The sequence below is a fragment of the Kribbella sp. genome (genome assembly GCF_035687465.1).
Classification (GTDB): domain Bacteria; phylum Actinomycetota; class Actinomycetes; order Propionibacteriales; family Kribbellaceae; genus Kribbella.
The window spans coordinates 1-56,835 of the sequence record NZ_DASRXP010000631.1 but is presented as its reverse complement, the minus strand read 5'-3'; the positions used below and the strand labels follow the sequence as shown (position 1 = coordinate 56,835).

General features: G+C 67.7%; 55 protein-coding genes (1 of these 55 only partly in view). 30 read left to right on the top strand and 25 right to left on the bottom strand.

Annotated features, from left to right (window positions below; all coding sequences use genetic code 11):
• A protein-coding gene (gene gyrA / locus VFG33_RS33630; protein ID WP_325057039.1) for a DNA gyrase subunit A crosses the window boundary here: on the bottom strand, window positions 1–1,118 show its 5' end (the start). It extends 1,534 nt beyond the left edge of the window; 1,118 of the gene's 2,652 nt are visible here — the first part of the coding sequence; the start codon lies at window positions 1,116–1,118; the stop codon falls past the left edge of the window.
• 99 nt (window positions 1,119–1,217) lie between these two features.
• Window positions 1,218–3,302: a DNA topoisomerase (ATP-hydrolyzing) subunit B gene (gyrB, locus tag VFG33_RS33625; RefSeq protein WP_414673004.1), complete on the bottom strand. Its 2,085-nt coding sequence runs from the start codon at window positions 3,300–3,302 to the stop codon at window positions 1,218–1,220.
• 271 nt (window positions 3,303–3,573) lie between these two features.
• Between gyrB and VFG33_RS33620 the strand changes: the two genes are divergently transcribed.
• Genes VFG33_RS33620 through VFG33_RS33610 form a run of 3 tightly spaced genes read left to right on the top strand, consistent with a single transcriptional unit; the run spans window position 3,574 to window position 5,356 of the window.
• Window positions 3,574–4,194 carry a hypothetical protein gene (locus tag VFG33_RS33620; RefSeq protein ID WP_325057037.1) on the top strand — a complete coding sequence of 207 codons (621 nt, stop codon included), beginning with the start codon at window positions 3,574–3,576 and terminating at the stop codon, window positions 4,192–4,194.
• Complete coding sequence (locus VFG33_RS33615) at window positions 4,191–4,802, top strand: hypothetical protein (protein WP_325057036.1); 612 nt, start codon at window positions 4,191–4,193, stop codon at window positions 4,800–4,802. The genes VFG33_RS33620 and VFG33_RS33615 overlap by 4 nt, the downstream gene beginning before the upstream one ends.
• The gene (locus VFG33_RS33610; RefSeq protein ID WP_325057035.1) at window positions 4,799–5,356 is read left to right on the top strand and encodes a hypothetical protein; all 558 of its coding nucleotides are present in this window, start codon (window positions 4,799–4,801) and stop codon (window positions 5,354–5,356) included. Before VFG33_RS33615 ends, VFG33_RS33610 begins: the two co-directional genes overlap by 4 nt.
• On the opposite strand, the gene VFG33_RS33605 is transcribed toward VFG33_RS33610, so the two are convergent.
• From VFG33_RS33605 to dnaA, 6 genes are all read right to left on the bottom strand, one after another.
• A complete protein-coding gene (locus VFG33_RS33605; protein WP_325057034.1) occupies window positions 5,346–6,695 on the bottom strand; it encodes a hypothetical protein in 1,350 nt (449 codons plus the stop codon). The two genes, VFG33_RS33610 and VFG33_RS33605, sit on opposite strands and share 11 nt — an antisense overlap.
• 77 nt (window positions 6,696–6,772) lie before the next feature.
• Window positions 6,773–7,471 (bottom strand): DciA family protein, encoded by a 699-nt coding sequence (locus tag VFG33_RS33600; protein WP_325057033.1) that lies wholly within the window; start codon window positions 7,469–7,471, stop codon window positions 6,773–6,775.
• Window positions 7,464–8,606, bottom strand: coding sequence for a DNA replication/repair protein RecF (gene recF, locus VFG33_RS33595; protein ID WP_325057032.1), 1,143 nt, complete (start codon window positions 8,604–8,606; stop codon window positions 7,464–7,466). Before recF ends, VFG33_RS33600 begins: the two co-directional genes overlap by 8 nt.
• A gap of 1 nt (window position 8,607) precedes the next feature.
• Window positions 8,608–9,525, bottom strand: coding sequence for a phosphogluconate dehydrogenase (NAD(+)-dependent, decarboxylating) (gnd, locus tag VFG33_RS33590; protein WP_325057031.1), 918 nt, complete (start codon window positions 9,523–9,525; stop codon window positions 8,608–8,610).
• Window positions 9,526–9,585: 60 nt separating this feature from the next.
• Window positions 9,586–10,731, bottom strand: coding sequence for a DNA polymerase III subunit beta (dnaN, locus tag VFG33_RS33585; RefSeq protein WP_325057030.1), 1,146 nt, complete (start codon window positions 10,729–10,731; stop codon window positions 9,586–9,588).
• Window positions 10,732–11,240: 509 nt separating this feature from the next.
• The gene (gene dnaA / locus VFG33_RS33580) at window positions 11,241–12,818 is read right to left on the bottom strand and encodes a chromosomal replication initiator protein DnaA (RefSeq protein ID WP_325057029.1); all 1,578 of its coding nucleotides are present in this window, start codon (window positions 12,816–12,818) and stop codon (window positions 11,241–11,243) included.
• A 649-nt stretch (window positions 12,819–13,467) separates the two neighbouring features.
• Here dnaA and rpmH point away from each other — a divergent pair.
• The 8 genes from rpmH (at window position 13,468) to VFG33_RS33540 (ending at window position 19,315) form a co-directional block, all read left to right on the top strand.
• A complete protein-coding gene (gene rpmH / locus VFG33_RS33575) occupies window positions 13,468–13,605 on the top strand; it encodes a 50S ribosomal protein L34 (RefSeq protein WP_012924626.1) in 138 nt (45 codons plus the stop codon).
• Between the two features lie 37 nt (window positions 13,606–13,642).
• On the top strand, window positions 13,643–13,993 hold the full coding sequence (gene rnpA / locus VFG33_RS33570; protein ID WP_325057028.1) for a ribonuclease P protein component: 351 nt from the start codon (window positions 13,643–13,645) through the stop codon (window positions 13,991–13,993).
• Window positions 13,990–14,301, top strand: a complete 312-nt coding sequence (yidD, locus tag VFG33_RS33565) for a membrane protein insertion efficiency factor YidD (RefSeq protein WP_325057027.1) — start codon at window positions 13,990–13,992, stop codon at window positions 14,299–14,301. Before rnpA ends, yidD begins: the two co-directional genes overlap by 4 nt.
• On the top strand, window positions 14,302–15,516 hold the full coding sequence (yidC, locus tag VFG33_RS33560; protein WP_414673003.1) for a membrane protein insertase YidC: 1,215 nt from the start codon (window positions 14,302–14,304) through the stop codon (window positions 15,514–15,516).
• A 99-nt stretch (window positions 15,517–15,615) separates the two neighbouring features.
• Window positions 15,616–16,140, top strand: a complete 525-nt coding sequence (locus VFG33_RS33555; protein ID WP_524538164.1) for a Jag family protein — start codon at window positions 15,616–15,618, stop codon at window positions 16,138–16,140.
• A 52-nt stretch (window positions 16,141–16,192) separates the two neighbouring features.
• Window positions 16,193–16,828: a 16S rRNA (guanine(527)-N(7))-methyltransferase RsmG gene (gene rsmG / locus VFG33_RS33550; RefSeq protein ID WP_325057026.1), complete on the top strand. Its 636-nt coding sequence runs from the start codon at window positions 16,193–16,195 to the stop codon at window positions 16,826–16,828.
• Window positions 16,829–17,355: 527 nt separating this feature from the next.
• Window positions 17,356–18,291, top strand: coding sequence for a ParA family protein (locus VFG33_RS33545; protein WP_325057025.1), 936 nt, complete (start codon window positions 17,356–17,358; stop codon window positions 18,289–18,291).
• 76 nt (window positions 18,292–18,367) lie between these two features.
• Window positions 18,368–19,315 (top strand): ParB/RepB/Spo0J family partition protein, encoded by a 948-nt coding sequence (locus VFG33_RS33540; protein WP_325057024.1) that lies wholly within the window; start codon window positions 18,368–18,370, stop codon window positions 19,313–19,315.
• 239 nt (window positions 19,316–19,554) lie between these two features.
• Here the strand turns inward: VFG33_RS33540 and VFG33_RS33535 are convergent, their stop codons facing one another.
• The 4 genes from VFG33_RS33535 to VFG33_RS33520 form a co-directional block, all read right to left on the bottom strand.
• Window positions 19,555–19,926 (bottom strand): DUF3817 domain-containing protein, encoded by a 372-nt coding sequence (locus VFG33_RS33535; protein ID WP_325057023.1) that lies wholly within the window; start codon window positions 19,924–19,926, stop codon window positions 19,555–19,557.
• The gene (locus tag VFG33_RS33530) at window positions 19,923–20,795 is read right to left on the bottom strand and encodes an SURF1 family protein (RefSeq protein ID WP_325057022.1); all 873 of its coding nucleotides are present in this window, start codon (window positions 20,793–20,795) and stop codon (window positions 19,923–19,925) included. Before VFG33_RS33530 ends, VFG33_RS33535 begins: the two co-directional genes overlap by 4 nt.
• Before the next feature lie 7 nt (window positions 20,796–20,802).
• A complete protein-coding gene (locus VFG33_RS33525) occupies window positions 20,803–21,750 on the bottom strand; it encodes a D-alanine--D-alanine ligase family protein (protein WP_325057021.1) in 948 nt (315 codons plus the stop codon).
• 108 nt (window positions 21,751–21,858) lie between these two features.
• On the bottom strand, window positions 21,859–23,169 hold the full coding sequence (locus VFG33_RS33520) for an aminotransferase-like domain-containing protein (RefSeq protein WP_325057020.1): 1,311 nt from the start codon (window positions 23,167–23,169) through the stop codon (window positions 21,859–21,861).
• Between the two features lie 217 nt (window positions 23,170–23,386).
• Here VFG33_RS33520 and VFG33_RS33515 point away from each other — a divergent pair, with 217 nt between their 5' ends.
• From VFG33_RS33515 to VFG33_RS33500, 4 genes are all read left to right on the top strand, one after another.
• Window positions 23,387–23,563: a hypothetical protein gene (locus VFG33_RS33515; RefSeq protein WP_325057019.1), complete on the top strand. Its 177-nt coding sequence runs from the start codon at window positions 23,387–23,389 to the stop codon at window positions 23,561–23,563.
• A 22-nt stretch (window positions 23,564–23,585) separates the two neighbouring features.
• A complete protein-coding gene (locus tag VFG33_RS33510) occupies window positions 23,586–24,272 on the top strand; it encodes a GNAT family N-acetyltransferase (protein ID WP_325057018.1) in 687 nt (228 codons plus the stop codon).
• A 33-nt stretch (window positions 24,273–24,305) separates the two neighbouring features.
• Window positions 24,306–24,683 carry a DUF2784 domain-containing protein gene (locus VFG33_RS33505; protein ID WP_325057017.1) on the top strand — a complete coding sequence of 126 codons (378 nt, stop codon included), beginning with the start codon at window positions 24,306–24,308 and terminating at the stop codon, window positions 24,681–24,683.
• Window positions 24,684–24,750: 67 nt separating this feature from the next.
• On the top strand, window positions 24,751–25,413 hold the full coding sequence (locus VFG33_RS33500; RefSeq protein WP_325057016.1) for a permease prefix domain 1-containing protein: 663 nt from the start codon (window positions 24,751–24,753) through the stop codon (window positions 25,411–25,413).
• On the opposite strand, the gene VFG33_RS33495 is transcribed toward VFG33_RS33500, so the two are convergent.
• Window positions 25,405–25,743: a PadR family transcriptional regulator gene (locus VFG33_RS33495; RefSeq protein ID WP_325057015.1), complete on the bottom strand. Its 339-nt coding sequence runs from the start codon at window positions 25,741–25,743 to the stop codon at window positions 25,405–25,407. The two genes, VFG33_RS33500 and VFG33_RS33495, sit on opposite strands and share 9 nt — an antisense overlap.
• Before the next feature lie 84 nt (window positions 25,744–25,827).
• Here VFG33_RS33495 and VFG33_RS33490 point away from each other — a divergent pair, with 84 nt between their 5' ends.
• Complete coding sequence (locus tag VFG33_RS33490; protein WP_325057014.1) at window positions 25,828–27,990, top strand: MMPL family transporter; 2,163 nt, start codon at window positions 25,828–25,830, stop codon at window positions 27,988–27,990.
• 57 nt (window positions 27,991–28,047) lie between these two features.
• Window positions 28,048–29,256 carry an FAD-dependent monooxygenase gene (locus VFG33_RS33485; protein ID WP_325057013.1) on the top strand — a complete coding sequence of 403 codons (1,209 nt, stop codon included), beginning with the start codon at window positions 28,048–28,050 and terminating at the stop codon, window positions 29,254–29,256.
• Between the two features lie 9 nt (window positions 29,257–29,265).
• Here VFG33_RS33485 and VFG33_RS33480 read toward each other — a convergent pair whose 3' ends face one another.
• The 8 genes from VFG33_RS33480 to VFG33_RS33445 form a co-directional block, all read right to left on the bottom strand.
• Entirely contained in the window at window positions 29,266–30,414 is a 1,149-nt protein-coding gene (locus tag VFG33_RS33480) for an N-acetylmuramoyl-L-alanine amidase (protein ID WP_325057012.1), read from the bottom strand.
• A 57-nt stretch (window positions 30,415–30,471) separates the two neighbouring features.
• Window positions 30,472–30,789, bottom strand: coding sequence for a thioredoxin (gene trxA / locus VFG33_RS33475; protein ID WP_524538165.1), 318 nt, complete (start codon window positions 30,787–30,789; stop codon window positions 30,472–30,474).
• A 43-nt stretch (window positions 30,790–30,832) separates the two neighbouring features.
• On the bottom strand, window positions 30,833–31,819 hold the full coding sequence (gene trxB, locus VFG33_RS33470; protein ID WP_325057010.1) for a thioredoxin-disulfide reductase: 987 nt from the start codon (window positions 31,817–31,819) through the stop codon (window positions 30,833–30,835).
• A 133-nt stretch (window positions 31,820–31,952) separates the two neighbouring features.
• Window positions 31,953–32,714 carry an anti-sigma factor family protein gene (locus VFG33_RS33465; RefSeq protein WP_325057009.1) on the bottom strand — a complete coding sequence of 254 codons (762 nt, stop codon included), beginning with the start codon at window positions 32,712–32,714 and terminating at the stop codon, window positions 31,953–31,955.
• A gap of 109 nt (window positions 32,715–32,823) precedes the next feature.
• The gene (gene sigM / locus VFG33_RS33460; RefSeq protein ID WP_414673002.1) at window positions 32,824–33,579 is read right to left on the bottom strand and encodes an RNA polymerase sigma factor SigM; all 756 of its coding nucleotides are present in this window, start codon (window positions 33,577–33,579) and stop codon (window positions 32,824–32,826) included.
• Window positions 33,576–35,228: a protein kinase family protein gene (locus VFG33_RS33455; RefSeq protein ID WP_325057008.1), complete on the bottom strand. Its 1,653-nt coding sequence runs from the start codon at window positions 35,226–35,228 to the stop codon at window positions 33,576–33,578. Before VFG33_RS33455 ends, sigM begins: the two co-directional genes overlap by 4 nt.
• A 159-nt stretch (window positions 35,229–35,387) precedes the next feature.
• Window positions 35,388–37,043 carry a murein biosynthesis integral membrane protein MurJ gene (gene murJ, locus VFG33_RS33450; RefSeq protein ID WP_325057007.1) on the bottom strand — a complete coding sequence of 552 codons (1,656 nt, stop codon included), beginning with the start codon at window positions 37,041–37,043 and terminating at the stop codon, window positions 35,388–35,390.
• Window positions 37,036–39,453, bottom strand: coding sequence for a hypothetical protein (locus VFG33_RS33445; protein ID WP_325057006.1), 2,418 nt, complete (start codon window positions 39,451–39,453; stop codon window positions 37,036–37,038). The genes murJ and VFG33_RS33445 overlap by 8 nt, the downstream gene beginning before the upstream one ends.
• 63 nt (window positions 39,454–39,516) lie before the next feature.
• Here VFG33_RS33445 and VFG33_RS33440 point away from each other — a divergent pair, with 63 nt between their 5' ends.
• From VFG33_RS33440 to VFG33_RS33425, 4 genes are all read left to right on the top strand, one after another.
• Window positions 39,517–40,938: a CCA tRNA nucleotidyltransferase gene (locus tag VFG33_RS33440; RefSeq protein ID WP_325057005.1), complete on the top strand. Its 1,422-nt coding sequence runs from the start codon at window positions 39,517–39,519 to the stop codon at window positions 40,936–40,938.
• 79 nt (window positions 40,939–41,017) lie between these two features.
• Window positions 41,018–41,803 (top strand): hypothetical protein, encoded by a 786-nt coding sequence (locus VFG33_RS33435; RefSeq protein ID WP_325057004.1) that lies wholly within the window; start codon window positions 41,018–41,020, stop codon window positions 41,801–41,803.
• Between the two features lie 97 nt (window positions 41,804–41,900).
• Window positions 41,901–42,515, top strand: coding sequence for a hypothetical protein (locus VFG33_RS33430; protein ID WP_325057003.1), 615 nt, complete (start codon window positions 41,901–41,903; stop codon window positions 42,513–42,515).
• 44 nt (window positions 42,516–42,559) lie between these two features.
• Window positions 42,560–43,987, top strand: a complete 1,428-nt coding sequence (locus tag VFG33_RS33425; protein WP_325057002.1) for an AAA family ATPase — start codon at window positions 42,560–42,562, stop codon at window positions 43,985–43,987.
• A 1-nt stretch (window position 43,988) separates the two neighbouring features.
• Here VFG33_RS33425 and VFG33_RS33420 read toward each other — a convergent pair whose 3' ends face one another.
• Window positions 43,989–44,456 carry a GNAT family N-acetyltransferase gene (locus VFG33_RS33420; protein ID WP_325057001.1) on the bottom strand — a complete coding sequence of 156 codons (468 nt, stop codon included), beginning with the start codon at window positions 44,454–44,456 and terminating at the stop codon, window positions 43,989–43,991.
• A gap of 136 nt (window positions 44,457–44,592) precedes the next feature.
• Here VFG33_RS33420 and VFG33_RS33415 point away from each other — a divergent pair, with 136 nt between their 5' ends.
• Entirely contained in the window at window positions 44,593–45,867 is a 1,275-nt protein-coding gene (locus VFG33_RS33415) for an amidase (protein WP_325057000.1), read from the top strand.
• Here VFG33_RS33415 and VFG33_RS33410 read toward each other — a convergent pair.
• Window positions 45,850–47,772: a discoidin domain-containing protein gene (locus tag VFG33_RS33410; protein WP_325056999.1), complete on the bottom strand. Its 1,923-nt coding sequence runs from the start codon at window positions 47,770–47,772 to the stop codon at window positions 45,850–45,852. The two genes, VFG33_RS33415 and VFG33_RS33410, sit on opposite strands and share 18 nt — an antisense overlap.
• 132 nt (window positions 47,773–47,904) lie before the next feature.
• Between VFG33_RS33410 and VFG33_RS33405 the strand changes: the two genes are divergently transcribed.
• Window positions 47,905–48,915 carry a LacI family DNA-binding transcriptional regulator gene (locus tag VFG33_RS33405; protein ID WP_325056998.1) on the top strand — a complete coding sequence of 337 codons (1,011 nt, stop codon included), beginning with the start codon at window positions 47,905–47,907 and terminating at the stop codon, window positions 48,913–48,915.
• Here VFG33_RS33405 and VFG33_RS33400 read toward each other — a convergent pair.
• On the bottom strand, window positions 48,908–49,495 hold the full coding sequence (locus VFG33_RS33400; protein WP_325056997.1) for a TetR/AcrR family transcriptional regulator: 588 nt from the start codon (window positions 49,493–49,495) through the stop codon (window positions 48,908–48,910). The two genes, VFG33_RS33405 and VFG33_RS33400, sit on opposite strands and share 8 nt — an antisense overlap.
• 64 nt (window positions 49,496–49,559) lie before the next feature.
• On the opposite strand from VFG33_RS33400, the gene VFG33_RS33395 reads away from it, so the two are divergent.
• The 7 genes from VFG33_RS33395 to VFG33_RS33365 all read left to right on the top strand — a co-directional run bounded on the left by VFG33_RS33395 (window position 49,560) and on the right by VFG33_RS33365 (window position 56,472).
• On the top strand, window positions 49,560–50,792 hold the full coding sequence (locus tag VFG33_RS33395; protein WP_325056996.1) for an acyl-CoA dehydrogenase family protein: 1,233 nt from the start codon (window positions 49,560–49,562) through the stop codon (window positions 50,790–50,792).
• Complete coding sequence (locus VFG33_RS33390; RefSeq protein WP_325056995.1) at window positions 50,789–51,604, top strand: SDR family NAD(P)-dependent oxidoreductase; 816 nt, start codon at window positions 50,789–50,791, stop codon at window positions 51,602–51,604. Before VFG33_RS33395 ends, VFG33_RS33390 begins: the two co-directional genes overlap by 4 nt.
• Window positions 51,604–52,680 (top strand): phosphotransferase family protein, encoded by a 1,077-nt coding sequence (locus tag VFG33_RS33385; protein WP_325056994.1) that lies wholly within the window; start codon window positions 51,604–51,606, stop codon window positions 52,678–52,680. The genes VFG33_RS33390 and VFG33_RS33385 overlap by 1 nt, the downstream gene beginning before the upstream one ends.
• Window positions 52,681–53,364 carry a histidine phosphatase family protein gene (locus tag VFG33_RS33380; RefSeq protein WP_325056993.1) on the top strand — a complete coding sequence of 228 codons (684 nt, stop codon included), beginning with the start codon at window positions 52,681–52,683 and terminating at the stop codon, window positions 53,362–53,364.
• Between the two features lie 8 nt (window positions 53,365–53,372).
• On the top strand, window positions 53,373–54,122 hold the full coding sequence (locus VFG33_RS33375; protein WP_325056992.1) for an SDR family oxidoreductase: 750 nt from the start codon (window positions 53,373–53,375) through the stop codon (window positions 54,120–54,122).
• On the top strand, window positions 54,122–55,066 hold the full coding sequence (locus VFG33_RS33370) for an LLM class F420-dependent oxidoreductase (RefSeq protein WP_325056991.1): 945 nt from the start codon (window positions 54,122–54,124) through the stop codon (window positions 55,064–55,066). The genes VFG33_RS33375 and VFG33_RS33370 overlap by 1 nt, the downstream gene beginning before the upstream one ends.
• An 83-nt stretch (window positions 55,067–55,149) precedes the next feature.
• Complete coding sequence (locus VFG33_RS33365; protein WP_325056990.1) at window positions 55,150–56,472, top strand: FAD-binding oxidoreductase; 1,323 nt, start codon at window positions 55,150–55,152, stop codon at window positions 56,470–56,472.
• A 9-nt stretch (window positions 56,473–56,481) separates the two neighbouring features.
• Here the strand turns inward: VFG33_RS33365 and VFG33_RS33360 are convergent.
• On the bottom strand, window positions 56,482–56,835 hold a 354-nt coding region (locus tag VFG33_RS33360; RefSeq protein ID WP_325056989.1), incomplete at its 5' end, for an MmcQ/YjbR family DNA-binding protein.

Genomic DNA, 56,835 nt, shown 5'->3' with positions numbered 1-56,835 from the left:
CGCTGGATGACCTCGATCTGGTGGTCGATCCAGTAGGTGATGAACAGGTCGAGGCTCAGCGTGCGCGGCACGCCGTCGACCAGCGCAAGCATGTTGCAGCCGAACGTGTCCTGCAGCTGGGTGTGCTTGTAGAGGTTGTTCAGTACTACGCGCGGTTGGGCGTCCCGCTTCAGCACGATCACCAGCCGCTGGCCGGTCCGGGACGACGTGTCGTCGCGGATGTCGGCGATGCCGTTCATCTTGCCGGTGTTGACCAGCTCGGCGATCTTCTGCGCCAGGTTGTCCGGGTTCACCATGTACGGCAACTGGCTGACGACCAGGCTGGTCCGGCCCTTGGCGTCTTCCTCGATGTCGACCACCGCGCGCATCGTGACCGAGCCACGGCCGGTGCGGTAGGCGTCGTCGATGCCCTTGTAGCCGACGATCAGCGCGCCGTTCGGGAAGTCCGGGCCCTTGATGTGCTCCATGCACGCCGCCAGCACCTCTTCCTGGCTGGCGTCCGGGTTCTCCAGGCACCAGTTCGCGGCGGCCGCGACCTCGCGCAGGTTGTGCGACGGGATCATCGTCGCCATCCCGACCGCGATCCCGGCCGAGCCGTTCACCAGCAGGTTCGGGAAGCGGCTGGGCAGGATCACCGGCTCCTGCGAGCGCCCGTCGTAGTTGGGGCGGAAGTCGACCGTGTCCTGGTCGATGTCGCGCACCATCTCCATCGCCAGCGGCGCCAGCCGGCACTCGGTGTACCGCATCGCGGCCGCCGGGTCGTTACCCGGCGAACCGAAGTTGCCCTGGCTCTGGATCATCGGCGCGCGCATCACCCACGGCTGGGCCAGCCGGACCAGGGTGTCGTAGATCGCCGAGTCACCGTGCGGGTGGTACTGACCCATCACGTCACCGACGATGCGCGAACACTTGGAGAAGCCCCGGTCCGGCCGGTAGCCACCGTCGTACATCGCATAGAGGATGCGGCGGTGCACCGGTTTGAGGCCGTCACGCACCTCGGGCAGCGCGCGGCCGACGATGACGGCCATCGCGTAGTCGAGGTACGACTGCTGCATCTCCGTCTGCAGATCGAGGGGCTCGATCCGGTCGTGTCCAGGAGAAATGGGGGTCTCGGTCATCTGGTGCTCGTCCCGTTCAAGTCAGTACGTCGGTGAGGTCGGCGCTGCGAGTGGTTCGCCAGGGCAGGACCCTGGCGACCCTCAGATATCAAGACGGTGCTAGATGTCAAGGAAGCGAACGTCCTTGGCATTGCGCTGAATGAAGTTGCGTCGGGCCTCGATGTCGTCGCCCATCAGGGTCGCGAAGGTCTCGTCGGCGCGGGCTGCGTCGTCCAGGGTGATCTGCAGCAGCACCCGGTTGGCCGGGTCCATCGTGGTCTCCCACAGCTCCTGGGGATTCATCTCACCCAGACCCTTGTACCGCTGGGTGGCGTTCTCCTTCGGCAGCTTCTTGCCCGCCTCGTGGCCGGCCACCATCAGGCCGTCCTTCTCGCGCTCGGTGTAGGCCAGCTCGTGCGCCGAGTTGCTCCAGCGGATCTTGTACAGCGGCGGCTGGGCGGCGTACACGTGGCCGCGCTCGATCAGCGGGCGCATGAAGCGGAACAGCAGGGTGAGCAGCAGCGTCCGGATGTGCTGGCCGTCGACATCGGCGTCGGCCATGATCACGATCTTGTGGTACCGCAGCTTCTCCTCGTCGAAGTCCTCGTGGATGCCGGTACCGAGGGCGGAGATGATCGCCTGGACCTCGTTGTTCTGCAGGACCTTGTCGATCCGGGCCTTCTCGACGTTCAGGATCTTGCCACGGATCGGCAGGATGGCCTGGAACTTCGGGTCCCGGCCACCCTTGGCGGAGCCACCGGCCGAGTCACCCTCGACGATGTAGACCTCGCACTCCTCCGGGTTCGTCGACTGGCAGTCGGACAGCTTGCCCGGCAGCCCGCCGCCGCCGAGCAGTCCCTTGCGGTTGCGGGCCAGCTCGCGCGCCTTGCGGGCGGCGATCCGGGCACTCGCGGCCGCGGTGGCCTTGCGGATGATGTCGCGGCCCTCGGCCGGGTTCTGCTCGAACCAGGCGCCGAGCCGGTCGTTGACGACCCGCTGGACGAAACCCTTCACCTCGGTGTTGCCGAGCTTGGTCTTCGTCTGGCCCTCGAACTGCGGATTGCCGAGCTTGACCGAGATGATCGCGGTCAGGCCCTCCCGGATGTCGTCGCCGGTGAGCCTGTCCTCTTTCCTCTTGATCATGCCCTGGTCCTCGGCGAACGAGTTGACCAGTGAGGTGAGCGCGGCCCGGAAACCCTCTTCGTGGGTGCCGCCCTCGTGCGTGTTGATCGTGTTCGCGAAAGTGTGCACCGACTCCTGGAAGGAACCGCTCCACTGCATCGCCACCTCGAGGCTGAGACTGTCGTCGCCCTGGGCCGCCTCGAACGCGATCACGTGGTTGTGCACGGTCTCGCGGATGCCGGTCAGGTACTTGACGTAGTCGATCAGGCCGTCGTCGTACTTGAACGACTGCTCGACCGGCTGGCCCTCGGCGGTGTGGTCCGGACGCTCGTCCCGGATCACCAGTTCGAGGCCCTTGTTCAGGAACGCGTACTCGCGGAACCGGGTGGACAGCGTCTCGAACGAGTACGTCGTCGTCTCGAAGACATCCGGGCTCGGCCAGAAGGTGATCGTGGTGCCGGTGGAGTCCGACGTACCGATCTCGGCCAGGTCCGCGTCCGGGACGCCGACGGTGAAGGACTGGGTGTACAGCTTGTCGTTCTTCCGAACGTCGACCTGGAGCCGGGAGGACAGCGCGTTCACCACGGAGACACCGACGCCGTGCAGACCACCGGACACCTTGTAGCCGCCGCCACCGAACTTGCCACCCGCGTGCAGCACCGTCAGGACGACGGTGACGGCCGGCTTGCCCTCGGACTCGACGATGTCGACGGGGATGCCACGGCCGTTGTCGACGACCCGGACGCCGCCGTCGGGCAGCAGGGTGATGATGATCTTGTCGCAGTACCCGGCCAGCGCCTCGTCCACCGCGTTGTCGACGACCTCGTAGACGAGGTGGTGCAGACCCCGCTCACCGGTCGACCCGATGTACATACCCGGCCGTTTGCGCACCGCGTCGAGGCCCTCGAGGACCTGGATCGCGCTCGCGTCGTACGCCGTCTCGACGACGCTGGACTGGATCTCACTCAGCTCAGGTAGTTCGACTTCGGTGCCGGTGCTGTCGGCGGACTGGATTTCATCGGTCTCGGTCGGCTCGTCGGTCACCGGCTGTTGTCCTCCTCGGACCCCGCGTGAACGGGGCATCGATGCACAATGGAAGCCGCTCATACTGTGTTCATCAGCAGAGCGGCTTTCTCAATGGCTCCAGTCTACCTGTCGACCGAAGCAGAACCTGCCATGAGGCGGCTGAAACTCATGCCAGGGCGTCTTTTCGCCCTCCTGGCCATGTCCCCTATCGCGGGTGGGGGCTCGGAAAGCGCTCACGGCCCCTCAGTGGCTTCTGATCGGATTGCCACTGACAGTCTGATCGGCGAGACCCGGTGCCCCGCACCCGGCGGCCCTTAGGATCAGCCGGGTGGAAAGCCTGGACGACGTCATCGACGCCATGATCGCCGATCGGGTGATCCATCGACACCGCCGCAAATGGCTCATCGCCCTCGCCGTCGTGGTCATCCTGGCCCTGGTGATCCTCGTGTTCGGCGGCTGGAAGAAGCGCACCGGCGCCGCTGTGGACACCGTCGACGCGCCGTACTCGGTGGACGCTTCGCGGTTCGAGTACGGGATCAAGTCGGCGAAGATCGTCCGCACGCCGAAGTCGGAGTACCAGAAGGCCGAGGCGAAGGTGGTGGTCAGCATCGATGCGCTGAACACCGACGAGGAGACCCATGCCAGCGCCCCCATCAGCGGCCGGGACATGCTGCTGGTCGTCGGCGACGGCGAACCGCTGGAGGCGAGCATCCGCTGCAAGAACGAGTTCGGCTACGACCTGGTCTACGGACTGCCCAGGGTCGAGTGCACGGCGGAGTACGACGTGGCTCCGGACTACACCGACACCCACGTCAAGATCGGCGTGATCGGGCAGGCGTACGAAGCCGAGAGTTCACTCGTGTCCGGGGACGATCCGGTGTGGCTGCAGGGGGACGCACTGGTCGTGGTTCAGATGACAGCGACCGTGGAGACTGAGAAGCAGCCGTGAAGATCTATCGCCCGACCACCGTCATCGTCGGTGTCGTCTTCGTCCTGCTCGGCGGCATCCTCCGGCTCGCCGATCCGGCTGAGGTGCTGGACGATTCGAGCCGGCAACTCGTCCGGGGCAGCATCGGCGCTCCGCTCACCGGCAAGGACTTCACCCTGACCGTCACCCGGGTCAAGTTCGCCCAGAAGGTACTGCAGAGCGAGTCCGACGATCCGGATGAAGTCCTCACCACGGAAGGGGTTTTCGTCGCCGTCGAGTTCGAGGTCGCCGGCAGGCATCTCCCGGAGACGATCGGTGACCTCAGTCTCGAGACTGACGGCGGAGCCACCTACGAACCCTTCAGCAGCCCCAGCGCCACCAGCGCCACCGCGCCCGCTCCCGGCTTCACCGAGAGTCAGGCCGCCGTCTTCGAGGTCAACCCCGCGGACCTGGCCGGCCTGACGTTGCGGGTCACGCCGATGCAGTTCATCAGCTACTTCACCACCAACTACGCCATCGATCTCGGGATCCCCTCCGAAGACGTCGCGGCCGACCTGGTCGCCAAGGCTTCGACGGCGACCGGGCAGGAGTACCTCGTGCCGCGTCCACAACTGCGGGTGACTTCATGACCAGGGCTACGAATCTGGCGGCCAGGATCGCCGTCCTGATCGCGTTGGTGGCAGCTGCCGTGTGGTCCATTGTCCAACCGGCTCTCGATGCGGCGGAGAAGAAGAAGGAGACCACGATCACCGAGGTGGTCAGCAGGGGACCGGTCGAGGTCGGCGACATCGAGTGGAAGCTCGAGTCGCTCCGCGTCTACACCCAACTCGCGGACACCGAAGGCAAGAAGGTCGATGTCAACGTCCCGGCCGGCGCCTCGATCGTGGTCGCGATGATGGAGATCAAACCGCTCGACGGGGTGGCCATGAAGAACGACGGTTTCCTCTGCGACACCCAGTTGATGGACGACGAGGACAACATCTGGAAAGAGGCGGACTCGGTCTACGGGCTGACCCTTCCGACCGGTTGCTCCGACGAGGACCACCCTTTGACCCGGGGGAAGGCGACCAAGGTGATGAAGGTGTTCGTCGTACCGTCCAAGTCCGTGCCGCGGCTGGTCGGTCTGATCACGCCGACCATCGGGACGCTCAACCCGGAGAAGCGGGTTCTGATCAGCCTTTGACCGGGGCCAGCTCACCGGTTTCGCCGGCCTCCGCGGTCTGCGTGGTCTGCGTGGTCTGGGCGGCGGCCTCGGCGCGGACGGCGCGGCCGACAGAGATGCACTGGTCGAAGGCCGCCGCGAGCAGAGCCACCCGGAAGGTCTCGAAGACGGTCTCCACGATCAGGGTCGTCAGGTTGGCCGCCGTCGAGTCGAAGAGCGATTGCTGCGGGTCACCGATCAAGCGCTGCACGAAGATGAAGGTCCAGTTGTCCGCCAGGGTGAAGGCCGTGTAGACCATGCAGACGACACCCAGATAGACCGGACCGACGCCGACGAGCAGGCGGAATGCGTTCAGCGTCGGGTAGAACTTCTCCTTCAGCCCGCCCAGTACCAGGTCCGGAGCGCGGCCGGCGATCGCTGCGACCCGTCCGGCCTGGGAGCTCTGGGCCTGCGCACTGAGGCTCCGCTCGAACCGGGTTCCCTTCAGCAGCGCCCCCGCGGACAGTGCCCGGTGCCCGAAGACGACAGTGGTGATCGCCAGCCAGGTCAGCGGCTCGCCGACGCCGTCCTTGAACAACGGCCAGAGGGTCTCCCAGAAGACGCCCCACAACCACTCGATGCCGGCCGGCACCGGGATGTGGATGCCGGAGAACCAGTCGGAGACGGCCTGCCACCGGTCGCTCAGCCCGAGCCAGAACCGGCGGTCCTTGAACCAGCCGGTGATCTTGTCGATCACGATCGGCGTGATGATCAGGGCCAGCAGCAGGAAGAAGGCCTCGCTCCACACCTGGATGAACTTCGCCGGCCGGCTCGGCCAGCGGTCGTCGATCGCCTCCACCACCCGCCGGACCACCAGCAGGATCACGATGGCCGGCAGGAAGTCCTTCCAGGTCCCGTTGTTCACCTGGAGGATGAAGTCTCCGCCGATCCCGTTGACGGCGGTGTACTCCAGTCCCAGCGCCTTGATCCGTTCGTCGAGGAATCCCCAGGCGGAGTAGACGGCGACGATCGGCAGCAGCGTGATCGAGAGCAGTTCCAGCAGTCGTTGCTGAGTGGGATCGATCGTCTCCGTCGTCTCGTCCGTCGCGGCGTCACGCCAGCGGTAGAGCGAGCCGGCCAGCATCCGGATCATCGCGACCAGGACGACCATCTGGAGCAGCACGCCTGCTGAGAACAGGCCGATGCCCAGACTGCGGTGCTGATGCTCGCCGAGCCAGATCGCGGCCAGGATGGAGACACGGAAGCCGAGATAGCCGGCTACGAACCAGGTGACCAACGGCAACAGGTTCCGCCACCACAGCCGGAACGTGTCCGCGATCAGCCGGACAGCCTCACTGAATCCCTCGACGAGCGTACGCATCGGGCCCGATCCTAGGGGAGTCTCCGGGCCAAACCACAAGCCGATCAGCCACTGATCTCAACAGACCTGGACCTAGGTCAGCCGTAGGTGTCTCGGGGGCCTCGGCCGCCTCGGACTGTGCGGGGGCCTTTGCGCCAACTGGGGGCGTTGGGCCCTTGGACGTTGACCCGGGTGACAGTGCCGTCGCCGAGTTCGGCGTTCAGGCGGCGTACCAGGTCTGGGGCGAGCAGGCGGAGTTGGGTGGCCCAGGCGGTGGAGTCGGTGCGGACGGTGAGCTCGGTGTCGGTGTAGCTCTCCGGCTTGCAGTGCTCGGCCATCTCGGGGCCGACGATCGCGGGCCAGCGGGCCATCACGCCGTGCACCGCGACGTCGACCTCCCACCCCTGGTCGCGCATCAGCCGGCCCACGGTCGACGTCAGCAGTTGGGGATCGCGGTCGTCGGGGCGGGCGCCGCTGACCTGCGAACCAGCGGACCGGCGCCATCGCGATTTCCGAGCCGGTTTGACCGGTCCATTTACGGCCGCCATTCCCTTCAGGCGGCCGGCCAACGACTTCGCCAGATCCAGCCCCTGTTTGTCGTGCTCGGGAGCGCTCAACTGCTCCGGCGCATCGTTCGCGCCATCGCTCTCAGAGCCGCTCTCAGAGGAATTCCGGGGTTTCGGCTCGGTTCTGGAGGGCTCGGCGCGGGGTTCCGGCTCGGGCCGATCCGGCACAGGCCGCCTGCCGAACCCGCCGAGCAGGTCCGCGTCCGGACGGAGATCCCCGTCCTCAGGCACGCCGTACCGTTCCGTCTCCGACGTCGAACCGGGCTCCGCGCAGCTCATCCGGTACGTCGGCCCCGACCGCCGCGGTCACCAGGACCTGCTCCGCCGGCGCCACGAGCTCAGCCAGCCGGTTACGCCGTTGCGAGTCGAGTTCGGCGAACACGTCGTCCAGGATCAACACCGGCTCACCCCCGTCCGCCCTCAGCAACTCGTACGACGCCAGCCGCAGCGCGAGCGCGAACGACCAGGACTCACCGTGACTCGCATACCCCTTCGCAGGCAAGTCCCCCAGTCCGAGCACGACATCGTCGCGATGCGGCCCGACCAGCGAGACCCCGCGCTCGAGCTCGTCCGACCGCCGCTCCTGTACTGCGCTCAACAGCACCTCGGCAAGCTGGTCCCTCGACACGACTCCTGGCTCCAACGGCACCGACGACTTGTACTCGAGCCGGGCATCACCCTTGCCTCGGGCAACAGTGTCGTACGAGCCGGAGACCAACGGACGCAGGGATTCCAGCAACTCGAGCCGGGCGGCGAGGAGTTCGGAGCCGGCCCGGACCAGGTGCGAGTCCCACACCTCGAGGGTGCGGAGCTGTCCCTCGACCGAGCCGCCCGAGCGGTTCTGCCGACGGGCCATCGAGGCACTCTTCAGCAGGGAGTTGCGCTGCTTCAGGATGCGGTCGTAGTCCTGCCGGACGCCGGCCAGCCGGGGTGTCCGAAGGGTGAGCAACTCGTCCAGGAAACGGCGGCGTTCGGACGGATCGCCCTTCACCAGGGCGAGATCCTCCGGTGCGAAGAGCACCGTCCGGAGCAGTCCGAGCACTTCCCGCGGCCGAGGAACCGGCGCACGGTTCACCCGGGCCCGATTTGCCCTCCCAGGATTGATTTCAAGCTCGATCACCAGATCGCGCTCGTGGTCGGATTTGACCTCGGTGCGCACGATCGCCCGGGCGGCGCCGGCCCGCACCAGTGGTGCATCGTTCGCCACCCGGTGCGAGCCGAGCGTCGCGGTGTAGTGGATCGCCTCGACCAGGTTGGTCTTGCCGTGGCCGTTCGGTCCGACGAAAGAGGTCACGCCTGGGGTGAGCTGGACCTCCGCCTGCTGGTACGACCGGAAGTCGACGAGTCCCAGGGCGGTGACATACACCTCAGTGCTTGATCGGAGGCGTCGCGTACGACGGGTCCTCGGCACCCTTCACCGCGTGGCCGCCGAACTGGTTCCGCATCGCGGCGATCGCCTTCATCGCGGGGGAGTCCTCCTGCCGCGAGGCGAACCGCGCGAACAGCGAGGCGGCGATGGCCGGCACCGGGACCGCGAGGTCGATCGCCGCCTCGACGGTCCACCGACCCTCGCCCGAGTCGTCGGCGTAGCCGCGGATCTTGGACAGGTGCGGGTCCTCCTCAAGCGCGTTCACCATCAGGTCGAGCAGCCACGACCGGATCACGGTGCCCTCGCGCCACGAGTCGAACGTCTCGGTCACGTTCTCGACCATGTCCGCGGCCTCGAGTAGTTCGTAGCCCTCGGCATAGGCCTGCATGATCGCGTACTCGATGCCGTTGTGGACCATCTTGCTGAAGTGCCCGGCGCCGACCTTGCCGGAGTGCACGAATCCGAACTCGCCCTCGGGCTTGAGAGCGTTGAAGATCGGCATCAGGGTCTGGACCGTCTCGGTCTCCCCGCCGCACATCAGCGCGTAGCCGTTCTCGAGGCCCCAGACGCCGCCGGAAACTCCGCAGTCGACGAAGCGGATGCCCTTCTCCGCCAGCTGAGCGGCCCGCCGGGTGTCGTCGGTCCAGCGGCTGTTGCCGCCGTCGATCACGATGTCACCCTCGGACAGCAGTTCGGCGAGCTCGGTCACGACCGGATCGATCGCCTGCACCGGCACCATCACCCAGACAACCTTCGGCTGGTCGGTCGCCGTCAGTTGGGCGACCATGTCGGCCAGATCCTTGGCGTCCGAGATGGCCTGGTTGTGGTCGAAACCGATGACGGTCAGACCCGCGTTGCGCAGCCGCTCGCGCATGTTGCCGCCCATCTTGCCGAGACCGACAAGGCCGAGCTCCATCGTGAATCCCCTTGTTCTGTTGGCTTATCCCGGTTCCGACCGCCCCAGTCCCGGGGACGGTCAGCTGTTCAGGCGGACCGGCATCAGCACGTACCGGAACTCAGTGATCGGCTCGCCGTCGAAGTCCTTCACACCGGTCAGCTCGGCCGGCTTCGTCGCCTGGGTGAACGCGAGATGCGCCACGGATGTTCCAATCGCGTTCAGGCCGTCCAGCAGGTACGTCGGGTTGAACCCCACCGTCACGGGTTCCCCGACGACGCGAGCCTCGATCGACTCCGACGCCTGGGCCTCGTCGCCGCTGCCCGCGTCGAGCGTGACCGAGTCCTCCGAGAACGTCAGCCGGACCGGCGCGTTCCGCTCGGCCACTAGGGCGACACGCTTGACGGCCTCGACCAGGGTCGCGGTGTCGAGCCGGACCCGGGTGGCGATGGCGGAATCCGTCGGGATGATGCCGCGGACCTTCGGGAACTCGCCGTCGAGCAGCCGGGTGGTGGCACGGCGGTTGCCGCCGGACACCTCGCCCTCGAAGCCGACGATGCCGTCACCGCTGCCAGGCGTTGCCAGGGAGACGATGATGTCGGTCCCGGTCATCGCTTTCGCGGTTTCGGACAGCACTCTGGCCGGGATAAGGGCAGCAGCAGAGGCATCTGGGGATTGCGGGTTCCATTGGAGCTCACGAATCGCCAACCGGTAGCGGTCGGTCGCGAGCAGCGAGATCGTCGAACCCTCGATCTCGACCCGGACGCCGGTCAGGACCGGGAGGGTGTCCTCACGGCCGGCCGCGGTGACGACCTGGCTGACGGCCTGAGCGAAAACGTCACTGCGGACGGTCCCGCTGGCGGCCGGCAGGTCCGGCAAAGCCGGATATTCCTCTGTGGGAAGCGTTTGGAGCGTGAACCGCGAAGTGCCGCAGGTGACCTGCGCCTTCGAGCCGTCCACAGCGAAGTCCACGGGCTGGTTCGGCAGGCTCTTCGAGATGTCGGCGACCAGCCGGCCGGAGATCAGGCACTTCCCGGTGTCCGCCACCTGGGCGGGCACGGTGACGCGGACGGAGGTCTCGTAGTCGAAGCCGGACAGGGTGATCTGTCCTTCCTCCGCTTCGACGAGAAGTCCCGCAAGGATCGGGACGCTGGGACGACTGGGCAAGCTGCGCGCGGCCCAGGCCACCGACTCGGCCAGTACGTCGCGCTCGACGCGAAACTTCACCGCTGGGTGCCTCCTGATTCGGCTGTGTGCCAGGCAGATCCTGCCACGGACAGATGTGATGTGCGCCAACCGGGCTTGACATGGCGGTTCGGGCGGGTCGCGTAGCGGCCGTTCGAGTGCCACCGAGGACAGCCTGACAGGTCCCTCTGACAGTGCTCCGGAAGGGGCCGAAAGTCGAGTTGTCCCCAGGTTGGGTGGCCAGAACCTTTTGTGGACTGGGAACTCTCTACAGATTCCATAGGGTTCTTCGCACCGGTGGATACTGTGGAAAAGCGGTGAGATCGCAGGTCAGACGCCCTTTCACCCTGGGGACCAGGTGTGGACGAAAATCGGCCGGTCTTGGGACGCCTGGTGACGAGGCTCGCGATCCACACAGCGAATCCACAGGCCGGGCCCGAGTGTCCACCGAGATACCCACAGTTATCCACAGGACTTTCCCCAGCCTGTGTGGTTCGCGTGACCGTGTCGTAGCGCTCGGCGTACAGGCTTCTTCGACGCGGTCCGCGGGGTCATTGCTGCTTGGCCTGGTGCTTGATCCGGTTGGTCAGTTCGGTCACCTGGTTGAAGACGCTGCGGCGCTCCGACATCAGTTGCCGGATCTTGCGTTCGGCGTGCATCACGGTGGTGTGGTCGCGGCCGCCGAACTGCTGGCCGATCTTCGGCAGCGACAGATCGGTCAGCTCGCGGCACAGGTACATCGCGATCTGCCGGGCCGTCACCAGCACCCGGCTCCGGCTGGAACCACAGAGGTCGTCGATCGACAACCCGAAGTACGAGGCGGTCTGGCCCATGATCATGCTGGCCGTCACCTCCGGCTTGCTGCCTTCCGGGATCAGGTCCTTCAGCACGATCTCGGCCAGGCTCAGGTCGACCGGCTGCCGGTTCAGGCTGGCGAACGCGGTGACCCGGATCAGCGCACCCTCGAGCTCACGGATGTTCGTCTGCACCTTCGACGCGATGAACTCCAGCACCTCGGGCGGCGCGGTCAGTCGCTCGGTGGCGGCCTTCTTCCGCAGGATCGCGATCCGGGTCTCGAGGTCGGGCGGCTGGATGTCGGTGATCAGGCCCCACTCGAACCTGTTCCGCAGCCGGTCCTCCAGCGCCTCGAGGCGTTTCGGTGCCCGGTCGGAGCTGATCACGATCTGCTTGTTCGCGTTGTGCAGCGTGTTGAAGGTGTGGAAGAACTCTTCCTGGGTCTGGATCTTGCCTTCCAGGAACTGGATGTCGTCGATCAGCAGCACGTCGACATCGCGGTACCGGCGCTGGAACTGCGAGGCCTTGTCGTCCCGGATCGCGTTGATGAAGTCGTTGGTGAACTCTTCGCTCGACACGTATCGGACCCGGGCCCCGGTGTAGAGACTGCGGACGTAGTGACCGATCGCGTGCAGCAGGTGGGTCTTGCCGAGTCCCGAGTCGCCGTAGATCAGCTGCGGGTTGTAGGCCTTGCCCGGTGCCTCGGCGACCGCGACGGCCGCGGCGTGCGCGAACCGGTTCGAGCTGCCGATGACGAAAGTCTCGAAGGTGTACTTCGGGTTGAGCCGGGCTTCACCCTGGGCCTCGGTGGCCGGCCGGGCGGACCCGTTCGGTGGCGGCGCGACCGAGGCGAGCGGCTGACCGATGGCGTCGGGCGCGGACAGCGCCGACTGGGGCGGCTGGTTCTGCTGGAGTCCATGGTTCTGCTGAAGGCCGTGGTTCGGCTGCATCCCCTGGTGCGGTTGCATCCCGTGCAGGCCCTGCGCCGGCTGCTGCAGCGCGGATTCCTGTACCGCGGGTTGGGCCGGCGCGGCTGGTTCTCGGAGTTCCGGGTCGAGTGACGGGTCGACCGTCACCGCGATGCGGATGTCGCGACCGAAGCTCTCGGTGAGGATCCGCTCCAGATCGGGGCGGAGCCGGGTCTCGAGCTGGCCACGGGTGAAGTCGTCCGGAACCGCGACGATCGCCGTGCTCTCGTGCAGGGTGACCGGACGGGAATTCGTCAGCCAGGCCCGCTGGTTGGGTGGCAGTCCGGCGAGGACCCGGGTCCAGGCTTCGTCCAAGTCCTTCACTTCGGCCTTGATTCCTGCATTGGCGGACTGGTCCTCGACCACGCGTTGCTCCCCGAATCCATCGCTGCGGTGGCCGGTGCTTCCCGGGTTCCCCCGGTCAGCGCGACCTTTCGACCCGACACCCTGCGTGCAGCCGGCGGCCACACATCGCAGTTGCTGTTCTCCTCAGCCGGGTTTCCTCATTGTCCACATCGTTGTCCACAGTTGTGAACGAAGCGTGGAGCTGGTTGGTTACCGGTTTCGGGGTGTGGGACCTCTGACGTGAAGGGCTGACGCTAACAAGTCCGGCCGCACCGCTTCAAGCCGTCATCCACAGGCTATGGATGCCAAATTGGGGGCAACCTCCGGCGTGTCGGGTAGACGCCGGAGGGTAGTCGTGGTTCGGGAGTCGCGCTCGGTAGCCAAGACGTCAGGGTGTGACGACGACTCGACACTGGGTTCCGCACGTGTTTCTTCCACAGACCTGTGGAAAACTATGGGGACGGCTGGTTTGACCTGTCCACAGGCGGCCACGTACCGTGGATCGGTCGGTGTTGAGCCGGCCGTTTCGTGCTGCGCTCCCTGCGGGACCATGTTTGTCGGCGGCTAGTTGACTGGGTTTCTTACAGCGGTGTGCAGGACCTGCGCCAAGCGGCAGATCTATCAGTGGATTTGTCGACAAACGTGATCTCGAGTAACCGGAGTCATTCCAGTGAGCAAGCGGACGTTCCAGCCGAACAACCGTCGTCGGCACAAGAAGCACGGCTTCCGTCTTCGGATGCGCACCCGTGCGGGTCGCGCCATCCTCGCGTCCCGTCGTGGCAAGGGCCGTCAGCGCCTGGCGGCCTGAGCCGTCGGGCTGACAGTCCTCCGACGGTGACGACCTCGTGCTACCCGCGTCGAACCGGCTCCGCCGGTCCGACGACTTCCGACTCGCCGTCCGCTCCGGACGACGGGCCGGTCGGCATGCGGTGGTCGTGCACATGCTGTCGCGGTCCGGCGCCGATGGGACCGAGCCCGCTCGTGTCGGATTCGTGGTGAACAAGGCGGTGGGCAATGCGGTTCTGCGGAACCGTGTCCACCGCCGCCTGCGCGCTGTGATGGCTGCGCGGCTCTCCGAACTACCGCCCGGCAGTTTGACCGTCGTGCGGGCTTTGCCGGCGTCGGCCTCGTCGTCGTTCGACGACTTGGCCACCGAGGTCGGCGGCGCGCTGCGGCGCGTGCTGGAGCCACGATGAAGATCGCGCCCGTCAAGTACGGGATCATCGGTTTTCTGAAGCTGTACCGGAAGTTCGTCAGCCCGATGTACGGGCAGGTGTGCCGGTTCTACCCCAGTTGTTCCGCTTACGCTCTGGAAGCGGTCGAACGCCACGGCGCGGTGCGCGGTAGCTGGCTGGCGGCGAGGAGACTCGTCCGCTGCCACCCGTGGAACCCCGGCGGCTACGACCCCGTTCCACCCACAGATGTCGACCAGCGCGGAGACTCCGTTTCCGCCAACCAGCCCGGATCGTCCGTCGACGCCGGGCCTGTGCAGCGAGGTGCTTGAGTGAATCTTCTGGCCATCCCCGAACTTGCGTTGTGGGACGGGATCGTAGACGTTTTCAACGCCGTGATGACTCCGCTGTACTGGGCGGTGTCGGCGCTGCTGGTGGGATGGCACTGGCTGCTGTCACAGGTGTTCGACCCGGACAGCGGGTGGGCCTGGGCGCTCTCGATCGCCGGCCTGACCATCGTCATCCGGACCCTGCTGATCCCGCTCTTCGTGCGGCAGATCCGGTCCAGCCGGAACATGCAGTTGCTGCAGCCGAAGATGAAGGAACTGCAGAAGAAGTACGGCCATGACCGGGAGAAGCTCGGTCAGGAAATGATGAAGCTGTACAAGGAGACGGGCACCAACCCGTTCTCCTCGTGCCTGCCGCTGCTGCTCCAGTCGCCGATCTTCCTGGCCCTGTTCCGCGTGCTCGACTACGCGTCGAAGGGCAAGACGCACAGCAGCATCATGGACCCGCACGTCCAGTCGCTGCAGCACGCGAAGATCTTCGGTGCGGAGATCTCGCAGACCTTCCTGAAGGCGAACGGCCCGGGCGAGAACAACGTCAAGGTCGTCGCGATCGTCCTGATCATCCTGATGACGGCGACGATGTTCACCACCCAGCTGCAGCTGATGCGCAAGAACATGCCGAAGGAGGCCCTCGAGGGCCAGGCGGCGCAGATGCAGAAGATCATGCTCTACGTCTTCCCGGTCTTCTTCCTGATCGGTGGCTTCAACTTCCCGATCGGTGTGCTGATCTACTGGTTCGTCTCGAACCTGTGGACGATGGGCCAGCAGTTCTACGTGATCCGCCGCAACCCGGCACCCGGCACCCCGGCGTTCGACGCGATGGAAACTCGCAAGCGCGAGCACAACAAGCGTGCTGGACGGCCGGCCGATGACGGTCTGGTGACCGCCGACGGCGACACGGACGAGTCCGGTTCGGACCGGCGTCCCGCGAACCGGCAGCAGCCGAAGCGTCAGTCGCGGAGCAACCGGAGGACGGGTGGAGCCGCCGCGGGTGGTGCCACGGACTCGACCCCCGCCGCGAGCGAGGGCAAGACGGAGCAGAAGGCATCGAGCAACGGCCAGCAGGCGACGCCCGCGAAGAAGGCTCCCGCAGCCAAGAAGACGACGGGTGCGAAGCGTCAGCCGGCCGCGAAGTCGCGGGCCCAGCGGACCGCCCAGCAGAAGGCCGCGCAGAAGAAGTCCGGCGGCGGCCGCTCGTAGGTCCGGCAGTCGGCCGGACGCCACCGGCTCTGCCGCTTTCCTGTGCTCTGTAAGACCTGGGTCCCCGTGGGGCGGATCTCGAACTGTGAAGGAGTGGCCGTGAGTGACGGCATGCAGAACCCCGAGTCGGACAAGTCCACCACGGTGCCGAGCGGTGGCGGCGATCGTCTGAAGGCGCTGGAGGCCGAGAGTGACATCGCGGCCGACTACCTGGAGGAACTGCTCGACATCGCCGACCTGGACGGCGACATCGACATGGACATCGACGGCGATCGTGCCGCTGTGTCGATCGTGGGCGCGGACCTGAGCAACCTGGTCGGGGAGAACGGCAAGGTGTTGGAAGCGCTGCAGGAGTTGACCCGGCTGGCGGTTTACCGCGAGACCGGTGAGCGGTCGCGGCTGATGCTCGACGTGTCGAACTACCGCGCGAACCGGAAGGCCGAGCTCGAGCAGGTCGGCCAGAAGGCGGTCGACGAGGTGAAGGCCAGTGGTGCCCCCGTGCGCCTCGACCCGATGACGCCCTTCGAGCGCAAGGTCGTCCACGACGTGGTCGCCGCCGCCGGGCTGACCAGCGAGTCGGAGGGCGAGGAGCCGCGTCGCCGGGTCGTCGTCCAGCCCGCGTGATCGCTGTGTCCTGCTCGTGACGGATGACGTTTCACGTGAAACACCGCCGCTCGTGGAGAAGCTCTATCCACGAGCGGCGGATCGGCTTGCCGCCTTTGCCGACCTGCTGGCGACCGAGGGAACTCTGCGCGGCCTGATCGGTCCGCGCGAGGTGCCACGGCTCTGGGACCGGCACCTTCTGAACTGTGCAGTGCTCGAGCGGCTGATCCCCGAGGAGGCCACGGTCGCCGACATCGGCACCGGGGCCGGACTCCCGGGGATCGTGCTCGCTCTCGTTCGTCCCGATCTCCAGGTGTCGCTCGTCGAGCCGTTGCTCCGACGCACCACTTTCCTCACCGAGGCGGTGGAGAGCCTGAAGTGCACCAACGCCGAGGTCGTCCGCTCGCGCGCCGAGGATCTGACGCCTGCGTCGTACGACGTGGTCGCGTCGCGGGCGGTGGCTCCACTGGCCAAGCTGGCCGCGTGGTGTCTCCCGCTCTGTGTCGAAGGCGGTCTGATGCTGGCCATGAAGGGCGCCTCCGCAGAGGAGGAGTTGGCCGGCGCGGAAGGCGAACTCGAGGCCCTCGGAGCGGAAGAGTGGCACGTCCACCAACTCGGTGTGGATGAACTCGCCCAGCCGACGACGGTCGTGAGTATTGTGGCCGGACGTGCTGCGCGGGGATCCCAGCACAGAAGACGCGGGAGGTGAGCGGGTTCGTGAGTCGTGCCCTCGGATGGCCTGAGAAGAGCACCGGTGAACCCCGGGTGACGCAAGGGATCGGCTGGCCGGCCGAAGGTTCGGCAGCAGTCCGCCTCGTCACCCCCGAACCCGCCGAGCACCCCTCGGCGAACAGCGCTTCATCAACGACGACCGCGGCGTTGAGTGCTGATCCCGTTGTTTCGCTGCCGGTGAGCAGTGAGACTAGAATCGCCACGCTTTCTGATCCCCGGTCTCCTCTGCAGGCGGCCGCCTCGATCGGTCTCGATACGGGACCTCCCGAGGCCGGACTTCCTGAGAGCGACCCGGCGCCTGTTTCACGTGAAACGGTGCCCGCCGAGGCCGCCGAGGAAGACTTCCCCGAGTCACCACGACCTGTGGATGACTACCCCCTGGCAACACCCCCTCACACGGGGATTCATCCACAGAAGCCTGTGGATGAACCTGGGGGCAAACCCGCCCCAACCCCCACAGACATCCTCTTCGGGCCAAGTCCCGCACCTATTGGAATGGGCGCTATGACTGCCGCACAGATCGCCGCGCGGGCCACGTCGGACGAGCTTCAGCGACGCCTACTCGAAACTCCGATCGCCGCCGCCACCGAACGGACCTTGCTGGTGAATGAAGGACGCACGATGGGCCGCGAGTTCCCGCTGCCCGCAGAAACCCGGGTCTTCGTCGTCGCCAACCAGAAGGGTGGCGTCGGCAAGACCACAACCACCGTCAACGTCGCCGCCGGCCTCGCGCTGTACGGCGCGCGGATCCTGGTGATCGACCTGGACCCCCAAGGCAACGCCTCGACGGCCCTCGGGGTCGACCACACCGAAGGCACCCCTGGCATCTACGAGGCCGTGATCGAGGGAGAGCCGCTCGGCAAACTGCTCCATCCGTGCGAGGAGCATCCCGGCATCATGGTGGTCCCGGCCACGATCGACCTGGCCGGCGCCGAGATCGAACTCGTCAGCATCGTGGCTCGTGAGAGCCGGCTGAAGAAGGCGCTCGACGCCCACCTGGCCGAGACCGAGGCCGCGGGCGAGAAGTACGACTACGTCTTCATCGACTGCCCGCCCTCGCTCGGACTCCTCACCGTGAACGCCCTCACCGCCGCGCGCGAGGTGCTGGTCCCGATCCAGGCCGAGTACTACGCGCTCGAGGGCCTGTCCCAACTGCTCCGGCACATCGACATGGTGAAGTCCCACCTGAATCCAGGGCTGGACGTCTCCACCATCCTGCTGACCATGTACGACGCCCGCACGAAGTTGGCCGGCGAAGTGGCAGCGGAGGTCCGCGGCCACTTCCAGGAGGCCGTACTGCGCACCGCCGTACCGCGGTCGGTCCGCATCTCCGAAGCACCGAGCCACGGCCAGACCGTGCTGGCGTACGACCCGGCCTCCGCGGGAGCCCTGTCGTACCTGGAGGCGTCCCGCGAGATCGCCATGCGCAACAACGCCTGACGGTCGCAGTCAGCAGGACCCGCAGTTGTCAGTTTTGTAGGCAGTCGTACATCGCAGTAGTCGAAAGGGAGCGTCGATGAACACCCGACTCGGACGTGGACTCGGTGCGCTGATTCCCAGCACACCCGCTCCCGGCAGTACGACTCTGGGCAGCAAGTCCCACTCGATCCCGGGAGCTCCGCCGATCCACACCGGCCCGGAGCTCGCCGCGGTTCCGGGGGCGGAGTTCGCGGAGCTCGACGTCAAGAAGATCAGCCCGAACCCCAAGCAGCCACGCAGAGAATTCGACGAGGACGCGATGGCGGAGCTGGCGCACTCGGTCAAGGAGATCGGCCTGCTGCAGCCGATCGTCGTCCGGCGGCTGACCGAGGACACCTACGAACTGGTGATGGGTGAGCGGCGCTGGCGCGCCACTCAGGAGGCCGGTCTGACCACGATCCCGGCGATCGTGCGGGAGACCTCAGATGACGTCATGCTCCGCGATGCCCTGCTGGAGAACCTCCACCGCAGCGAGCTGAACGCACTGGAAGAGGCCGCCGCGTACAAGCAGTTGCTGGACGACTTCGGCTGCACCCAGGAGGAGCTCTCGACCCGGATCGGTCGGTCACGCCCGCAGATCTCCAACACGCTCCGCCTGCTGAAGCTCCCGGCTTCGGTGCAGCGGCGGGTCGCGGCCGGGGTTCTCTCCGCCGGCCACGCCCGGGCGCTGCTGGGCCTCCCCAGCGGGGACGCCATCGAGCGCCTCGCCCAGCGGATCGTCGCCGAGGGACTCTCGGTCCGCACAGTCGAGGAGATCGTCGCCATGGGCGACATGTCCGCCGACGACCCGACCCCGGCGCGCCGCCGCAACAAGCCGGTCGCGCCACGCCTGGTCGACCTGGCCGACCGCCTGTCGGATCGCTTCGAGACCCGCGTGAAGGTCGACCTCGGCAAGACCAAGGGCAAGATCACCGTCGAGTTCGCCTCCATCGACGACCTGGAACGCATCGTCACCTTGATGGACCCGAACAAGGACGGCTCCTGATCCAGCGGCCCACACAGCCAGAAAGACCACCGCCCCACAGCCAACATCGGCTGTGGGGCGGCGGTCTTTGAGTTGGAGGCGCATTCGACTGGTGGGCTGACGCGGGGCCTGCGGCTGGAGACCAGCGGTGCGACCAGCGGTGAGACCAGACGCGATCTACCCCGCGCGGGATTTGTCGACAAACCTACTTGGCGACCTATCGGCCGAATGTTTCATGTGAAACATTCGGCCCGCCGCGGCTACGAGCGGGTCAGTTCGTGGGTGGTCTTGCGCTCCGCGTAGAACGACAGGAACGGGATGGTGCCGGCCAGGGCGACCAGGACGAGCCGGGGGAGGGACCAGCGGACCCGGCGGAACAGGTCGAAGGTGGCGAGCAGGTAGACCATGTACAGGAAGCCGTGCAGCGGACCGACGACGTTCATCGCGGACGGATCGTCGCCGAGGTACTTGAGCGGCATCGCGACGAAGAGCAGGACCAGGAGCATCACACCCACGACGTACGCGATCACGCGGTAGCGGGTGAGTGCGCCCCGGATGGCCGGCGTGAGGGAGGAACCCGGCGAGGCCTGGGAACCTGAGGCGGACGTGGCGGGGTCTACGGGGGAGGTCACGCTGAAACGGTACCGCTTGCCCCAATGGCGTCATCGTCCTGGTCGGCCTCGGTGGAGCGGTGGGCGTCCAGGACCATCCGGCCCCACATCCAGAGCGTGAAGGCCGCGAAGATCCACCACTGGAAGGCATAGGCGACGTTGCGCAAGCCAGCGTGGTCCGTCGGCGGGCTCGGCGCCGGCACGATCGCGGGCGCGGCGTCAGCGGCGAGGGCCGGCGTGCTGGAGGCGAGCACGACGAAGGCGTCGTAGATGCGGTAGTCGACGAGGTGAACGATCGTCGGGATGCGCAGCGACTGCAGGACCCGCCCCTTGGAGGCGTCGCCGGATGCGTCCTGGGCCTCCGAGGCCGCAACGGCACCAGTGATCGCAACCGAGCCCGATGGGGGAGTCGCCGCCGGGTCCTCCACTGCGGCGACCCAGCCGCGAACGACCATCACTGCTTCACTTGGTTGGCCATCGGTGTTCCCGACGTTCTGCGAGCCCTGCTCGAGCAGGAGCGGGGTGACAACCCAATAGCCGTCGCGATCATTGACCCGCCGGTCCGAGACGAAGATCTGGTCCGCTGCCGGTCCCCAGGTGCCGGTAACCGTGACACGTCGACCGACGGCCTTGGACGGCAGTCCGGCGTCGATCGGGAAGAGCGACTGCAGTGAGACAGGCTCGGCCTCCGCACGCTTGGCGGTCGCCGCGTCCGTCTTGGACCGGTACACGTCCAACTGCCACACACCCAGCACCGACATCACCGCTGCGATCGCGAGAGCAAGTAAGAGCAGCCCCGTCCAGCGAGGCGTCAGAGCTGTCCGCCACAGCGGTCGCGCCGGCGGCTGAGGGGCGGTGGACACAGGCTCAGTGGTCGGCGCGACTGGCATCAGGACCTCAGCGGGCGGCCGCAGCAGCCAGCAGATCGCGGCAGAGAACGCCGAGCTCCACCCCAGCCGCTTCAGCAGCCAGCGGAACGAGAGACGTCTCCGTCATCCCTGGTGCGACGTTCACTTCGAGGAACCACGGAACGCCCTCGGCATCGACGACCAGATCGGAGCGCGACAGATCCCGCAACCCCAGCGCCTGATGTGCGGTGATCGCCGCAGCAGCGCAAGCCTTGGCCACGGACAGCTCAAGCCGAGCCGGTACGACGAACTGGGTGGCCCCCGCGGTGTAGCGGGCCTCGTAGTCGTAGAACCCCGAGTCCGGCCGGATCTCCACGGCCGGCAGCACCCGTGGCCCGTCGCCGGTGTCCACCACCGTGACGGCCACCTCGGTGCCGTCGATGTACTCCTCGATCAGAGCCACCGGCCCGTAGGCGTAGCAGTTCACCATCGCGGTCGGCAGCTCGGCGGCGGAGCGCACGATCGAGGCGCCAAGAGCGGATCCACCTCGCGCGGGCTTGACCACGAGCGGCAGACCGATCTGGCCGATCACCGCCTCCATCAGCGCGGCGGCACCCAGTTCGCGGAACGTGTCGTGCCCGAGCACCACCGACTCCGGCGTACGGAGGCCGGCGGAGCCGACCATGGTGCTGGCGACTGGCTTGTCGAAAGCCGTCCGGCAGGCGGCTGCATCGGCGCCGACGTACGGCACGCCGTACAGGTCGAGGACCTGGCGGAGGGCCCCGTCCTCGCCGGTCACGCCATGCAGGACCGGAAACACCGCGTCGGGCGGATCGTTGCGCAGACGTTCGACCAGGCCGGCGTCGACGTCGCGGAGCTCGACCTCGACTCCGACGCTGCGCAAAGCGTCGGTGACCCTCCGGCCGGATCGCAGCGAGACGTCGCGTTCGTGCGACAGACCGCCGGCCAGCACCAGCACTCGACCCAGATCACTCATAGAAGTTTCCCGATCACTCGTGGGCGACTCCGGCAGGGCGCCGGTCCCGAGGCCCATTTGAACGGTACCGCTACCGGGGGTGCGACTAACCCGGAGCCCGGCACCAGCTCAGCTCAGCTCCGGACCCGGAGCGTCGTAGTTGCCGCGCGGCCCGGGCGTCAGCGGACCGAAGGTCTGCCGCAACTCGAGCTCCTCGTTGATCACGCCGGCCAGCCGCGCGACCCCTTCGGTGATCCGCTCCGGCGTCGGATGACAGTACGACAGGCGCATGCACTGGGAGCCGAAACCGTCGGCGAAGAAGGCGGTTCCGGGCACATAGGCGACCCGGGCGGTGACGGCGCGCGGCAGCATCGCCTTCGCGTCCAGTCCTTCCGGCAGAGTCAGCCAGACGTAGAACCCACCACCGGGCCGGGTCCAGGTCGTTGCCGCAGGCATCTTGTCGGCGAGCGCCGCGAGCATCGCGTCACGGCGCTCGCGGTACATCTCCTGGAACTGCTTCACCTGTCCGAGCCAGTCGTGCCTGGTCAGGTACGACGAGATCGCCAGCTGACTGAACACCGGGGGACACAACGTCGCGGACTCCTGCGCCAGTACCAACTTCTCCCGTACTGCGTGCGGCGCGACTGCCCAACCCACCCGGAAGCCCGGCGCGAACGTCTTGGAGAACGACCCGAGGTAGATCACACCCTCGCGATCGTCCGCCCGCAGCGCGCGATGCGGATCTCCGTCGAAGCCGAGCAGCCCGTACGGGTTGTCCTCCAGCACCAGCAGGTCCGCGCGCTGGCAGATCTCCAGCACCTTGTGGCGGCGCTCGGCCGACAGCGAGACACCGGCGGGATTGTGGAAGTTCGGGATCGTGTAGAAGAACTTGATCTTCTTGCCGGCCGCCCGGACCGCGTCGATCGCCTGCTCCAGCGCCTCCGGCTGAACCCCGTCGTCATCCATGGCGACGTGGACGACCTCACACTGGTAGGCGCGGAACACACCCAGCGCACCGACGTACGAGGGTGCCTCGCAGATGACCACGTCGCCCGGATCACAGAACACCCGGGTGACCAGGTCGACGGCCTGCTGGCTGCCGACGGTGACGACCACGTCGTCGGGATGAGCCTCGATCCCCTCCAGCCGCATCACGTCGCAGATCTGGTCGCGCAGGGTCGGATCACCCTGGCCCGAGCCGTACTGCATCGCGACGGCGCCGTTGTCGATCACCAGGTCCCGGACCGCGCCGCCGACCACGTCGAGCGGGAGCCCGGCGATGTTCGGCATGCCGCCCGCCAGCGAGACCACCTCGGGCCGGCTGGCCACGGAGAACAGCGCCCGGATCTCGGATGCGGTCATACCCTTGGTCCGTGCTGCGTACCGATCGACGTAGTTGTCGAGACGGGTCTGCCGGACATCGGGCAGGTCAGCACTCACGGAGCGGCTCCAAGTACAGGGCAACGAGGGGAAGGCACCAGGCTACGCCGAAGTAGCCGAGCGTGTTCGCGAGCCCGGGCTGCCGAACGGTGCAACCTCTCACTACCATGCCTTATAGGGGCAGGTTCGACCATGCCGGCGACTGCCGTTTGAGACGGCCGGGCACCGGTCCTCCCGCCCCGGCGCGACTCTGAGTGCTGCGGAAGGCAGGGACGGGATGAGCGTGGGGAAAGCGTTCGGCTGGATGCTCGGCGGACTCCTCCTGGGCGTGCTCGCCGGGTTCGCCGGTGAGCTGTTCCGCCGACAACCGGCGGCCAAGGTGCAGCAGCGCTACGTCGCTCCCGAGGCGGCGCAGACCCCCGGCGCACGGACCCCGGCGCCGGCGGCCCGATGAGCCCGAGCCGACGGTTGCTCTGATGGCGCGACGGCTGGAACCGCTCACGCTCGCCAATCTGGACGAGTTGCCGGGACCCTGCCGTGCCTGTGTGTTCTGGGAGCTCGACCCGGTCGCGGCGAACCACGCCGGCCGCAACGGCGACACCGGCCTGGAGAAGGAAGCGTGGCTCTCCCAGTTGCTGCTCGACTGGGGGACCGCCGGCGTCGTCCTGTACGTCGACGACGAGCCGGCCGGGTACGCCGTCTACGCGCCGGCCGCCTACCTGCCAAGGATCCAGGCGTTCCCGACGGCACCGGTGAGCCCCGATGCTGTGGTGCTCGCCACAGGGCGGATCCTGCCGCGGTATCTCGGGATGGGGCTCGGCAAGATCCTGGTCCAGGCCGTGGCGAAGGACGTGCTGAAGCGCGGATTCCGGGCGGTCGAGGCGTTCGGGGACTCCCGCTGGGACGGCCCGGGATGCGTGTGGCCGACGGACTTCCTGCAGGCGGTGGGCTTCGGCGTCGTACGGGAGCATCCTCGGCATCCGCGGCTCCGGCTGGACCTCCGGTCGGCCGTCACCTGGCGCAGTGAGATGGAGGCCGCGGTCGAGCGGTTGATGGGCGCGATCCGGCCCGAGCCCGCGCAACCGAGGCCGGTGACCGTCCGGGACGGCCTCAGCCGGGAACCGATCCGGACCACCAGATCAGTCGGAGACGCCACCACCTAGCCCGGACGCGGCAGAGAAGGGACGATCGCCACCATGGTCTACCGCTTCCTCGGCGACGTCATGATGATCCTGCACGGGGCGTTCCTGCTCTTCTTCGTGCTCGGCGGCTTCCTGGCCTGGCGGTGGAGCAAGGTGATCTGGGCGCACCTGGCCGTCATCGGGTGGAATCTGGCCATCGTGATCCTCGACTACGACTGCCCGCTGACCGGGTCGGAGAAGTACTTCCGCCGCAAGGGCGGCGAGGAGACGTACGAGGCCGGCTACATCAACCACTACCTGGACGGCAGGATCTGGCCAGAGGGAGCCACGCCGACCGCGGAGAAGGTCGGGTTCGCCCTGGTGGTCATCTCGTACGTCGGGTTCTTCCTGATCCGCCGTCGGTCGAGGCAGCGGGTTACCGCCAACCCCTGACCAGAACCAGGGACAGGTCAGTGGACACCCGGACGTGGTGGGTGCCGGTGGTCCCCATACTTGAGGGGTGTCCAGTCGCATCGCCACGCAGGACCCGGTCGAGACGTACCTGACCGGGCTGAGCCATGCACTGAGCGGACCTCGCCGTCGCAAGGCGGACCTGCTGGCCGAGGCGAGGGACAGTCTCGTCGACGCCACCGAGGCCTTCGAAGCAGACGGCCTGAGCCAGCGGCAGGCCCAGGAGTCGGCGGTCGCCGACTTCGGTGAGCTGTCCGAGGTGGTGCCGGGGTACCGGTCCGAGCTCGGCATCGCGCAGGGGCGGCAGACGGCTTTGATGCTCTGCCTGGCGCTGCTGGCCCAGCCGATCGTCTGGCAACAAGGCGCCTGGGCCTGGACCCAGGAGCCGGAGTCGCCGAACGCCTTCATCGGTCTGCTCAACCAGGCCGTCGAAGTGATCGGGATGCTGGCGATCATCGGTGCCGTGCTGGCGCTGGTGGCGACCGGGCTGGGGCTGCGCTATCCGGTCGTCCGGGACCGGGCGACCAGGACGACGGCGATCTTCGCACTGGTGAGTTGCGTGCTGGTCGGCGCGATCGCTGTTTGCATGGGGCTGTGGAGCCCTGAGTTGCACGGCTCGGACCTGGGCGGTCTGGCGGTGGTCGGAGGGTTCACTCTGCTGCCGCTGACACTCGTGACGCGCTCGGCGTACCGCTGCCTGCGCCTAGCCTGAAGCCTCACCCGGTGCGGGGCGGAGAACGCCCTCGACGACCGTGCGGAAGGTGTCCCACTCACTCTTGCCGGTGGCAAGCATCTTCTGACCCGCTGAAGTGAGCTGGTACGTGCGCCGCTTGCGCCCACTCACCGTGCTCCACTCGCTGGACAGGTAGCCGGCCCGCTCGAGTCGGCGGAGCGCCGGATAGAGGGTGCCCGTCGGCAGGTCGAGCGCGCCGCCGCTGCGCTCCAGCAGGGCCTCCATCACCGCGTAGCCGTGCAGCGGTTCGTGCTCGACCACGGCCAGGATCATCGGATCGAGGTGTCCCCTGAGTGCATCTGCCTTCATGTAGCCAGTCTACTCATAGAGCTGCTACTGTCGATAGGCAACATGTAGACGCGCTACATGTAGCCGCAACTTAGGGAGCCGAACATGACCGTCGACACGTCCCAGCGACCGACCGCAGGAGGGGCGCCGCCGCGGAAGAGTGGCCTGCTGCACCGCGTCTCCGGTTGGGCGATGCGCCACGCGGGTCCCGCCGTCCTGCTGTGGGTGCTCGCTCTCGTCGCCGTCACGGTGGCCTCGACACTCGTGGGGAACGAGTACCGCAACGACACCTCGCTGCCGGGCACCGACTCGCAGCGGGTGATCGAGACCTTCCAGGAGCACCAGCCGGAAGCCTCCACCGATTCGATCCAGATCGTCCTGCACGACGGGGCCGGGCTGTCCCAGCCGGCCACCCGGAGCCGGATCACCACGATGCTGACCGAGGTCGGCACGCTTCCGCACGTCGCGGACGTGGCGGACCCCTTCACGGCCAGGGGATCGGTTTCCGCCGACGGACAGACGGCGTACGCGACTGTGGCGCTGGATGTGGCGGCGCCCGACATGCCCGCCGAGGATGTGCGCACGATCATCGCCAAGGCGCAGGAGATCGACGGCAGCGGCCTGCAGGTGGAGCTCGGCGGCGACCTCGTGCGCGGGGCGCAGGAAAGCAGCGGCGGCGCGTCGGAAGGCGCGGGAATCCTTGCCGCGCTGGTGATTCTGGTCTTCCTCTTCGGCTCACTGCTGGCCGCGAGCCTGCCGCTGCTGACCGCGTTGTTCGCGGTGGGCAGCACGCTCGGCCTGCTGGTGCTCGCGTCGCACCTGTTCACGGTCCCCGACTACACGGCCCCGGTGATGATGTTGGTCGGACTGGGCGTCGGCATCGACTACGCCCTGCTGATCTTCTCCCGCTACCGCAGCGAGATCCTCAACGGCGTCGACCGTCCGAGGGCAGCCCAGATCGCGCTCGACACCGCGGGACGCTCGGTGCTGTTCGCCGGCTGCACGGTCGTCATCGCTCTACTCGGTCTGCTCGCGCTCGGGCTCGGTGCGCTGCAAGGGGTCGCTCTGGGCGTCACGTTGACCGTGCTGATGACCATGCTCGCCGCCGTGAGTCTGCTGCCGGCGTTGCTCACCCTGTTCGGCAAGCGGATCGAGCGCAGTGTTCGCAAGCACGCCGCCAAGTCGCGGCGTCACCCTGGTGATGGCTGGCGGAAGCTGGCTGTTCTGATCCAGCGTCGTCCGTGGGTGCCGCTGCTGGCCGGAACGGCCGCGCTGGTCGCGATGTGCCTGCCGGCTCTCGACCTCCGCCTCGGTTTCGCGGACGCCGGCACGGACGACCCGGCCACCACCACCCGGAAGGCGTACGACCTGCTGGCCCAGGGATTCGGGCCGGGCTTCAACGGTCCGCTGATCGTCGTGTCCGAAGGAGACCAGGCGGCTGCCGAGGCGCTGAACGCCAAGCTGGCAACGGATCCCGGCATCGCTGCAGTGACCCCGCCACAGTTGATGGCCGACGGCAAGGTCGCGACCGTGATGGCGTTCCCGAAGTCCGCACCGCAGGACGAGGCGACCAGCGACCTGGTCCAGCGGCTCCGGGACACGACCCTCCCGGCGCTGTCCGCGGACACCAATGCCACCTACCTGATCGGTGGTGCCACCGCCGCAGCCGACGACTTCGCGGCGGCGGTCAGCAACCGGCTGCCGATCTTCGTGCTGGTCGTGGTCGGGCTCTCCGCCCTTCTGCTGCTGGCGGTCTTCAGGTCCATCCTGATCCCGATCAAGGCGGCGCTGCTCAACCTGCTCAGCATCGGCGCGTCGCTGGGGGCCATCACGCTGGTCTTCCAGCACGGCTGGTTCGGCGCCCAGCAAGGGCCGATCGAGGCATTCGTCCCGGTGATGATCTTCGCGATCGTCTTCGGTCTCTCGATGGACTACGAGGTGTTCCTGATCTCCCGGATCCACGAGGAGTGGCGGCGTACCGGTGACGCCAGGGAGGCTGTCCGGGAAGGGCTGGCCAACACGGGCACCGTGATCACCGCGGCGGCCGCGATCATGATCGTCGTCTTCGGTGCGTTCCTGCTCAGCCCGTCCCGGATGTTGCAGCAGTTCGGTCTGGGGCTGGCTGTCGCGGTCCTGCTCGATGCCGTACTGATCCGCTGCGTCATCGTTCCGGCCGTACTGCGCCTGCTCGGCGACCGCGCCTGGTGGCTCCCGCGCGGCCTCGACCGGGCGATCCCGACGATCGCCCTGGAACGCGACGACAGGTGAATGAAAGGCCGGTCGTGATGAACTGCCGTCGGAGTCCGTCTGTTGGGGGGCCGCACCTTGACCATCGAGAACCGTCGCGTGCTGATCGTCGGCGCGAGTATCGCCGGACCTGCGCTCGCCTACTGGTTGCACCGCCACGGCTTCGAGCCGACAGTGCTCGAACGGGCGCCAACTCTCCGCCCCGGCGGCTACAAGATCGATGTCCGCGGGGCTGCCATCGACGTGGTCGAGCGGATGGGCCTGAAGGACCGGCTCGAGGGCCTCGAGACCGACATGCAGTTCATGTCCTTCGTGAACAGGACCGGCAAACGGCTCGCCAGCGTGCCCGCCGACCTCTTCATGGGTCGCGGCGAGGCCGACCTCGAAGTGATGCGCGGCGACCTCAGCCAGATCCTGTACGACGCGACGCGGGCTGAGGTGGACTATCTCTTCGGGGACAGCGTGGTCGGGCTGAGCCAGACGGCCGAAGGTGTCGAGGTGATGCTCCAGCACGGGGAGCCGCGGACGTTCGACCTGGTGATCGGCGCGGACGGGCTGCACTCGGCGGTCCGGGAGCTTGCCTTCGGTCAGGAGAGCCGGTTCGTCCGCGACCTCGGGCACGGCGTCTCCATCGGCACAGTCCCGAACCACCTGGCCCTCGATCGATGGGAGCTCATCTACAGCACTCCGGGCCGGACCGTGAACCTCTACAGCACCGGCAAGGACGTCGACGCCAAGGCACTCTTCCTCTTCCATGCACCGGGCTTCAGTTACGACCGCCGGGATGTCGCCCAGCAACGGAAGATCCTGCGCGACACGTTCGCCGGCAACGGCTGGGAGACAGACCGGCTGCAGGACGGCATCGAGGAAGCGGACGACTTCTACTTCGACACGGTCAGCCAGGTGGAGTTGGAGCGGTACTCCGCGGGACGGATCAGCCTGGTCGGCGACGCGGCGTACTGTCCCTCCTTCGCCTCCGGTCAGGGCAGCAGCCTCGCGCTCGTCGGGGCCTACGTGCTGGCAGGCGAGCTGAAGTCGGCAGGAGGCGACCACATCAGGGCCTTCGCGCGCTACGAGCAACTGATGCGGCCGTACGTCGAGAAGAACCTCAAGCTCGGTCGGGACAACCTCGGCCGGATGGTGTCGAAGAACGCGTTCCAGAGCTGGATGGGCGCCGTGATGATGCGGGTGCTGCCGAAGCTGCCCGGCAAGGACGGGATGATCGCGAGGATCACCCAGCCCATTCACGCGGCCGCCCGCGCGATCACCTTGCCGGAGTACCGCTGACTGACCGGCCTAGACGGTGAGTTGGCCGAGGCGGAGCATGCCGGTGGCGGCGTCCTGCTCCGGCGGCAGGTAGACGCGCTGGATCGCGACCACGATCGCCTCGGCGACCACATCGCGGAAGGCCGCGTCGGCCAGCCGGGCGGAGTCGTGCGGGTTCGTCACGTAGCCGATCTCGAGCCGCACGGCCGGCATCTTGGTCCGGCGCAGCAGGTCCCAGGTCTTGGTGTGCGTCCGGCAGTTCAACAGATCCGTGCGCGCGACGATCTCACGCTGCACCAGCCCGGCGAACTGCTCGCCCACGCTCGAAGAGGCACCGTGCAGATCGGTGCCGTAGTAGTACGTCGCGACACCCTGCGCCTCGGGGTTCATCGACCCGTCGGTGTGCAGGGAAACGCAGAGATTGGCGTCCGTCTCGTTCGCGAATGCGGCCCGGGCCAACTCGTCCGGCCCCTGGTCGCGCCCACGGGAAAGATAAGCCCGTACTCCGGTCGCGCCCAGCCGCCCCTCGATCCGCGAAGCGAGGTCATACGCCACGTCGGACTCGCGCAGGCCGAACCCTTCCCAGCCGTAGTCGAACCCACCATGCCCCGGGTCGATCACCACGGTCTTGCCGGACAACCGCGGCCCGGCCGCGCGAACCGCCTCGGAAGCGCGGAGAGCGTCGGGCCGGCCACCGGTCGCCATCGGACGGATCCGCTGCAGTGCCTTGAAAGTGGATGGGCCGCAGGTGCCATCACCGGGCAGCCCCATGTTGCGCTGGAACTCGGTCACCGCGCGCTGGGTGTCGGCTCCGAAGATGCCGTCCACCCGGGCGACCGCGAACCCCAGCTCCTGCAGCTTCGCCTGCAGTGCCACCACGTCGTCCCCGGTGAGCGGGTGCGAGACGACGTACGTCAGCAGCCGGTCGCCCAGCCGCCAACGTGCGTCGTCGATCGCGCGGTACGTCTGCGGTCCGACGATCCCGTCGATCATCAGGCCACGTTGCTGTTGGAAACCACGCACGGCGTGGGCGGTCGCCTCGTCGTAGACGAAGTGGCCACCCGGTTCCAGCAGGCCTAGCCGCTGCAACTTGCCGATGATCTCGGCAACGGCCTCACCGCTGTCACCGATCCGGTAGATCCGGGCGCCTTGCGGGCCTTCCAACAATGGGCCGGACATCAACTCTCCTTGCCGTGCGGCGGACGGGCGCCACCAGGACGCCCGGACTCAGGCAGTTCAGCTAGTGAAGTCGGCCAGTTCCTTCAGCAACGCCGCCTTCGGCTTCGCGCCGACGATGGACTTGGCCAGTTCACCGTTCACGTAGACGTTGATGGTAGGGATACCGGTAACGCGGTAGTTGCTCGGGGTGACCGGGTTCTCGTCCACGTTCATCTTCAGGAAGGTCATCTTGTCGCCGTGCTCGGTGGAAAGCTCCTCCAGGATGGGGGACACCTGGCGGCACGGACCACACCACTCGGCCCAGAAATCGACCAGGACCGGCTTGTCGCTCTTCAGTACGGTCGCGTCGAACTCGGCGTCGGTGACGGCATTCATCTTCTCGCCCACGGGCGTGATTCTCCTTAGGTGGTAGTGAGGTTCAGACGGAGACAGGCTCGGTGGCGGCCGCGGCCGCGGTGTGCTCGGCGTGCTCCAGCGTGGCCAGGAAGCGCTCGGCGTCCAGCGCCGCGGAACAGCCCGTGCCGGCCGCCGTGACGGCCTGACGGTAGGTGTGGTCGACCAGGTCGCCGGCGGCGAAAACGCCCGGCAGGTTGGTGTTCGTGCTGCCGTTCTCGACCAGCACGTAGCCCTCGTCGTCCAGGTTCACCTGGCCCTTGACCAGCTCCGAGCGGGGGTCGTGGCCGATCGCGATGAACAGACCGGTGACCGGCAGTTCGCGCGTCTCGCCCGTGACCGTGTCCCGCACCGTCACACCGGTCAGCTTGTCGTCACCGTTGATGGCGGCGACCTCGGAGTTCCAGGCGAACTCGATCTTGTCGTTCGCGAAGGCGCGCTCGGCCATGATCTTGGAGGCGCGCAACTCGTCGCGCCGGTGCACGATGGTGACCTTGTCGGCGAACCGGGTCAGGAAGGTCGCCTCCTCGATGGCGGTGTCGCCACCACCGACGACGGCGATCTCGTGCTGCCGGAAGAAGAAGCCGTCACAGGTCGCACACCAGGACACGCCGTGTCCGGACATCCGGTCCTCGTCGGGCAGGCCGAGTTTGCGGTAGCCCGAGCCCATCGCCAGGATCACGGTCTTCGCCCGGTGCACGGTGCCGGCGGAGTCGGTGACGAGCTTCACGTCGCCGGTCAGGTCGACCTCGACGATGTCGTCGGGGACCAGTTCGGCGCCGAAGCGCTCCGCCTGGGTGCGCATCTCGTCCATCAGCATCGGGCCCATGATGCCGTTGGCGAAGCCGGGGTAGTTCTCCACCTCGGTGGTGGTCATCAAAGCGCCACCAGCCGTGACGGATCCCTCGAAGACCAGCGGGGACAGCTGGGCACGCGCCGCGTACACCGCGGCCGTGTAGCCGGCCGGGCCGGAGCCGATGATGATGACGTTGCGGACTTCTGCCTCGCTCATACAGGTGTTCCTCGGTGTCGTCGAGACGGTCATTACGTCGTACTCAACGGATCCTAGAGGCCGACCATTCCCACGGTACCCACCGGCGGTCCACCACAGACAGGCGGCTCACCCACGTGCCGTGCACGAGACCTCAGCGGTTGCGCAGAGTCACGGTCGTGTCGTAGATCGGGGTGGCGACCCCATCTGAGGTGTTACAGCCGGTGACCACGAAAAGCGAGATGTCACGGGGTGATCCGCCCTGCAGGCCGATCACCGTCGCGCGCTTGCCGTCGACCTTGGCCGGCTGCACCAACCGGACCACCGGATTCGGTCGGCCGGAGGCGAAGACGTTCGCGCAGTCGATCTCCGCGGAGTCCCCGTGCAGCACCGGATCGGTGGTGTTCTCCAGCCAGCGCTGCGCCTGCGGACCCACCTGCGCGGTCGACAACGTCGGCACCGCGATCGGTGAGCCGGTCGGGTTGATCCCCGCGGCTCCGTCGTTGCTGTGGTCCGCTGTGCTGATCACCACACCGACGCCGGCAGCCGCGACCACGAGCACCGCGGCGGCCGCTAGCAGCAGCTTCGGCAGGTGCCGGCGTGGTTCCTCCCGCAGTTGGACCAGGGAGTGAACGCCGACCGTGGAAGAGCGCAGTACGGACTCGGAGACGATCACGGCGTCCAGGTGCTCGGCGACGTCGGTCGGGATCGGGATGTCCGCCCGGCCCTCGTCGGCGAGGTCGTCGGACAGTTGCACCAGCGCGTCGTGCGTCTGCTGGCAGTCCGGACACGCCTTCACGTGTTCACGAGCGCGGTGTGCCTCGGGGGCCGGCAGCAGGTTCTCGATCAGATCCGCGATCGTATCGGTGTCCAGGTGCTCGAGATGTTCGCTGGTCGGCAGACCGGATTCGGTCATCGGGAACTCGCCCCCTCGAGGGACGTGCGCAGAGTGGTCATCGGTGAGGTGCTCCGGTAGACGATCGCGGGGCCGCAGGATGGCGACTCGGCTTCGACGGGCGACCAGGTCATTCGGTTCCCATCGATTTCGCCGCGGCCTTCGCAGGCTCCCCATCCGTCACTGCGGCCCCATCCGCCGCGCCCGCCTCAGCCGGTACGGCGGGTAGACCGCTGCCACCGCGGGTGGTCTGCCAGTGCCTGAGCAGCGGGAGCAACCGGGCCCGGCCGCGGGCGCACCGGCTCTTCACCGTGCCCGGCGCACAGCCCAGAATGGCGGCCGCCTCCTCGATCGAGTAGCCCTCCATGTCGACCAGGACGAGCGCACTGCGCTGGTCGGAGTTGATCTGCTTCAGGGCGTGCAGGACGTCGAGCCGGCGCTCACGGACCTCGGCGGGATCGTCCTCGGCCGGTCCGGCCAACTCGGCCGCGCGGTCCTCGTCCTCGGGCAGCGGGTCGGCCGCCCGGACCTGGCGGCGGCGGATCCTGTCCAGGCAGGCGTTCACCACGATCCGGTGCAACCAGGTGGTCACCTTCGCGTCGCCGCGGAACGAGTCGGCCCGGCGGAAGGCCGAGATGAAGGCCTCCTGCAGTGCGTCGGCCGCCTCCTCGGGCTCGCCGAGCGTCCGGATCGCGACCGCCCACATCCGGTCCCGGTGCCGCTTGACCAGGTAGCCGAAGGTGTCCGGGTTGCCGGCCACGTGCAGCCGGAGCAACTCGTGGTCGTCCATCGTCTCGTACACGTGGTGCCCCGGCCTGTCCGCCGGCGCCCCGATCCGGGGAATACCTGGCGGGGGCGGTGGAGTCGAGGCTGTTTCCGATGTCATCGCTGGATCGTGACCTCCGAGATCTCGCCCCGGTAGCCACTGCCGTCCTTGGGCAGACTGGTCAGCCAGACCAGCACATAGCGGGTATTGGTCGGCGCGGCCAGCTTCAGTACCGCCGACTCACCAGCCTCTTCCGCGTTGGCGACCGACTTCCAGCCGCCGACCGTGGTGGCGGGCTTGGACGGATCGGCGCTCGGCACCATCAGTTCGAGGTTGGTCGGGTCGCCGACCAGGTTGACTGTCACTTGTGACACGTCGGTGAGCTCGCCCAGGTCGTAGTAGATCCCGACGCCTTCCTTCAGCCCACCTAGGTTCTTCTTGCTGTACGACATCGTCGTCCAGGTGGTGTCGGCCTTCCCGTCGTACGTGTTGGCCACGTCCTCCGGGTGCTCGGACCCGTTGCCCTTGGGCTTCGGGTCGAAGTCCTTGGCGGCCTTGATGGTGACCTTCTCGTTGGTCGGCACCGGCGGACCCGAACTCTGCGGGGCATCCGGGGTCGCGTTGCTGCCCTGGTCCTTGTTGATCGCGCCCTTGACCAGGAACTGCGCCATCGCGATCACCGACAGCAGCGCCAGCACGGCGAGCAGGATCAGGATCCGGCCACCCCAGCTGCCACGCTGCCGCGGCTCGTCCGCAGGCGGCTTGCGGCGGCCGTTGCCGTTGTGGCTCGGCGGGCTCTGCCGCCGTACCGGCCGGGCGTCGGCAGCTGGCGTGTACGCCGCGCGCGGCGGTGGTGCCTGGCTATGGCCGTTCTGCTGAACAACTGCCGGCGTCGGGTCCAGGGCGGGGGTCAGTACCGGCGGGACCACCTGGGTCGCGTCGTCGACGCTGCCGTTCTGCCGGGCGACCGCGACCGTCTCGTCCATCTGGCTGGGCGGCTCGTGCGAGCTGCCGACCACTCCGGACAACGCGGCGGACAGACCTGCGGCACTGGTGATCGGGGCGGCGTGGTGACGGGGCGGCTCGGCCAGCAGTCGGTCGCAGATGTCATCCAAGGAGCGGGGCACCCCGGCGCGGACCTGCCGGGGACTCAACAGCCGCCCGTGCTCGATCGGCGCGGGCTGGAGTCCCCAGGCCGGTGCCGGGCCGGGCCACCTGCCGGTGAGGGAGGCATAGAGGATCTCGCCGAGTGCGCGGACGTCCTGCTCCGGACTACCCGGTCCGGTCGAGCGCAGCGCCGCTTCGGTGGCCAGGCCGACGACCTTGATCGCGCCGGCGTCGGTGACCACCACAGTGGACGGGCTGATCGAGCCGTGTGACTGGCCGGTGCGGTGCAGGTTCTCCAGCGCCTCGGAGACCTCGCGGGCCAGCCAGCCCGCCTGCTGCCCGGTCAGCGGGCCCGCGCTGAGCATGCGTTCCAGGGGACGGCCGCCGGCCCACTCGCGCACGCAGTACGTGACGCCGTCGTGCATGTCGCAGTCGAGGACCCGGAGGAAGCGCGGGTCGGCCGCGGCGGCGGCTCGCCGGGCCGCGTCGAAGAGGGTGTTGGTCCGCGGGTCGCCGATCGGCAGCACGTCCACGATGACAGCTCGGTTCAGTACCTCGTCCACTGCCCGCCAGACCCGCGCACCGTCGATCTCCGCGAGCAACTCGGCGATCCGGTAGCGGCCGGCGAGCAGGGCACCAGGACTGACGGTCTGGTTCGACACGGTGTCTCTCGCCCTCCTCGATGCACTGGTCGGCCTGCGTCTGGCGCTCCGGATCCGGTCAGCGGGGGTCCGGCGCGAACGGCTGGCGGACCGATCGCAGCCCCCATGCTAGTGCCCAGGCACAGCCATCAGCGGTGCACGAGCGCACAAGCTGCCGCATCAGGACCGTCTCGACCGCCCGGGCAGCTTCGATGTGACCATGGACACGACATCGGTGACCTCGTGAATCCGAAGCACCCGCGCCACTCCGACGTAGACCGGGAGCATCACGGCCCCGGCGATGGCCAGTTCGAGCGCGGAGGTGAGCGGGCTGTTCCAGTCGGTGGCCGAGTCGATCACGGTCAGCACTACCCGGGCGAGGCCCGCGCCGACCACGGCCGCGATGACCATGGCGAGCAGTGGCAGCGCGATTCCCGCACCGTGCACCCGCGGCACCCGCCGGGCAAGCACCCGCCGGGACATCAGCACGGCGACCAGATAGGCCAGCGAGTACGCCGCGCCCAGCGCGACGCCGCTGAACCGCAGATGTTCCTCCCCGAGGACGAACCGGACGCCGATGACAGCGGCCGCGATGTTGACCGCGGCGATCACGCACTGAAGGAAGAACGGCGTCCGGGTGTCCTCGAAAGCGTAGAAGGTGCGCAGCTGGAAGTACTGCACGGTGAAGGGCACCAGGCCGAGCGCGAGTGCCATCAGCGTGTAGGCCATCAGTTGGGTGTTGTTCTTACCGGCGCCGTACCCGGCGATCACCATCGTGATCGGGTACGCGAACGCCACCATCGCGGCGGCAGCCGGTACGACGATCGCCAGCGTCTGGCGGATCGAACGGGCCGAGAGCCGGGCCACCTCGGTCACGTCGCCCTCGGACGCCAGCGACGACATCTGCGGGAGCGCGGCCGTCGCCAGCGAGACGGTCACGATGCCGTGCGGCACCAGGATGATCAGCATGGCCGTGCTGTAGGCAACCAGACCGGCCTTTGCGCCGGGGCTGTCCGAGGCGCTACCGGCGATGGCCAGCTGCGTGACGACCACCAGCGTTACCTGGTTGACCGCGACGAACAGCACTGTCCACAGGCCCAGCCGCGCGGTGTGGCCGAGCCCGGTGCCGCGAAGGCCGAACTTGGGCGCATAGCGGTGGCCACTGGCCTTCAGGTAGGGCAACAGTACGAGCAACTGGACGGCGATACCCACCGTGTGGCCCAGCCCGAGCAGTAGCTCCTCGCCGTGGCTGAAGGTGGGCGGGTTGGCGCCGACGCGGTAGATGAAGAGGAAGACGATGATCGAAGCGCAGGCGACGATGTTGTTCGCGATCGGCGCCCACATCATCGGCCCGAACCGGCGCCGCGCGTTCAGCACCTGGCCGACCAGCACGAACGCGCCGTAGAAGAAGATCTGCGGGAGGCAGAGCCGGACGAACATGACCATCGAGGCCTTCTCGGCCGCCATCGACGGGTCGTGCAGCTCCTTCGGCAGGTACAGACCGGCGATCTGCGGCGCCAGCAGCACACAGCCGACGGTGACGACCGCCAGCACCAAGAAGCCGAACGTGAGCAGCCGGTTGGTGAAGTCCTGGCCACCGTCGTCGTGGTTCTTGATCGCCCGGACCAGTTGCGGCACCAGCACCGTGTTGAAGACGCCGCCGGCCAGCAGGATGTAGAGGCTGTTCGGGATGGTGTTCGCGGCGGTGAAGATGTCGCCGCGCAGGGCAGTGCCGATGGCGGCCGCGAGCAGGGCGATCCGGACGAATCCGAGCAGGCGGGACAGCACCGTTCCGGCTGCCATCACCGCCGCGGAGCGCAGGGTGCGGTCAGCCATCCTTCGTCCCGACTCCTTCTTTCCAACTCGTCTCGTCGGCCTGCGACTGCCCCGGTACTGCGTGCGGCTCCGCGCCGTCGTCCCCGGTCCTACCGTTCTCCCGTACGCCGTTCGCCCGGTCGGTGGTGATCCGCAGGGGCTTCACCGGATCCAACGGGTTCGGCTCCGAGTTGCCTGCCAGCTCGGGAAGTGGTTCCGCGGTACCCAGGTCATTCGGGTCCAGCGGGGCCGGGTGCAGCGGGTCGGATCCGGGCTCCGGGGAACTCGGGTTACGCCGCTCCGAACGGATCCGCCGGTAGATGCGGACGAGCGACGTACCGAACAAGAGGGCGACAGCGGCACCGACCAGGATCCAGCCGACGCTGCCGTACTGGGCGGCCTGGATCACCAGTTCCTGCGAGCGGCCAACCGGCAGTTGCTGCGCGGAGACCACCTGTGCCTCGGCCAGGATCAGGCCGTTCTGCTCGGCACTCGCGTTGATCTGGTAGGTCGCCTTCACACCGGCGGCGAGCACCTTGGTCTCCAGCGGCTCGATCCGCAGGTCGGACCGGTTCGCGGAGGTGACCACGATGCCGACCCGGACCGAGACGTTCAGCTCGTTCGCGATGGTGAGCGGGAAAGTGCCCTTGCTGCCGGACAGGTTCACCTTGATGTCGCGGCGGTCGGCGCCCGCGTTCGTGACCAGATGCACCTTGCCGAGCTGACCGTTCACCGCCGTCAGCTCGAAGGCGGTGAACCGCTGCGCCTCGTCGGCGTAGCCCCGCCAGCCGTTGGAGCCGGCCCGGAACATCGCCCGGCGGAGGTTCTCGTCGGCGGCGTCGGGGTTGTCCAGCAGGGAGACGAAGGTGGTGGTCGCGTTGTTGAGGTCCTTGAACTGCTCGAATTGCGCGCCGGCCAGAGCACCGCTCGACCGTTGTGCCGTCGGCGCCTTGATCACCTTGGGGGCCGGCGTCACAGGCTTACCGGCCGGGATCACCTGATCGAGGTTGACCGGCGTGATCCACGGCAGCGAGAGGCCCTGCACCAGCCCGGTGGTGGACCGGCCGTCCGGGTCCCAGCCGCGAGGGGGCAGTGCGACGACGGTGACTGCGCCGGTTCCGGTCGCCGCGAGCAGGGATGTCTCCGCGGCGAATCGCTGCTGCACCTGGAGGGGAGAGGTAACGGACGCCGGGTCCGGTCCGCCCGCGGTGAGGCTCGAGCTCGCAACTACCGTGCGGACGCTCTTCACCGGTCCTTCCGGGGTGAGGACGTCGTACACGGGTGAAGGAGCCAGATTCGGCCGCGTCTCGGCGGACCAGGAGGAACTGCTGACCAGGTTGACGTCGTCGGCCTTTGCACCGGCGTACCCGGTGGAGGCGGCGGCGAGATTCTTGCTGCTGGCCGAGCCGTTCTCCAGCCAGAGCCCGGACCGGAACAGCGGCGGACCACCGAGGTTGTACTGCTCGGTCGCCGTGCGCGCCTGGCCGACGAGATCCCGGAGGGTGCCGCCGGCATCGATCAGGGTGGAGACGTCCGGATCGCCGTACGGGAGCAGGATCGTGGGATTCCTCGCGCGACTGAGGTCGAACGCCTTCAGCCAGGCCGCGGCCGCCTTCTGGCCGGTGCCAGGCTTCGTCTCGTTGTTGGCGCCGACCACGCGGTAGCCGCGGGCCATCTGTTTGACCTCGTCGATCATTGCGGGATCGACGAGCCAGCTGACCTTCTGCTGCTGGCCGAGGGCGAGCAACCGGCCGAGCTCACCGGTCGGGGCCAGCGACTGCGCGAGCGAATCGTTCGCGAACCGGTCGCCGCTGAGCAGGGTCGGCCGGTGCAGCAGCGGGATCACCACGGCGGTGTTCACCTTGCGCGGCATCGGGTCGGCACTGACCACCGGCATCAGGATCCGGCTCAGTCCGGCCGAGACCCGGTCCTTCGGCGTGATGTTGCCGCGGAAGCGCACGCCGACCGCGTAGACGCCGGTCCTGCCGTCGATGTGCCAGTCCTGCCACCGCACCACCAGCCGGAAGGGCACGGTCGCCTTCGGTGCGACCGGTTGGTCGAACTCCTGGAAGGTGGCGGAGTCGGGGTCGTTCAGTCCGACGCAACTGTTGCGCTTCTGGACCGGCTCGTCCGCCTCGGTCGGGATCGCCGCCAGCTCGGCCGAGGTGGTCAGCAGGTGGTCGTCGATGCAGGCGGTGGCCTGGGCGTTGTCGAAGGTGCTGTTGCTGGTGTTCGTGATCCGGCCGGTGATGACCACGGCGTCGCCCGGCTTCGGGGCCGCGGGCGTGAAGGAGTCGATGGCCACGTTGACCACCGGATCCTCCGCCGCCGGGCTCGCGATCGCCGCCGGCGCGGCCAGAACCGCTGCCGACGCAGCGATCAACAGGCTCGCACCCGCTGCCGCGGAGAGCCTCAGTCGCCGTCTGAACACGCCGTCACCGTAACCTAGTGTCCTGTGTCTTCTACTCCTGACCGCTCGGCCTCCCCTGGATCGTTGTCCGCGGTACAGCGGAAAGGTGTCCAGTCGTTGCTAGAGATCGCGCCGGTGGTCGATGAGCTCGGTGCCCGCTTCGATGCCGCCGGGCACGAGATCGCGCTGGTCGGAGGTCCTGTCCGGGACATTCTCCTCGACCGGGGGAGCAAGGATCTCGACTTCGCCACCTCGGCCCGTCCCGACGCCGTCGAGCGACTGCTGGCCGGCTGGGCCGACCACGTCTGGGACATCGGCAAGGCCTTCGGCACCATCGGGTGCCGTAAGGGCGATTGGGTTCTGGAGATCACCACCTATCGGTCAGAGTCCTACGATTCCACCTCACGCAAGCCCGCGGTCGAGTACGGCGACAGCCTCGAGGGGGATCTGGCCCGGCGCGACTTCGCGATGAACGCGATGGCGGTACTGCTGCCGTCGCACACCTTCGTCGACCCGTTCGGCGGGCGGGCGGACGTCGCGAACAAGGTGATCCGGACGCCGGGATCGCCCGAGGACTCGTTCTCCGACGACCCGCTGCGGATGATGCGGGCGGCCCGGTTCGCCGCCCAGCTGGGCTTCACCCCGGACCCGGCCGTGGTGGCGGCGATGACGGCGATGGCCGAGCGGATCACGATCGTGTCCCCCGAGCGGGTCCGCGACGAACTGATCAAGCTGGTCTGCTCGGACCACCCGAGGACCGGGCTCGACCTGCTGGTCTCCACCGGCCTGGCCGAGTACGTGCTGCCTGAATTGCCCGCGCTGCGGCTCGAACTGGACGAACACCACCGGCACAAGGACGTGTACGAGCACTCGCTGACCGTGCTCGAGCAGGCGATCGACCTGGAACCACGCCTCGGCGTCCCGGTGCCCGACTTCGTGGTGCGGTTCGCCGCGCTGATCCACGACATCGGCAAGCCGAAGACCCGGAAGTTCGAGGGTGACGGCAAGGTGACGTTCCACCATCACGACATGGTCGGCGCCAAGCTCACCCGCAAGCGGATGAAGGCGTTGCGGTTCAGCAACGAGCAGATCGACCAGGTGAGCAAGCTGGTCGAGCTCCACCTGCGCTTCCACGGCTACGGAACCGGTGAGTGGACCGACTCCGCCGTACGCCGGTACGTCCGCGACGCCGGCGAGCTCCTCGGCCGGCTGCACGTCCTCACCAGAGCGGACAGCACCACGCGGAACCGACGCAAGGCAGAAGCACTGCGGTCGGCGTACGACGATCTGGAAACGCGGATCGCGCGCCTGCAGGAACAAGAGGAACTGGACTCGATCCGCCCGGACCTGGACGGCAACCAGATCATGGAAATCCTCGGCATCGGCCCCGGCCGCGACGTCGGCGAGGCCTACAAGTTCCTGATGGAACTCCGCATGGACCACGGCCCCCTAGGCGAAGCCCGAGCCCGCCAAGAACTCCTCACCTGGTGGTCCTCGCGCTCCTGATTCACGGCGTGGCAGCGGGGTGAACATCGGTCGGTGATGGGCGCTCCTCAGGGGGAACTTTCGGCGGTACCGTCGGTAGATGTTGTGGTTGGTGGCGGTGCTGGGTGGGGGTGGGGTGGCGCTGGCCGGGCGGTTCCTGTGGGACCGGCGTGCGGCCAGGCGGGCGGATGCCGGGGAGCTCGAGCAGATCAGGCGGCTGGCGGACGAGGACGTCACACTGCTCGGCGAGGAGCTCAGCCGGCTGGGGGAACTGGTCGACGGCCGCACCCTGGATGCCGATGCGCGGCTCGACTATCAGCGCGGGCTGGATGCGTATGAGTCGGCCCAGCGCTCGGTCCGCGGGATCACCAAGGCCGAGGCGATCAGTACTGTCACCGACACGCTGGCGACCGGCCGGTACGCGATCGTCTGCGTCCGGGCCCGGGTGGCCGGCGATGCGGTACCGGAGCGGCGGGTGCCCTGCTTCTTCAACCCGCAGCACGGACCGTCCACCACCGACGTGCTGTGGACCCAACCCGCGCACGGCACCCGGACAGTGCCGGCTTGCGCTCAGGATGCCGCCCGGTTGAAGGCGCACGAGGAGCCAGAGGTTCGCTATGTCCGGTACTCCGGGCGCCGGGTGCCCTACTGGGAGGCGGGTGCAGCGGTCGCGCCGTACGGGGCGGGGTACTTCGCGAGCGGCGTGGGCGCCACCTACATCGCGATGGCCGCCTTCGAGAGCCAGGCCGGCGTGATCGGCGGCTGGGGCGATTGGTCCGCAGGTGGCGGGGGCGATGGGTTCGACTCCGGCGGAGGGGGTGACTTCGGTGGTGGCGGTGATTTCGGCGGCGGGGACGGCGGTGGCGGTGGCGGTGGCGACGGCTGATTTCGGCATCAGGTGGCAAGCCGGCGCCTGGTCAATCGCCTCACATCCCGCGTCTGAACGGATCAGTCCACTCGCCTGGCTGGTCTAGTCTCGCGGCGTGGATATCTGGAGCATCATCGGGTGGGGCGGGTCGGCGCTGGTCGTGGTGTCGTTGCTGCAGACCCGGATCCTGCGGTTGCGGCTGCTGAACCTGATCGGTTGCGTGGTCCTGGTCGGCTTCAACCTGGCGATCGAGGTCTGGCCGATGGTCGGCATGAACGCCGTGCTCGCGGTGATCAACGTGGTGCACCTCTACCGGTTGCTCCGGCACCGCCACGACGACGCGGAGTACGCCGTCCTGGAGGTCAACCCGACCGACGCCTATCTCGGGTACGTGTTGTCGTCGCACCTGAAGGACATCAGCAGCTTCAACCCCGACTACACCCCGGCGCGGAGCTCGTACGCGTTCCTGGTCCAGTTGGGCGACCGCACAGTCGGGGTGGTCCTAGCCCACGACGCCGGTGACGGGCGGGCCCAGATCGACCTGGACTACGTGCTGCCGAAGTATCGGGACTTCACCCCCGGCGAGTTCGTCTTCCGCCGTAGCGACGTCTTCACCGACCACGGCTTCCGCCAGGTCGTGGCACCCCGCCGAATGCGCGACTCAGCCTCCTACCTCACCAAGGTCGGCTTCCACCGCGACGGCCAGGACCTCGTCCTCGACCTGGCCTGAACGCGCAATTGTATAAGTACGTTTATTATAAGTACAGTTATAACATGGAGAAACCAGAGCGGATCTTTGCCAGAGACGCTGAGTGGGGTCACCTGTCCAGATTCGCAGCGGGATCACACGGGCGACCTCAGCTGGGCGTGATCAGCGGCAGACGGCGGCAAGGGAAGACCTACCTGGTCGAGTCGCTCGCAGAGCAGTTCAATGGCCTCTACTTCGGTGCGACGGAGGCCATGGAGACCGAGTCGCTCGCGTTGTTCGCGGCCGCTCTGAGTACGCATATCGGGACGCCGTCACCGCTACGATTCGACAGTTGGGACGAGGCCGTCAGATACCTCTTCGCCCTGCCCGGCTCAGCGGGTCCGCTGGTGATCGATGAGTTTCCCTACCTCAGCAAGGTGTCACCGGCTCTGCCTTCAATCTTCCAGCGGGAGATCGATCGGGCGGCCACCGCAGGTCAGGATGTCAAGCTACTGCTCTGCGGATCTGTGATGTCGGTGATGGGCGGGCTGTTGTCAGGCACCGCTCCCCTTCGCGGTCGTGCGACTCTCGAGTTGGTCGTCAAGCCGTTCGACTATCGGCTGGCGCGCGAGTTCTGGGAGGTAGAGGATCCCAAGCTGGCCGTACTACTGCACTCCGTGGTTGGCGGGACGCCGGCCTACCGAGGGTTCGTGAATGGTGACGGCCCCGACTCGGTCGACCGGTTCGACGACTGGTTGCTGAGAACGGTGCTGAGTCCGGCCAGTCCTCTCTTCCGGGAGGCGCGTTACCTGCTCGAGGAGGAGATGGAGGTCAGGGACGCCGCGCTCTACCACTCCGTCCTGGCAGCCGTTGCCAACGGCAACAGCACGCGTGGCGGGATCGCGAACTACATCGGCCGCAAGGCCACGGACATCGGCCATCATCTGGTTGTCCTCGAGGACAGTGGCTTGTTGCGACGGCAACAGGATGTGTTCCGGCCGGGGAGATCCGTCTATCAAGTGGCCGAGCCGCTGGTCGTCTTCTATCAGGTGGTGATGCGCCCGCAATGGGGTCTGCTCGAGAGTGGCCGCGCTCAGAACGTGTGGGAGGCGGCCAGGTCGCGGTTCTCCGCCCAGGTGGCAGGGCCGCACTTCGAGCAGGTGTGCCGGGACTTCGCGATGCTTGCTCCACCGGCGCTGTTCGGCGAGCTTCCAGGCGAGATCGGCGCGGGTGTGGTGTCGGACCGCACGCGGCGCGGGCAGATCGAGATCGACATGGTCGTGCTTGCGGCGGCAGTTCCCGGTGAGCGGCGGAGGATTCTCTCGCTGGGGGAGGCGAAGTGGGGCGACGTGATGGATCAGAGGCATGTCGATCGTCTGCGCCGGGCCAAGGAGATCTTGGCCCACGACTACGACACCAGCGACACCGTGCTCGCTTGCTACAGCGGAGCGGGTTTCGCGCCGGACATCGATCCGGCCGTCCTCACCATAGGACTCGAGCAGCTCTACGGATGAGCTAGTCCAGTTCCTTCGCGAAGCAGCGGGAGGCGGGTTCGGTTTCGAAGGGCGGGTAGGGCGGGATGGGGGTGTAGCCGTGGCGGGTGTAGAGGGCGAGAGCCTGGTGTTGCTGGGTGCCGGTTTCAAGGCGGAGGGTGGTTAGGCCTTGGGTGAGGGCTTGGGATTCCACCGAGGTGAGGAGTAGGCGGGACAGGCCCCAGCCGCGGGAGGACGGTTCGACGTACATGCGCTTGATCTCGCCCAGGCCTGCGCTGATCGGTTGCAGGCCGACGCAGCCGGTGGGGGTGCCGTCGACGAGCAGGACGATGAACTCGATGTCGGGGTGCAGGGTGACCAGCGGCTGGTCGTCGCCGTAGATCGCGGCCAGTTCGGCCTGCTGGGCGGTCGTCAGTGCGACGACGGCCGGGTCGGTCCGGGTGGCCGGCCGGAGCTCGACACCCTCCATCACTTCCACCCCATCGGTCATGGTGCGGACGTTAGCAATCGGCGGTGACGCTGCTGTTTCGCTTTCCTCTCCGGGTTTCCGGGGGACAGTGAGGTCTACCCGGTGTCTCAGACAGGTCGCGCTGAGGTCTCCACACTCGACGTGCTCTGATGTGTCGGTGAAGTCTCTGGAGGAGATCGCGGCGGCTGTCCGTGCGGGTGAGCTGGATCCGGTCGACCTGGTCGAGCAGGCCTTGCGACGGGCCGAGGAGACGGCCGAGCTGAACGCCGTCGTCCACCTGGACGTCGAGGGTGCTCGCCGCGTGGCCCGGCACCTGCGTTCCTCCAAGCAAGGTGCGCTGGCGGGCATCCCCGTACTGGTGAAGGAGATCATCGAGGTCGAAGGTCTGCCGTACCGCTGCGGCTCCGCGTCGATGGACGGGATCGCGACCTGCGACGCGGAGGTCGTCCGCCGGCTGAGAGAAGCCGGCGCGGTGATCATCGGCCTCAGCCACAGCCACGAGTTCGCCTACGGATGCACCGGCACGTCCAACCGGGTCGGGCCGTGCCGGAACCCGCACGACCCTTCCAGGCTGACCGGTGGTTCCAGCGCAGGTGCCGGAGCGGCTGTGGGCGGTGGCGTGGTTCCACTGGCGATCGGCACGGACACGGCCGGCTCTGTCCGCATCCCCGCAGCACTGTGCGGCGCAGTCGGCTACATGCCCACCCGGGACACCCTGTCCACCGACGGCGTCTTCCCACTGGCACAGAGCCTGGACCGCGTCGGCGTACTCACCACCTCCGTCGCCGACGCTCTCTACGCAGTCAATGCCCTCTCCGGCGGCGAACCAGCACCAGCCCGTACTACGCCGCCGCGGCTGGGCGTAGTCGTCAATGCGGAGCATCTCGACTACTCCGCAGAAGTAGGCCAAGTCTGGTCCGCGGCTCTGGCCCGGCTGGAGGCGTCCGGGGCCGACCTGGTCGACGTGGAGCTTCCGGACTGGGCCACGTCCAACCAGACGGCGATCGACTTGCAGGGACCCGAGGCAGCCGCGGTCCATGCCGGGCGAGACACCTTCGCCTACCAACCCGACGTCCAGATGAGGTTGCGGGAGGCGGCGGACGTACCGGGTTGGCGCTATGTGAAGGCTCGGCAGGCAGTAGCCGGGATCACGGCGACCGTTGGCGACCTGCTCAACCAGGTGGACGCAGTACTGCTGCCGACAGTCCTTACTGTGGCTCCACCTATCGCAGCGGTAGTGGACCCGGCCGGAGCGGGCGCAGTACGGGCGCAGTTGCTCAAGAACACACGCCTCGCCAACCTGACCGGGCATCCCGCTTTCACCGTGCCGCTGCCGACCACGGGCCTGCCCGTAGGACTGCAGATCCTTGCCGTTGACAACCAGGCCGCCGCCGCAGCGGCGGCCTGGATCGAGTCAGCTGTAAAGGCGTAGATCGGCGAGCGTCCACCAGTGGTCGCTGGCCCCGGTGGAGGTGATGCGGACGTAGCGGGCCCGGGTAGGAGCGACGTCTACGTTCGTGAGTTGGCCCTTGGAGGTCCCGCTGGTCAGCGGTCGCCACGTGGTGCCGTCGTTGCTGTACGCGAGTTGCCACGAGGCCGCGTAGTCGCCGAGGTTGCCGCCACTGTCGAGAGCGACCCGCCGGAACCAGCGCGCGGTCCCGAGGTCCACCTGCAGGTACTGACCGGCGGCCTGGGCCTGCTTGGTCGTCCACAGCGTCGAACCGTCGGCATCGATCGCCAATGCCGCAGTGTCTGCTGCAGTCGAGGCCGTTGCCGTGGCACCGGCCAGTGAGACCGGCTGCAGGCTGTCCAGCGACCGCGACCAGACGTAGGTCGCGATTGAACCGCCGGGCAACGTGTACTCGAAGGACTGGTCGCCGACCGCCACCGCGAAGCTCCGCGGCTCGTCGTTCTCGTTGTGCACCAACAGCGCGGTGGAGCCGTCCGGGTTACGGAAGGCGGCCGACATGAGTTGGCCGTTCCACCCGGTCGTGCCGTACGACGTACTGCCGATCCGCACCGCGCCCGGCTTCACGAACTTCGACAGGTGCCCGATCGTGTAGTACTCCGCATCCGTGGTGACGCTGCCGTCGGTCTGCAGCGTGACCAGCCCGGTGCAGGTGTCGCAGCCGCCGTTGTGCGGACCGCCGGTGGAGTCCAGCGCGATGTTCCAGTTCACGACGGACTTCGCCCAGTTGCGGGTGGTGCCGAGCATCAAGGTGCGGGCGTGCCAGGTCAGCGTGCCGCGGAAGATCTGCTCGGGCGTGTCATTCGGCCCGTGCGAGCCGGAGCACTCGGTGAACCAGATCCCCTTCTCCGGGAAGGTCTGGTGCAGTGCGGTCTGCGCACTCGGGTCGCCGGAGTAGCAGTGGTACGCCGTACCGGCGATCCACTTGGCGGCCGGAGTACTGAGCAGCTGGTACGGGTAGTCCGTCTCCGGGTCCTCGCCGGGCGGAGTGCTCGCGACGTCGCCGGGATGGGTGGTCCAGTTGTGGTCGTAGCCGAGGATCTTCGTTCGCGGGCTGGCCGCACGCAGCATCGGGCCGAGTGCCTCGATCACCGCGGCTTGCTGGCGCACCGGCATGTCCGTGCCCGGGTAGCCGCTCGGCTTGCGGTTCTGCGGCTCGTTCTGCACCGACAGGAAGTCGACCGGTACGCCGGCAGCCGTGTACGCCTTGACGAACTTCACCAGGTAGCGCGCGTAGGCGTTGTAGACAGCCGGGTCGTCCTTGAGTCGCCCACCGACCAGGGAATCGCCGGTCTTCATCCAAGCGGGCGGACTCCACGGGGTCGCCATCACCTTCAGCGAGGGATTGAGCTGCTTCGCCCGGCGCAGCAACGGCAGGATCTCCTTCTGATCGTGCGCGATGCTGAAGTGCTTCAGGCTGAAGTCGGTCTGCCCGGCCGGTACGTCGTCGTACGTGTAGTGCGCGGGCTCCGCGGTGAAGTCGGACGAACCGACGACCTGCCGGAGGAAACTCACCCCGATGCCCTGCTTCGGGTCGAACAGCGACCGCATGGTCTTGTCCCGCTGCACCGGGCTCAACTGGTAGAGCACGTCTGCCGACGAGTCCGTGATGGAGGCACCGAAGCCGTCCATCGTCTGGTACTTCGTCTTCGGGTCGACCGTGATTGTCGTCTGCGTGCTGCTGCCCTTGGCAAAGGCCACCGGCGCACGCTCATGCAGCAACTCGGCCCGGTCCGGCGTCGTCACCCACACCTTCGCCTGGACGCCGGTACTCCGGCCGTCCGGTCCCACCGCCTCGGCCCCGGGCACCAGTCCCGTGGCCACTAAGGCGGACACCGCAAGGGTCGCGCCCACCGCATGTCTTCTCATTCGTGCTCCTCACCAGGCGGGATGTAACAAATGGAACAAAGTGCGACACATCAATCGCCAGAAAACCGCCGCTCTGGTCAACTGTCAAGACTGAAGCTAGGCTGCCGGTCGTGAAACAAGTAGGTGTAACAAATGCCTAGGCGAGTCACCGTCCGGGACCTCGCGGCGGAGACCGGCGTCTCGATCGCGACGGTCTCCCGGGTGCTGAACCAGGCCGGCAACGTGGCGCCGCAGACGCGCGAGCTCGTCGAGCAGGCGGTCGAGCGCCTCGGCACTCTCGCTCCCGGCCCGCGCGGCGGCCTCCCGAAACCCGCGGCGGGGGCGGTCTACGTGCGCTGCCCGTACGTGCTGACGGACTACTTCGGCCTGATCGTGTCCTCGATCGCCGAGACCCTCGATCGCCATGGCCGGCAGTTGATCCTGAGCGCGGGCGAGGCCGCTCAGCACACCCAGGTGCTGTCGCGGGTGGCCGGCGACCCGGCGATCGGCGGCGCGATCCTGATCCTGCCGCCGGAGTCGAGCGACGAACTCGTCCGGCTGCGAGCCCGCCGCTTCCCCTTGGTGGTGGTCGATCCGCGGACCGCCCTGCCCCGGGACATCGCGTCCGTCTCAGCTGCGCACTTCTCCGGCGCCCGCCAGGTCTCCGCCCATCTGGTCGAGCTCGGACACCGCCGCATCGGAGTGATCGCCGGACCACGGGAGTGGCTGGCCAGCGACGCCAGACTGAGTGGGCACGCCGCCGCGCTCGCCGACGGCGGCATCCTCCCTGACCCCAGCGTGGTCCGGTACGTCGAACCAACCACGGAGCAGGGTTATCGCGCGGCGGCCGAGCTGCTGGATCTTCCTCAGCGCCCGACGGCTCTGGTCGCCTTTAACGACAAGGCCGCAGTCGGCGCGTTGCAGGCGGCCGCTGAGCGCGGCCTCGCGGTCCCAACGGATCTGTCCATCGCCGGCTTCGACGACATCGACGTGAGCCGCGCGACTTCACCGGCACTCACCACAGTGCGCCAGCCTTTGCAGGAGATGGGCCGAATGGCAGTAAGCCTGCTCACCCGTCTGCTGGACCGCCACGACCTCGAGGCCCTTCACATAGAACTAGCCACCGAACTCATAGTCCGCGGCTCGACGGCGTCCGTCAGCTGAGCCTGCGGAGGGTCGTCAATGCGGCGATCGAGTGGTCGACCAGCTCCTCAGGAGACGACGGCCGATCGTCCACCGGCAGACCTGACCATTCGATCGCCAGGTCCTCCACGTAGGCCAACCACGCGTGGACAGTGAGTCGGACCGGGGAGGCTGGTTGGTCGACTGTCGACTCACCCAGCAGATCGAGCACCCGCGCAGTCAGGCTGGCCCGCGTCTCGGAGTACACCTCGACGACGTAGTTGTCCCCGCCTGCCGCGCCGCGAACGAACGAGATGTACGAGTCGCGTCGGCGGCTGACGAAGGCGACGAACGCGAGCAGCATCTGCCGGAGTTGCTCGTCCGGCGGCAGCGTCGGATCTGGCTTCGTCACCCGCAACAATCGCCGCCCGGCGGCACTGATCACCGCGATGTAGAAGTCCCGCTTGGTCGGGAAGTAGTGGAACAACAGTCCCCGCGAGATCCCGGCCTCCTCCGCGACGGCGTCGATCGACAGCTCGTGGATCGGGCGGTTCCGCAGCATCATCAGCCCGATGCCGACCAACTGCCGGCGCCGATCCTCGGCGGGGAGCCTCTGACGCATGCTATTGAGCATTGCTCAGTAACTGCGCTAACGTCAAGGGAAGTCGAGCGTTAGGAGCGAGCTAATGGGGTTCGAGCCGTCCGCCAGGGCGCAGGAGTTGATCGCGCAGGTCGAGGAGTTCCTCCGGACCGAGATCGAGCCGGTCGAGCCCGAGATCCACGCCGCCACTCGCGCGGCCGAGGATCCTTGGCAGCCGCAGCCCGCCTTCAAGGAACTGCAGGCCAAGGCCCGGAAGGCCGGTCTGTGGAATCTCTTCCTGCCACCTGCCGAGCACGGCAACGAGCAGTACGGCGAGGGGCTGTCCAACCTCGACTACGCGCCGATCGCCGAGCTGACCGGCCGGTCCTTCATCGCGCCGTACGTGTTCAACTGCAACGCGCCCGACACCGGCAACATGGAGGTGCTGCTCCGCTACGGCGATGCCGAGCAGAAGCAGCGCTGGCTGGAACCCCTGCTGGACGGCACGATCCGCTCCGCCTTCTGCATGACCGAGCCCGACGTCGCCTCGTCGGACGCCACCAACATGGCCGCCACCGCGATCGTCGACGGTGACGAGGTCGTCCTGAACGGCAGAAAGTGGTGGAGCACCGGCGTCGGCCACCCGGACTGCGAACTGCTCATCTTCATGGGCCTCACCGACCCCGAAGCCCATCGGTACGCGCGCCACACCATGGTCCTGGTCCCGCGCAGTACCCCCGGCGTCAAGGTCGAGCGGATGCTCTCCGCGATGAACCAGTACGACCAGCCGCACGGGCACGGGGAGGTCAGCTTCACCGACGTCCGGGTCCCTGCCTCGAACATCCTGGTCGGACCCGGTCGCGCCTTCGAGATCGCGCAGGGCAGGCTCGGACCGGGTCGCGTGCACCACTGCATGCGCCTGATCGGCCTCGCGGAGAAGTCGCTCGAGTTGGCCCTGCAGCGCGGCACCAGCAGGACCGCGTTCGGCAAGCCGCTGGTCAACCTCGGCGGCAACCGCGAGCGGATCGCCGACGCCCGGATCGCGATCAACCAAGCCCGGTTGCTGGTCCTGCAGACGGCCTACCTGCTGGACACCAAGGGCCTGGCCGGCGCGCTGAGCGAGGTGAGCCAGATCAAGGTGGCGGTGCCGCGGATGGCGCAGGATGTGATCGACATGGCGATCCAGTTGCACGGCGGTGGCGGGCTGTCCGACGACTACCCGCTGGCCGCGGCCTGGACAGGTGCCCGGGCCCTGCGGCTGGCGGACGGGCCGGACGAGGTGCACCGTGGAGTGGTCGCCAAGATCGAGCTCGCCAAGTACACCCAGGAGTCGAAGTGAGCAAGGTTCTCGTCACCGGTGCGGCCAGCGGACTCGGTGCCGCTCTGGTCGACCGGTTCGTTGCCGATGGCCACCAGGTACTACGGACCGACGTCGCGGCGGAGTCACCCGGGCCCGACGGCACGCAGTACCGGCAGTTGAACGTCAGGAGTGTCGATGACTGGGCGGCGGCGGTCGCCTGGTGCGCGGAGAACTGGGGCGGGCTCGACATCCTGGTGAACAACGCCGGGATCGCCACCGGTGGGCGGATCGAGGTCGAGTCGCTGGACGAGTGGGACCGGGTCGTCGACATCAACCTGATGGGGGTGGTGCGGGGATGCCGCGCGTTCACGCCGATGTTCAAGGCGCAGCGGTCCGGGCACATCGTCAATACCGCGTCGGCGGCCGGGCTGGTGCACCCGCCGATGATGAGCTCGTACAACACGGTCAAGGCCGGCGTGGTCGCGCTGTCGGAGACGCTGTCGCACGAGTTACACCCGTACGGCGTGAGCGTGTCGGTCGTCTGCCCGTCGTTCTTCCGGACCAATCTGGCGGACTCGATCCAGGGCGATGACACGGACATGGGTGCGACCGCGCGCAGGCTGATCGAGAAGTCGCCCCGGACCGCGGACGACGTCGCCATCGGCGTACTCGCCGGGATCAAGAAGAAGCAGTTCCTGATCATCCCGGACCGTCCTGCACTCCTTGCCTGGCGCACCAAACGCTTCGCCCGCCCACTCTACGACCGCCAAATGCGCAAGATCGCAGCCCGCGCCCGCGAGCGCGCCGACGCGACTGCGGCAGAGCAGAGTCGGGTGGCCGGCGAGCGGTGATGGGCGAAGGCGAGCGCGCGAAGACCGGCGCGGTGGACGGGGCGCGGGGGGTTCGGGAGGAGGATGCCTTTGACGTGGGTGCTGTGGATGCGTGGTTGAGGACGCAGAGTGTGGTGCCTGAGGGGTTGCCTGAGGTTCAGCAGTTCTCTGGCGGGGCGTCCAACCTGACCTATCTGCTGCGCTACTCGGATCACGATCTGATTCTGCGCCGACCGCCGGTCGGGACGAAGGCGAAGAGCGCGCACGACATGGGCCGCGAGTACAAGATCCAGGCACAGCTCGCACCGGTCTTCCCGCACGTCCCGAAGATGGTTGCCTACTGCAATGACGAGGCTGTACTCGGCTCCGAGTTCTACGTGATGGAGCGGATCGCCGGCACCATCCCGCGACGCTCCGAGCTCGGCGTCGACCTGACGCCCGAGCAGACCCGTGAGCTCTGCTACGCCTTGATCGACACCCTGATCGACCTCCATCAGGTCGACCCCGCCGAGGCCGGTCTCGCCGATCTCGGCCGTGGTGACGGGTACGTCGAACGCCAGGTATTCGGCTGGTCCGGCCGCTACGGCAAGGCGAAGACCTGGAACGTGCCGAGCTTCGACAAGGTGATGGCCTGGCTGGAGGCGAACCGGCCGCCCGACGTCCGGACGTGCGTGATCCACAACGACTTCCGGCTCGACAACGTGGTGCTCGGGCCGGAGAACCCGCTCGACGTGGTCGGCGTCCTCGACTGGGAGCTCGCGACGCTCGGCGATCCGCTGATGGACCTGGGCAGTGCGCTCGCCTACTGGGTCCAGGCCGACGACGACTGGGCGTTCCGGCGGTTCCGGCTGCAGCCGTCCGATCTGCCGGGCATGATCAGCCGGGACGAGATCGTCCGCTACTACTGCGAGAAAACAGGGCTCGAGCCGGCGAACTGGAAGTTCTACGAGGTCTTCGGTTTGTTCAAGCTCGCCGTGATCTGCCAGCAGATCTACTACCGCTATCACCACAAGCAGACCCACAATCCCCGCTTCAAGAACCTCTGGCTGCCCGTCAACCTGCTCGAGCGGCGCTGCCGCCGGATCATCGGCCGCTGAGTGGGAGCGATCTATCTGGTCCGGCACGCGCAGGCCTCCTTCGGCCACGGCGACTACGACCGGCTCTCCGCGCTCGGCGAACGCCAGTCCGTCCGGCTGGGCGAGGCCCTAACCACCCGCGAGGTAAAGCCTGACGTCGTTGTCGCCGGGGCCATGCAGCGGCATGCCCGGACGGCGAGCATCGCGTTGGAGACCGCCGGGCTGCCTTCGGAAGTGGCGGTCGATGAGGGGTTCAACGAGTTCGACCACGACCAGGTGATCGTGGCGTACAAACCGGCGTACAAGCGTCGTGCAGTCCTGCTGGCCGATCTGGCCCGGACCGGTCATCCGACCCGGGCGTTCCAGGAGATGTTCGGCGAGGCGACCGAACGGTGGACACGCAGCGACGGTGACGGGTACTCCGAGAGCTTCGCGGATTTCGCCGGCCGGTCCGAAGACGCAGTACGGCGTACTGCGGCTCGGCTGGGCAAGGGGGAAACCGCCGTGGTGTTCACGTCGGGTGGTCCGATCGCGGCCGTGGTCAGCAGGTTGCTGTCCGGCGGCGACGACCTGTGGCTCAAGCTCAACCCTGTCACCATCAACACCGGCATCACCAAGCTCGTGTCAGGCCGCAGTGGATTGACGCTGATCAGCTTCAACGACCACGCGCACCTGGACGGCACCGACCTGCTGTCGTACAGATAGGACTCTCCATGCGACGCAACATCCTGATCACCGGGGCGAGTGCCGGGCTCGGCGAGGAGATGGCGAGGCAGTTCGCTGCCAAGGGCCACAACCTGGCGCTGACCGCCCGCCGCGAGGACCGGCTGAAGGCGCTGCAGGACGAACTGACCGCCAGGCACCCGGGGATCACCGTCATCACGCATCCGCTGGATGTGACCGACCACGAGCAGGTGTTCGAGGTGTTCCGGCTGGCTGACACCGAACTGGACGGCGGGCTCGACCGCGTGATCGTGAACGCCGGCATCGGCAAGGGCGCCCCGCTCGGCAGCGGCCGGTTCGACGCGAACCTGGAGACCGCGATGACGAACTTCGTCGCCGCACTCGCCCAGGCCGAAGCCGCGATGGAGCTGTTCCGGGCGCGGAACGCGGGACATCTGGTGCTCATCTCGTCGATCGCGGGGCTCCGCGGTCTGCCGAAGGCGGTGACCACGTACGCCGCGACGAAGGCCGCTGTCGCGTCCCTCGCGGAAGGTCTGCAGCTGGAGTTGCTGGGCAAACCGATCAAGGTGAGCGCGATCTACCCGGGCTACATCCGGACGGAGCTGAACGAGGACGTGGCGAACACGCCGCTGATAGCCGACACCGTGCCCGGTGTCCGTGCGATGGTGGCCGCGATCGAGGCCGAGAAGGCGAAGGCGTACGTTCCCAGGTGGCCGTGGGTGCCGCTGGCCAGAGTGATGCGGTACGCACCACTGCCGCTGCTGAAGAGGATGGTCTGATGCGCTGGGGTCTGACAGTTCCGCTCACCGGGGTTCCGCTGCGGGACCACCGAGGGCTCGTTCAGGAGCTCGCCTCGCTGGGTTACACGGATCTGTGGTCGGCCGAGGTGGCCGGTGCTGACGCCTTCACACCGTTGGTGCTCGCCTCCGAATGGGATGACCAGCTTCGCCTGGGGACGGCCGTAGTACCGGTGCACACGCGGGGGCCGGCGGCGCTCGCGATGAGTGCGGCGGCGCTCGCGGACCTCGCGCCCGGGCGGTTCGTGCTCGGTATCGGCGCCTCGTCGGAGACCATCGTCACCGGCTGGAACGGCATCGCCTACGACCCGCCACTGGCCCGCACCCGCGACGTACTGCGTTTCCTGCGCCAGGCACTCGCCGGGGAGAAGGTCGACGGGACGTTCGACAGCTTCACGATCAACCGGTTCCGCCTGGAGAAGGCGCCTGACATCCCGCCGGCGATCATGCTCGCGGCGCTCCGGCCGCAGATGCTGCGACTGGCCGCGCGAGAGGCGGACGGCGCGATCACCAACTGGCTCTCCGCCTCCGATGTCCGGCAGGTTCGCGCCGAACTCGGCGACGAGAAGGAGCTGGCCGCGAGGATCTTCGTCTGCGTCACCGAGGACGCCGAGATGGCCCGCAATATCGGCCGCTTCCTGATCGCGACCTACCTGACGGTCCCCGGCTACGCCGCCTTCCACGATTGGCTCGGCCGCGGCGAAGCCCTGAAGGAGATGCGCGACGCCTGGGCCGCCGGCGACCGCAATGCCGCCATGGCCGCCGTCCCGGTATCAGTGATCGACGACCTGATCGTCCACGGCACAGCCGCCGACTGCCGTGCCCAGATCAACGACTACCTCACCAACGGCCTCGACACCCCGATCATCGCCACCCTCCCCACCGGCACCGACCTCCTGGAGACAGCCCGAGCCCTCGCCCCCTGACCGAGGTCACGTTTCCGCGGTCTGCTTCGTCAGGTGAGGGATGGCCGGCATCCGTCGGCCGTGTCCCGAGCCAGGAGGAAGAGATGGGGAACACTGATCTGCGGCAGGCTGTCAGAGGGCAGGTGTGGCTGCCCGGCGAGGCCGGGTTCGACGACGAGACCAAGGCCTGGAACACGACCGTCGCCCAGCCAGTGGCGGCAGTCGTCGAGATCGCCGATGCTGACGACGCCGCGACCCTCGTCGACTTTGCCCGCCAGGCGGGCATCGGGCTGGCTGTCCAGCCCAGGGGCCACGGAGCGAGCGGCAATGTCGACGGCCTGATCCTGGTCCGCACGAAGCGATTGGACAGTGTGGAGGTCGACCCGGACCGACGCTCGGTCCGGGTCGGCGCCGGCTCGAACTGGGGGAGGGTTCTGGAGGAAGCCGGCAAGCACGGACTGACCGGGTTGGCCGGTAGTGCACCAGGAGTCAGCGTGGCCGGCTTCTCACTCGGCGGTGGTTTGTCCTGGTTCAGCCGCAAGTACGGCCGGGCGGCGGACAGTGTGACGGCCCTCGAGATTGTCGATGCTGACGGCAACCAATCAAGGGTGACCGCCGAGTCCGATCCGGACCTGTTCTGGGCGCTGCGTGGAGGCGGTGGTGACTTCGCGCTGGTGACCGCCCTCGAGTTCCGCCTGTACGCCGAACCGAACCTGTACGGCGGCCGGATCACCTGGCCTGTGCAGCAGGCCGCGGAGGTGTTCGCGGCGTTCCGTGAACTGACCTCCGACGCGCCGCACGAGCTCTCGGTCTGGTTCACCCGGATCCAGGTCCCGCAGGTCCCGCCGATGGCCATCCTCGACGTCGCCTACCTCGGCGAGCGTCACGAGGCGGAACACCTCCTGGCTGGGCTGGGCAAGATCGACGGGGTCATGTCCGACAAGCGGGACCTGATGCCGACGGCGGCTCTCGGTGACATCACCGCCGAGCCCACTGGCCCCTCGCCGATCATGTCGCGCACCGAAATCCTCACCGGCCTGGACGATGCCGTGGCGGAGTACCTCGTGTCAGCGCCGACCGAACCGTTGGCCGGCATCCAGGTGCGGCATCTGGGCGGCGAGCTGGGCCGGGCCGGCTCTGACACGGGAGCCGGCGCGAAGCAGTCCGGGCCCTATCTCATGACCCTGCTCGGCTTCGCGTTCAACCCCCAACTCGCCCCGGCCATCGCCGGTAAGCAGGCCGAAATCGTCGCCGCGGTCGAAGACGCCGTCAGCGGGCGCAAGCCCTACACCTTCCTGGGACGGGGAGATACCGCCGCGCAAGCCTTCCCCGCCGACGCTCTCACCCGGCTGCGCGAGCTCAAGCGGACCCGCGACCCCGAGAACGTCTTCCGGGCCAACTTCCCGGTCCTCGCCGAGCCTGAGTGAGAGGCCGCCTCAGCTGAGGTGCTGGGATTCGAGCCAGGTGGTGGCGCGGCGTTTCGAGGCCCGGGAGAGCCAGGCGTCCTGGATCACCTCAGCCAGTTCCCGCTGGGAGAGCTCGCCGAGGTGGCCGGCTCGAACCAGGATGGAGAGGTGACCATCGAAGTGCGGGGTGGTGAAGAAGGGGTTGGCGTCGTCCGAGACGAGGGCGAGTTTGTCGTCCTCGGTCGGGACCCAGATCACGATGACGTCGTCGTACCGCTCCCCGGTGTCGGGGTCGAACGCGTCGGGCCGGGGCGTTCGGAAGAACACGAACGACTTGCCGCCGACCTGGTAGACCGGATTTCCGCTGCCACCTTGCTCGACCGT

Bases quoted from the DNA above. Each gene is read 5' to 3' on its own strand.
- VFG33_RS33515 (WP_325057019.1), top strand. From the start codon at position 23,387: ATGAGCGTGGGGAAAGCGTTCGGCTGGATGCTCGGCGGACTCCTCCTG.
- trxB (WP_325057010.1), bottom strand. From the start codon at position 31,819: ATGAGCGAGGCAGAAGTCCGCAACGTCATCATCATCGGCTCCGGCCCG.
- VFG33_RS33370 (WP_325056991.1), top strand. From the start codon at position 54,122: ATGCGCTGGGGTCTGACAGTTCCGCTCACCGGGGTTCCGCTGCGGGAC.
- sigM (WP_414673002.1), bottom strand. From the start codon at position 33,579: ATGACATCGGAAACAGCCTCGACTCCACCGCCCCCGCCAGGTATTCCC.
- VFG33_RS33610 (WP_325057035.1), top strand. From the start codon at position 4,799: ATGACCAGGGCTACGAATCTGGCGGCCAGGATCGCCGTCCTGATCGCG.
- VFG33_RS33465 (WP_325057009.1), bottom strand. From the start codon at position 32,714: ATGACCGAATCCGGTCTGCCGACCAGCGAACATCTCGAGCACCTGGAC.
- VFG33_RS33540 (WP_325057024.1), top strand. From the start codon at position 18,368: ATGAACACCCGACTCGGACGTGGACTCGGTGCGCTGATTCCCAGCACA.
- VFG33_RS33405 (WP_325056998.1), top strand. From the start codon at position 47,905: ATGCCTAGGCGAGTCACCGTCCGGGACCTCGCGGCGGAGACCGGCGTC.
- VFG33_RS33510 (WP_325057018.1), top strand. From the start codon at position 23,586: ATGGCGCGACGGCTGGAACCGCTCACGCTCGCCAATCTGGACGAGTTG.
- VFG33_RS33480 (WP_325057012.1), bottom strand. From the start codon at position 30,414: ATGTCCGGCCCATTGTTGGAAGGCCCGCAAGGCGCCCGGATCTACCGG.
- VFG33_RS33605 (WP_325057034.1), bottom strand. From the start codon at position 6,695: ATGCGTACGCTCGTCGAGGGATTCAGTGAGGCTGTCCGGCTGATCGCG.
- VFG33_RS33420 (WP_325057001.1), bottom strand. From the start codon at position 44,456: ATGACCGATGGGGTGGAAGTGATGGAGGGTGTCGAGCTCCGGCCGGCC.
- VFG33_RS33425 (WP_325057002.1), top strand. From the start codon at position 42,560: ATGGAGAAACCAGAGCGGATCTTTGCCAGAGACGCTGAGTGGGGTCAC.
- VFG33_RS33400 (WP_325056997.1), bottom strand. From the start codon at position 49,495: ATGCGTCAGAGGCTCCCCGCCGAGGATCGGCGCCGGCAGTTGGTCGGC.
- murJ (WP_325057007.1), bottom strand. From the start codon at position 37,043: ATGGCTGACCGCACCCTGCGCTCCGCGGCGGTGATGGCAGCCGGAACG.
- VFG33_RS33435 (WP_325057004.1), top strand. From the start codon at position 41,018: ATGTTGTGGTTGGTGGCGGTGCTGGGTGGGGGTGGGGTGGCGCTGGCC.
- VFG33_RS33490 (WP_325057014.1), top strand. From the start codon at position 25,828: ATGACCGTCGACACGTCCCAGCGACCGACCGCAGGAGGGGCGCCGCCG.
- VFG33_RS33410 (WP_325056999.1), bottom strand. From the start codon at position 47,772: ATGAGAAGACATGCGGTGGGCGCGACCCTTGCGGTGTCCGCCTTAGTG.
- VFG33_RS33395 (WP_325056996.1), top strand. From the start codon at position 49,560: ATGGGGTTCGAGCCGTCCGCCAGGGCGCAGGAGTTGATCGCGCAGGTC.
- yidD (WP_325057027.1), top strand. From the start codon at position 13,990: ATGAAGATCGCGCCCGTCAAGTACGGGATCATCGGTTTTCTGAAGCTG.
- VFG33_RS33545 (WP_325057025.1), top strand. From the start codon at position 17,356: ATGACTGCCGCACAGATCGCCGCGCGGGCCACGTCGGACGAGCTTCAG.
- VFG33_RS33525 (WP_325057021.1), bottom strand. From the start codon at position 21,750: ATGAGTGATCTGGGTCGAGTGCTGGTGCTGGCCGGCGGTCTGTCGCAC.
- VFG33_RS33495 (WP_325057015.1), bottom strand. From the start codon at position 25,743: ATGAAGGCAGATGCACTCAGGGGACACCTCGATCCGATGATCCTGGCC.
- trxA (WP_524538165.1), bottom strand. From the start codon at position 30,789: ATGAATGCCGTCACCGACGCCGAGTTCGACGCGACCGTACTGAAGAGC.
- VFG33_RS33530 (WP_325057022.1), bottom strand. From the start codon at position 20,795: ATGCCAGTCGCGCCGACCACTGAGCCTGTGTCCACCGCCCCTCAGCCG.
- VFG33_RS33505 (WP_325057017.1), top strand. From the start codon at position 24,306: ATGGTCTACCGCTTCCTCGGCGACGTCATGATGATCCTGCACGGGGCG.
- VFG33_RS33365 (WP_325056990.1), top strand. From the start codon at position 55,150: ATGGGGAACACTGATCTGCGGCAGGCTGTCAGAGGGCAGGTGTGGCTG.
- VFG33_RS33375 (WP_325056992.1), top strand. From the start codon at position 53,373: ATGCGACGCAACATCCTGATCACCGGGGCGAGTGCCGGGCTCGGCGAG.
- gyrB (WP_414673004.1), bottom strand. From the start codon at position 3,302: ATGCCCCGTTCACGCGGGGTCCGAGGAGGACAACAGCCGGTGACCGAC.
- gnd (WP_325057031.1), bottom strand. From the start codon at position 9,525: ATGGAGCTCGGCCTTGTCGGTCTCGGCAAGATGGGCGGCAACATGCGC.
- VFG33_RS33385 (WP_325056994.1), top strand. From the start codon at position 51,604: ATGGGCGAAGGCGAGCGCGCGAAGACCGGCGCGGTGGACGGGGCGCGG.